General features: G+C 69.1%; 42 protein-coding genes, 1 tRNA gene and 8 pseudogenes. 35 read left to right on the top strand and 16 right to left on the bottom strand.

Features of this window, described 5'->3' with window-relative positions:
* From BW737_RS00820 to BW737_RS00760, 14 genes and pseudogenes are all read left to right on the top strand, one after another.
* The coding region (locus BW737_RS00820) for an FtsX-like permease family protein (RefSeq protein ID WP_143233206.1) at nt 1-1,248 on the top strand (1,248 nt) is incomplete at its 5' end.
* A gap of 240 nt (nt 1,249-1,488) precedes the next feature.
* Complete coding sequence (locus BW737_RS00815) at nt 1,489-2,271, top strand: type IV toxin-antitoxin system AbiEi family antitoxin domain-containing protein (protein WP_086615407.1); 783 nt, start codon at nt 1,489-1,491, stop codon at nt 2,269-2,271.
* Nucleotides 2,272-3,198 carry a nucleotidyl transferase AbiEii/AbiGii toxin family protein gene (locus BW737_RS00810; protein ID WP_086615406.1) on the top strand — a complete coding sequence of 309 codons (927 nt, stop codon included), beginning with the start codon at nt 2,272-2,274 and terminating at the stop codon, nt 3,196-3,198. It begins immediately after the preceding gene.
* Nucleotides 3,199-3,446: 248 nt separating this feature from the next.
* Nucleotides 3,447-4,234, top strand: a pseudogene (locus BW737_RS00805) (ABC transporter ATP-binding protein).
* Complete coding sequence (locus tag BW737_RS00800; protein WP_086615405.1) at nt 4,234-6,723, top strand: FtsX-like permease family protein; 2,490 nt, start codon at nt 4,234-4,236, stop codon at nt 6,721-6,723. The pseudogene BW737_RS00805 and the gene BW737_RS00800 overlap by 1 nt, the downstream one beginning before the upstream one ends.
* A 151-nt stretch (nt 6,724-6,874) precedes the next feature.
* On the top strand, nt 6,875-7,081 hold the full coding sequence (locus tag BW737_RS00795) for an actinodefensin (protein WP_086615404.1): 207 nt from the start codon (nt 6,875-6,877) through the stop codon (nt 7,079-7,081).
* 96 nt (nt 7,082-7,177) lie between these two features.
* Nucleotides 7,178-8,338, top strand: a complete 1,161-nt coding sequence (adfA, locus tag BW737_RS00790) for an actinodefensin-associated protein A (RefSeq protein ID WP_086615403.1) — start codon at nt 7,178-7,180, stop codon at nt 8,336-8,338.
* Nucleotides 8,335-8,562, top strand: a complete 228-nt coding sequence (adfB, locus tag BW737_RS00785) for an actinodefensin-associated protein B (RefSeq protein WP_257210313.1) — start codon at nt 8,335-8,337, stop codon at nt 8,560-8,562. The genes adfA and adfB overlap by 4 nt, the downstream gene beginning before the upstream one ends.
* Nucleotides 8,563-8,584: 22 nt before the next feature.
* Entirely contained in the window at nt 8,585-9,376 is a 792-nt protein-coding gene (locus BW737_RS00780; protein WP_257210312.1) for a hypothetical protein, read from the top strand.
* Nucleotides 9,373-11,103 carry an ABC transporter transmembrane domain-containing protein gene (locus BW737_RS00775; protein WP_257210311.1) on the top strand — a complete coding sequence of 577 codons (1,731 nt, stop codon included), beginning with the start codon at nt 9,373-9,375 and terminating at the stop codon, nt 11,101-11,103. The genes BW737_RS00780 and BW737_RS00775 overlap by 4 nt, the downstream gene beginning before the upstream one ends.
* The gene (locus BW737_RS00770) at nt 11,100-12,659 is read left to right on the top strand and encodes a hypothetical protein (protein ID WP_257210310.1); all 1,560 of its coding nucleotides are present in this window, start codon (nt 11,100-11,102) and stop codon (nt 12,657-12,659) included. Before BW737_RS00775 ends, BW737_RS00770 begins: the two co-directional genes overlap by 4 nt.
* A 2-nt stretch (nt 12,660-12,661) precedes the next feature.
* On the top strand, nt 12,662-13,198 hold the full coding sequence (locus BW737_RS17215; RefSeq protein WP_257210309.1) for an alpha/beta hydrolase family protein: 537 nt from the start codon (nt 12,662-12,664) through the stop codon (nt 13,196-13,198).
* 17 nt (nt 13,199-13,215) lie between these two features.
* Nucleotides 13,216-13,584 carry a hypothetical protein gene (locus BW737_RS00765; protein WP_257210308.1) on the top strand — a complete coding sequence of 123 codons (369 nt, stop codon included), beginning with the start codon at nt 13,216-13,218 and terminating at the stop codon, nt 13,582-13,584.
* Nucleotides 13,585-13,801: 217 nt separating this feature from the next.
* Complete coding sequence (locus tag BW737_RS00760; protein ID WP_180271963.1) at nt 13,802-14,893, top strand: S8 family peptidase; 1,092 nt, start codon at nt 13,802-13,804, stop codon at nt 14,891-14,893.
* Nucleotides 14,894-14,905: 12 nt separating this feature from the next.
* On the opposite strand, the gene BW737_RS00755 is transcribed toward BW737_RS00760, so the two are convergent.
* Nucleotides 14,906-15,580, bottom strand: a complete 675-nt coding sequence (locus tag BW737_RS00755) for a response regulator (protein ID WP_086615398.1) — start codon at nt 15,578-15,580, stop codon at nt 14,906-14,908.
* Nucleotides 15,581-16,224: 644 nt separating this feature from the next.
* Between BW737_RS00755 and BW737_RS00750 the strand changes: the two genes are divergently transcribed.
* Nucleotides 16,225-16,863, top strand: a complete 639-nt coding sequence (locus tag BW737_RS00750; RefSeq protein WP_086615397.1) for a sensor histidine kinase — start codon at nt 16,225-16,227, stop codon at nt 16,861-16,863.
* Between the two features lie 515 nt (nt 16,864-17,378).
* Here the strand turns inward: BW737_RS00750 and BW737_RS00745 are convergent.
* The 4 genes and pseudogenes from BW737_RS00745 to BW737_RS00730 all read right to left on the bottom strand — a co-directional run bounded on the left by BW737_RS00745 (nt 17,379) and on the right by BW737_RS00730 (nt 20,743).
* On the bottom strand, nt 17,379-17,537 hold the full coding sequence (locus BW737_RS00745) for a hypothetical protein (protein ID WP_276567333.1): 159 nt from the start codon (nt 17,535-17,537) through the stop codon (nt 17,379-17,381).
* Nucleotides 17,538-17,591: 54 nt separating this feature from the next.
* Nucleotides 17,592-18,610, bottom strand: a pseudogene (locus tag BW737_RS00740) (zinc-binding dehydrogenase).
* A gap of 162 nt (nt 18,611-18,772) precedes the next feature.
* On the bottom strand, nt 18,773-19,627 hold the full coding sequence (locus tag BW737_RS00735) for an ABC transporter ATP-binding protein (protein WP_086615411.1): 855 nt from the start codon (nt 19,625-19,627) through the stop codon (nt 18,773-18,775).
* A gap of 54 nt (nt 19,628-19,681) precedes the next feature.
* Entirely contained in the window at nt 19,682-20,743 is a 1,062-nt protein-coding gene (locus BW737_RS00730) for an ABC transporter substrate-binding protein (RefSeq protein ID WP_086615395.1), read from the bottom strand.
* A gap of 72 nt (nt 20,744-20,815) precedes the next feature.
* Between BW737_RS00730 and BW737_RS00725 the strand changes: the two genes are divergently transcribed.
* On the top strand, nt 20,816-21,784 hold the full coding sequence (locus BW737_RS00725; RefSeq protein WP_257210315.1) for a FecCD family ABC transporter permease: 969 nt from the start codon (nt 20,816-20,818) through the stop codon (nt 21,782-21,784).
* A gap of 119 nt (nt 21,785-21,903) precedes the next feature.
* A pseudogene (locus tag BW737_RS00720) lies at nt 21,904-22,936 on the top strand (FecCD family ABC transporter permease).
* A gap of 9 nt (nt 22,937-22,945) precedes the next feature.
* Here BW737_RS00720 and BW737_RS00715 read toward each other — a convergent pair.
* Together BW737_RS00715 and BW737_RS00710 are read right to left on the bottom strand one after the other, a co-directional pair.
* On the bottom strand, nt 22,946-23,695 hold the full coding sequence (locus BW737_RS00715) for a helix-turn-helix transcriptional regulator (protein ID WP_086615393.1): 750 nt from the start codon (nt 23,693-23,695) through the stop codon (nt 22,946-22,948).
* Nucleotides 23,696-23,781: 86 nt separating this feature from the next.
* Nucleotides 23,782-24,459, bottom strand: coding sequence for a GNAT family N-acetyltransferase (locus BW737_RS00710; protein ID WP_086615392.1), 678 nt, complete (start codon nt 24,457-24,459; stop codon nt 23,782-23,784).
* A gap of 666 nt (nt 24,460-25,125) precedes the next feature.
* Here BW737_RS00710 and BW737_RS00700 point away from each other — a divergent pair.
* Genes BW737_RS00700 through BW737_RS15855 form a run of 3 tightly spaced genes read left to right on the top strand, consistent with a single transcriptional unit; the run spans nt 25,126 to nt 26,137 of the window.
* Nucleotides 25,126-25,413 carry a hypothetical protein gene (locus BW737_RS00700; RefSeq protein ID WP_086615390.1) on the top strand — a complete coding sequence of 96 codons (288 nt, stop codon included), beginning with the start codon at nt 25,126-25,128 and terminating at the stop codon, nt 25,411-25,413.
* Nucleotides 25,383-25,877 carry an MFS transporter gene (locus BW737_RS00695; protein WP_143233204.1) on the top strand — a complete coding sequence of 165 codons (495 nt, stop codon included), beginning with the start codon at nt 25,383-25,385 and terminating at the stop codon, nt 25,875-25,877. The genes BW737_RS00700 and BW737_RS00695 overlap by 31 nt, the downstream gene beginning before the upstream one ends.
* Before the next feature lie 47 nt (nt 25,878-25,924).
* Nucleotides 25,925-26,137: a hypothetical protein gene (locus tag BW737_RS15855; protein WP_180271962.1), complete on the top strand. Its 213-nt coding sequence runs from the start codon at nt 25,925-25,927 to the stop codon at nt 26,135-26,137.
* 55 nt (nt 26,138-26,192) lie between these two features.
* On the opposite strand, the gene rsgA is transcribed toward BW737_RS15855, so the two are convergent.
* The 4 genes and pseudogenes from rsgA to BW737_RS00665 form a co-directional block, all read right to left on the bottom strand.
* Nucleotides 26,193-27,296 carry a ribosome small subunit-dependent GTPase A gene (gene rsgA, locus BW737_RS00685; RefSeq protein ID WP_086615387.1) on the bottom strand — a complete coding sequence of 368 codons (1,104 nt, stop codon included), beginning with the start codon at nt 27,294-27,296 and terminating at the stop codon, nt 26,193-26,195.
* Nucleotides 27,296-28,815: pseudogene (gene aroA / locus BW737_RS00680) on the bottom strand (3-phosphoshikimate 1-carboxyvinyltransferase). Before aroA ends, rsgA begins: the two are co-directional and overlap by 1 nt.
* 2 nt (nt 28,816-28,817) lie before the next feature.
* Nucleotides 28,818-30,988: pseudogene (locus BW737_RS00670) on the bottom strand (NADP-dependent isocitrate dehydrogenase).
* Nucleotides 30,989-31,390: 402 nt separating this feature from the next.
* Nucleotides 31,391-31,900, bottom strand: coding sequence for a DoxX family membrane protein (locus BW737_RS00665; protein ID WP_086615410.1), 510 nt, complete (start codon nt 31,898-31,900; stop codon nt 31,391-31,393).
* Nucleotides 31,901-32,147: 247 nt separating this feature from the next.
* Here BW737_RS00665 and BW737_RS00660 point away from each other — a divergent pair, with 247 nt between their 5' ends.
* The 3 genes from BW737_RS00660 to BW737_RS19690 all read left to right on the top strand — a co-directional run bounded on the left by BW737_RS00660 (nt 32,148) and on the right by BW737_RS19690 (nt 33,382).
* Nucleotides 32,148-32,825, top strand: a complete 678-nt coding sequence (locus BW737_RS00660) for a sigma-70 family RNA polymerase sigma factor (RefSeq protein WP_099330315.1) — start codon at nt 32,148-32,150, stop codon at nt 32,823-32,825.
* Nucleotides 32,825-33,151 (top strand): mycothiol system anti-sigma-R factor, encoded by a 327-nt coding sequence (gene rsrA / locus BW737_RS00655; RefSeq protein WP_086615384.1) that lies wholly within the window; start codon nt 32,825-32,827, stop codon nt 33,149-33,151. The genes BW737_RS00660 and rsrA overlap by 1 nt, the downstream gene beginning before the upstream one ends.
* A 156-nt stretch (nt 33,152-33,307) precedes the next feature.
* A complete protein-coding gene (locus BW737_RS19690) occupies nt 33,308-33,382 on the top strand; it encodes a 50S ribosomal protein bL37 (protein WP_395994430.1) in 75 nt (24 codons plus the stop codon).
* A 67-nt stretch (nt 33,383-33,449) separates the two neighbouring features.
* On the opposite strand, the pseudogene BW737_RS00650 reads toward BW737_RS19690, so the two are convergent.
* Nucleotides 33,450-34,039, bottom strand: a pseudogene (locus BW737_RS00650) (GDSL-type esterase/lipase family protein).
* Between the two features lie 225 nt (nt 34,040-34,264).
* Between BW737_RS00650 and BW737_RS00645 the strand changes: the two are divergent.
* The 6 genes and pseudogenes from BW737_RS00645 (at nt 34,265) to BW737_RS00625 (ending at nt 40,308) form a co-directional block, all read left to right on the top strand.
* Nucleotides 34,265-35,620, top strand: a complete 1,356-nt coding sequence (locus BW737_RS00645; protein ID WP_180271961.1) for a hemolysin family protein — start codon at nt 34,265-34,267, stop codon at nt 35,618-35,620.
* Nucleotides 35,620-36,710, top strand: a pseudogene (locus BW737_RS00640) (hemolysin family protein). The gene BW737_RS00645 and the pseudogene BW737_RS00640 overlap by 1 nt, the downstream one beginning before the upstream one ends.
* Nucleotides 36,711-37,021: 311 nt before the next feature.
* Nucleotides 37,022-37,798, top strand: coding sequence for a M23 family metallopeptidase (locus BW737_RS00635; RefSeq protein ID WP_257210307.1), 777 nt, complete (start codon nt 37,022-37,024; stop codon nt 37,796-37,798).
* Nucleotides 37,799-37,838: 40 nt separating this feature from the next.
* Nucleotides 37,839-38,120 (top strand): glycerophosphodiester phosphodiesterase family protein, encoded by a 282-nt coding sequence (locus BW737_RS19240; RefSeq protein WP_338063816.1) that lies wholly within the window; start codon nt 37,839-37,841, stop codon nt 38,118-38,120.
* A gap of 88 nt (nt 38,121-38,208) precedes the next feature.
* The gene (locus BW737_RS19235; protein ID WP_338063817.1) at nt 38,209-38,580 is read left to right on the top strand and encodes a glycerophosphodiester phosphodiesterase family protein; all 372 of its coding nucleotides are present in this window, start codon (nt 38,209-38,211) and stop codon (nt 38,578-38,580) included.
* 33 nt (nt 38,581-38,613) lie between these two features.
* Nucleotides 38,614-40,308, top strand: a complete 1,695-nt coding sequence (locus BW737_RS00625) for a carboxylesterase/lipase family protein (protein WP_086615381.1) — start codon at nt 38,614-38,616, stop codon at nt 40,306-40,308.
* 806 nt (nt 40,309-41,114) lie between these two features.
* Here BW737_RS00625 and BW737_RS00620 read toward each other — a convergent pair.
* Both BW737_RS00620 and BW737_RS16465 read right to left on the bottom strand, forming a co-directional pair.
* Nucleotides 41,115-41,190, bottom strand: a tRNA-Arg gene (locus tag BW737_RS00620).
* 94 nt (nt 41,191-41,284) lie between these two features.
* Nucleotides 41,285-42,627 (bottom strand): annotated as a pseudogene (locus BW737_RS16465) (Nramp family divalent metal transporter).
* Between the two features lie 232 nt (nt 42,628-42,859).
* Here BW737_RS16465 and argS point away from each other — a divergent pair.
* Together argS and lysA are read left to right on the top strand one after the other, a co-directional pair.
* Complete coding sequence (gene argS / locus BW737_RS00605; RefSeq protein WP_180271960.1) at nt 42,860-44,536, top strand: arginine--tRNA ligase; 1,677 nt, start codon at nt 42,860-42,862, stop codon at nt 44,534-44,536.
* Nucleotides 44,536-45,996, top strand: coding sequence for a diaminopimelate decarboxylase (gene lysA / locus BW737_RS00600; RefSeq protein WP_420835689.1), 1,461 nt, complete (start codon nt 44,536-44,538; stop codon nt 45,994-45,996). The genes argS and lysA overlap by 1 nt, the downstream gene beginning before the upstream one ends.
* On the opposite strand, the gene BW737_RS00595 is transcribed toward lysA, so the two are convergent.
* Together BW737_RS00595 and BW737_RS00590 are read right to left on the bottom strand one after the other, a co-directional pair.
* Nucleotides 45,993-46,394 (bottom strand): PIN domain-containing protein, encoded by a 402-nt coding sequence (locus BW737_RS00595; RefSeq protein WP_086615376.1) that lies wholly within the window; start codon nt 46,392-46,394, stop codon nt 45,993-45,995. The two genes, lysA and BW737_RS00595, sit on opposite strands and share 4 nt — an antisense overlap.
* A gap of 19 nt (nt 46,395-46,413) precedes the next feature.
* Entirely contained in the window at nt 46,414-46,746 is a 333-nt protein-coding gene (locus tag BW737_RS00590; protein ID WP_086615375.1) for a type II toxin-antitoxin system Phd/YefM family antitoxin, read from the bottom strand.
* A 176-nt stretch (nt 46,747-46,922) separates the two neighbouring features.
* Between BW737_RS00590 and BW737_RS00585 the strand changes: the two genes are divergently transcribed.
* From BW737_RS00585 to BW737_RS17210, 4 genes are all read left to right on the top strand, one after another.
* Nucleotides 46,923-47,183, top strand: a complete 261-nt coding sequence (locus BW737_RS00585) for a hypothetical protein (protein WP_143233203.1) — start codon at nt 46,923-46,925, stop codon at nt 47,181-47,183.
* A gap of 233 nt (nt 47,184-47,416) precedes the next feature.
* Nucleotides 47,417-48,706 carry a homoserine dehydrogenase gene (locus BW737_RS00580; protein ID WP_257210314.1) on the top strand — a complete coding sequence of 430 codons (1,290 nt, stop codon included), beginning with the start codon at nt 47,417-47,419 and terminating at the stop codon, nt 48,704-48,706.
* Between the two features lie 7 nt (nt 48,707-48,713).
* On the top strand, nt 48,714-49,625 hold the full coding sequence (gene thrB / locus BW737_RS00575) for a homoserine kinase (protein WP_086615372.1): 912 nt from the start codon (nt 48,714-48,716) through the stop codon (nt 49,623-49,625).
* A 236-nt stretch (nt 49,626-49,861) separates the two neighbouring features.
* Nucleotides 49,862-50,225 (top strand): Rho termination factor N-terminal domain-containing protein (locus tag BW737_RS17210; protein ID WP_257210306.1); only part of this gene is annotated, 364 nt, incomplete at its 3' end.

Below are 50,225 nucleotides of genomic sequence, written 5' to 3'. Positions count from 1 at the left end.
CCCCGCCCGTCAGGCCACCCGGGTCTCGCCCCTGGTGGCCTGACGGGGCAGGTGGCCGATGAGCGCTCGCTCAGCCGTCGCCGGATGCGGACCGCCGCTGCCGGGGTGGTAGTTGCCCTGATCGGCCTGGGCATCACCTGGCTGGGCATGTGGGCGCAGGTAGTCATCTACACGGCCGTGGGTGCGGTGCTGATGGTGCTGGGCGTTCTGGCGGGGCTGCCGCTGCTCGTCGTCGGCGGGGCCCGGCTGGTGGAATGGCTCGGTGGTGGTGCCCGCCGGCCCGTGCTGCACCTGGCCGCCCGCAACCTGGCGCGAAATCCGGGGCGAGCCGCCGCCACGACCGCCTCCCTGCTGGTCACGGTCACGGTCGGCGCCACCCTCCTGTCCGGTATTGCCACCACCAACGCCTCCATGAACGCCATCATGGGCGCCAGCGCGCCGGTCGACATCCGCGTGGACGGGATCGCCGCCGCCGACGACGCCGCGGCGCTGGCCGCCCGCGCAAAGACCGCCGACGGTGTGGAACAGGCGGTGGTGGTCCCTGTGCTGGACGTGGGCATCACCCCAAGCGACTACGAGATCGACGAGATCACCGTGTCCGCGGTGGACCCGGCCGAGGTCGCCCCGGTTCTGCGCTCCGACAAGGGCCTGGAGGGGCTGGACGACGATACCCTCGTCCTGGCCAACGACTACGGTCTGGCCGAGGGCGCGGCCGTCACCCTCACCGGCTCTCGTGGAAGCGCGGAGTTGACCGTGCACGTGGCCGAGGCTGGTCTTGGGCCGGTAGTGACCCCGGCAGTCGCCGAGGAGCTGACAGGACAGGAACCGACGGCACTGTCTCTGTGGGTGCGTACCGCCGGGGACGGCACCGACACGAGCGTGGTCGACTCGGTGCGCGACGTGCTTCAGCGGCCCGACCTGGTGGTCAGCACCTCCGCCACCGAGCGCGCGAGCTTCAACAACCAGGTGAGCCGCATTGTCACCATCATTGTGGCGGTGTTGGCCTTCACCCTGCTGATCACCCTGTCCGGGCTGGCCAACACCACCGATGTGAGTGTGCTGGAGCGCTTCCGGGAGATCGGGGTGCTGCGCGCCACCGGGGTGCAGCGCGGCCAGGTGCGGCGCCTGTTCATCACCGAGCGGTGCTCACCTCCCTGCTGGGCGGGTTGCTCGGGGCGGTCATGGGGACGGTGTTCGGCATGGCGGCCGTGGTTGCCGTGTTCGGGCTCGACGCCGCGGACAGCCTAGTGCTGCAGGTGCCCTGGCTGGGACTCGCCGGGATTCTGCTGGCCGCCGCGGCCATCGGTGTGCTGGCGGCGCTGCGCCCCGCCGGCCGCGCCGCTGCCGTCGCCCTGTGAGCGCGCTGGCCCAGGAGTAGGGAGCGGCCCGGGGTTCGGGGCGGCCGCTCCGAGCGAGGCAAGTCGGAGACAGGAGCACTTCGCTTAGCTACTGTGCTGGCATGCACCCTCCTGCTGCGTTTGCTACATTATGGATGTAGCAAATGCAGCAAGAGGTCGTATGAGAACCGCAGACGCACTCCGCACGTTATCTTCCGCCACTGGTTCGCAGCGAGGCCTGATCACCACGGCTCAGGCCTCACGGCTCGGCATCGACCGAACCACACTCACCCGCCTGACTGCCTCCGACGGGCTGGTCCGTATTCGCCACGGCGTGTACGCACTGCCCGGCTCTGAAAGTGATCTGCACCAGGATGTTCGCGGCGCATGGCTAAGTACGGACCCGGGGCGGTTCGCAGACGAGCGCGTCGATGACCCGGACAGCCCCGCCGTTTCTCACACGTCCGCAGCGGCGCTGCACGGTATCGGCGAACTTATTCCGAGTCGTCATTCCTTGACGGCTCCAACCAGGAAACAGACTCGCCAGCCTGATATCCGCTACCGACAGGCCCCACTCACTGACAGCGATGTAACCGTCGTCGACGGCATTTCGGTCACCACCGTCCCGCGAACCATTGCCGACCTGGCCGCTGATCACACCGACGTGGAGCATCTTGCGGCAACCGTGAGAGACGCTGCCGGCACTTCGCAGGCCGACCTCGAGGAGATCGCCGTAGCGCTTGAGCCCTACACATCCGCGTACGGGCACAAAACCGGAGCCGATCTCGTCGCCGCACTCCTGACGATCGCCGGCCCGCCGTCTGCAGCCCTCCAAACTATCCGGTACGCGCCTGCAACGCTGATCCCGCAGATGGGGCTGGATGAGGCAACGACTCGGCGTCTGACTGCGGCTGTTCACGGGATGGGGGCGTAGATGATTGACCGGCTCGCCGCTTCGCGTCTGCGGCAGTCGTTGAACTCGCGCATCAGGCTTGAAGCCAGACGCCGCGGAGTCACTGCCGACGATATTCGTCAGCAGTACGTCTTCGCGCTGCTGACTAAGCGCCTGTTCGCCGATGAGACGGATGCGTGGCTGCTTTTGGGCGGTAACGCGCTGCTCATACGCACTCGGGGTGGCCGCTTCACCCGCGACGTCGACCTTGCCCGCGCACATGGCTGGACTGACGTAAAAGAGCTGAGAGAAGAACTCAAGTCGGCCCTGAGCCGCCCCATTGATTCTGATCCGTTCCGTTTTGAACTCCTCAACGTGTCGCCGCACAGCGCGCCCGACGCCTACGACTACGGCGCTCTGACGGCAAAGGCCGACGTCCGGGTCCTGCTCGGGGCCTCCGAGTTCAGCCGTTTCAGCATAGACATAACCACCCGGCGCCACATCAACGGTCCTGTTGACCGGCTTACCCCAGCACCGATCATCCAGCATGAGACGATCGCGGATCTACCGCCTGTGCCCACAGTGCCTGTTGAGAACCATCTTGCGGACAAGATCTGTGCGATATACGAACTGCACGGAGAGACACGCACGGCTTCCACGCGCTACCGCGATTTGGCAGACATCGTTCGCATCATTGTCAACCTCGACTTCGACGCCGCGAGACTGAGCGAAGTGGTGGATCACGAGTCCAGTCGCCGGCGAATCCCGAGGCCAACCGCGCTCGTCTCGCCTTCCCCGGGGTGGGAGCGTGCCTACTCCATTCAGGCGCGCGAGTTCGCCGAGTTTCCGGCAGCGCTTTATTCGCTCGACGCCTCGCTCAAGGTGGCCGCTGCGTGTCTGGATGAGGTCCTCAACGGTTCACGTCGTCAGGGACGCTGGGACCATACCTCCGCCCAATGGCGAGACTGAGGTTCCGATGTGGACCGCGGCTCGTACCGGGCGGAACGGGGAGCGGGAGCGTCAGGGACTACCCCGAGCGGTGTGACTGCGGTCTCGTCCTGGAGGTTGAGGGCGGGGTGGTGCGAAGGTAGTAGACGGCGCTGAGACTTTTGTCCGCGGCCGGCCGGTAGTTCCGACTTTCAGCGTATTTCCAACGGATTCTCCGGCTTCTAGCGTTGATCCCGTCAGCCAAAGCAAGCCGTTACGGAGGAACCCCGATGTCCGCCCCCACCGAATCCACCTACCTGGGCCTGTCCGGCGCCGACCCCGCCGCCCCGAAAGTGGTCGAGGCCCGCATGCTCACCAAGATCTACGGCACCGGCGGCGCGCAGGTCACCGCCCTGGACCACGTCTCCCTGGCCGTCAGCCGCGGCCAGTTCGTGGCCGTCATGGGGCCCTCCGGATCGGGTAAGTCCACGCTGCTGCACTGCCTGGCCGGATTGGACACCCCGAACTCCGGCAGCGTGTTCATCGCCGGGAAGGACCTGGCTCGGATGAATGACCGCCAGCTGACGGCGGTGCGCCGCGACCAGCTCGGCTTCGTCTTCCAGGCCTTCAACCTGCTGCCGCAGCTGACCGCGGAGGAGAACATCCTGCTGCCGCTGCGGCTGGCCCACCGCAAGCCGGAGCGGGACTGGTACGACGCCGTCATCGACTCCCTGGGGATCGGGGACCGGCTGGAGCACCGGCCCAGCGAGCTGTCCGGCGGCCAGCAGCAGCGTGTGGCGGTGGCCCGCGCCTCGTGGGACGGCCGGAGGTGATCTTCGCCGACGAGCCCACCGGGGCCCTGGACACCGCGTCGGCCGCATCCCTGCTGGAGACGCTGGCCCGCATGTGCGAGGCCCTGGGGCAGACGGTGGTCATGGTCACCCATGATCAGAACGCGGCCGGGGCCACCAACCGGATCGTTCGGCTGCGGGACGGGCGGATCGTCGGCGACGACGTGCTCTCCCGGCCCACCGGCCAGCACGCCGCCCCGGCGGCCGCCGTGCAGGGGGTGCGCTGATGCCCGCCATGCTTGACCTGCGCCGCACCGTGGCCGCCCTGGTGGCGGTCGCCATGAGCGCGGCGCTCATCGTTGTAAGCCTCATCATCTCCGATTCCTCGACCGCGCAGATGACGGCGGCAGCTCGCGCCTCGGTCGGCGACGCCGATGTGGTCGTCATCGCCGACAGTCACGATGACGCCACGGGCGGAACCCTGCCCGAGCAGGCGGTCCGGGACGTCGCTGCCGCCGACGGCGTGGCCAGTGTGCGTCCCTATATCGAGGGCTCGACGTGGATTGTGCATCCAGCCGGTTCTGCGTACGACTCGCATTCGTTCGTGCTGGAGGTGCCGGAGATACGCGGTGGCACACGTTTGACGGCGGGGCACCTGCCGGAGAAGGAAGGAGAGGTAGCCCTCTCCCCGGCTGCTGCGCAGACCCAGGATCTTGAAGTTGGGAGCACCGTTTCCTTCCAACCGGATTCTGACGCCGAAGCGAGTTCAACTGCGACGGTTGTGGGCATAATCCAGCCTGGTGCCGAGATCACTCGGCAGGGGACAGACGCGGCTTATGTCTTTGCGACAGCGGAAGAACGTGCGGTGCTCGGTGTTCCGGAGACTCCTGTTGTTCTATATGTGACGGGCTCTGCGGGTGCAAATACCGCTACGCTCATGAATTCGGTCCAGCAGGTTGTGCAGGCCTCTCAACCGGGTGCGGGTGTTTACGACGCCTCCGATATTGTGGTCATGCGGACTTCCGGACAAAGTTCGGTGAATTCGGTGACGATGACACTGTTCCAGCTACTGGGGCCGGTGTGCGCCGTGGTTGCGGGAATCGTGATCGCGACGACGTTCAGTACGATGGTGGCCCGGCAGGCGCGCCAGACCGGTCTGCTGCGCTGCATCGGTGCGACCCGCCGCCAGGTGCTCGGAGCGGTGCTGCGCACCGGGCTTATCACCGGGTTGGTGGGCTCGGTTCTGGGCGCCGGACTCGGCGTGGGATTGGCAGCGTTGGTATCACGTGCAGGCCTGATCGAAGGTCTGGAACGGGAGTATTTCACGGTGTCCTGGCGTTCACTCCTATTGGGTGTACTCCTCGGAACCGCGGTGACACTGGTGGCGGTGCTGCGTCCGGCCCGTCGCGCCACCCGCGTCTCGCCCCTGGTGGCCCTGACCGGGCAGGTGGCCAATGAGCGCTCGCTAAGCCGTCGGCGCGTGATCAGCGCCATCATGGGGCTGGTGGTAGTCGTAATCGGTTTGGTTATAACCGGATTGAGCATTCAGGCGCGAGTTATCGAGTACACGGCGGCTGGCGCAGTGCTTCTGGTACTGGGTGTGTTAGTAGGACTGCCGCTGCTAGTTATCGGTGCCTCCCGCGCCGCGGAGCGACTCGCAGGCGGTGCGCGTCGGCCGGTGTTGCAACTCGCCACCCGCAATCTGGCCCGCAATCCGGGGCGCGCGGCGGCAACCACCGCCTCACTGCTGGTTTCCGTGGCCGTCGCCTCCACCCTGATCACCGGCATCACCAGTGCGCGCGCTTCAATGGATGGATACATTAATAGCGGCAGTCCCATAGACATCCAGGTCAGCGGTATTCCCGCCGATGCTGATACGTCCACGCTGACCGCCCGGGTAGAGAACGTGGACGACGTTGATCGGACGGTCCTGGTGCCGACGTTCGATGTGAGTATTTCTTCGGATATGACGGCGGACAATACGATCACTGTGTCCGCAGTGGATGTGGCTGAGGTCGCTCCGGTCGTACGCTCCCACAACGGACTGGAGGGTCTTGACGACAATACGTTGATTGTCGGAGAAATCTATGACCTGCCCGAGGGAACGCCTGTGACGCTCACAGGACCTGCGGGCAGTGCCGAACTGACCGTACACGTGGAGGAAGGCGGCTTCGGGCCGGTTATTACGGCTGCGGTCGCAAAGAATCTGGTCAGAGACAATCCCGTGGGTTCATCTCTGTGGGTGCGCGTCATCGGTGATGGTAGTGACACTGCGGTAGGTTCGGAGGTGCGTCAACTCCTGCAAGGGGAGGGTTACTCCATTACGACCACGGCAGCAGGCCGCACCACATTCACGGAGTACCTCAACTGGATTATGGCGGTTATCTCCGTAGTACTGGCCTTCACACTGTTGATCGCTCTTTCCGGAATGGCCAACACCACGGATGTGTGCGTGCTGGAACGAGTCCGGGAGATCGGGGTACTGCGTGCTATGGGCGTACAACGGCGTCAGGTAGGAGGGCTCTTCATCACCGAGTCGGTCCTGACCTCGCTGCTGGGCGGTGTGATCGGAGTCGTTCTCGGTGCGGTCCTTGGGCTGGCCAGTGTAGCCGCAGTAATGGGAGCCGACAGCGGCTCGGAACTCGTACTGCGGGTGCCCTGGCTATGGCTGGTGGCGATCCTGCTCGCAGCGGCGGTGGTCGGTGTGCTCGCCGCCCTGCGCCCCAGCAGCCGTGCCGCGTCCATAGTCCCCGTGACCGCGATTGCTCAGGAATGAAGCCGCTATAAACAAGCTCGCCATCACCACATCCGTTCCTTCATTACAGAACACACAGACTTCCCCAAATCGGGGAAGGCGTGCGGAAACCTCCGTGCGTCAACGACTCCCAGGCGCGATCACGCCCGGGAACATTCGAGAGGAACACACCATGAGGAAGTTCATTCGCCGCAGCAGCAGCCTCGCCGCCGCTAGCTTCGAGCAGGCGCTCCGGTCCGAGACCCAGGCGCCCCTTGAGGGAGCCGAGGGTTTCGGCTGTCCCAATGAGTACAAGTGCAACCGGCACTGCAAGAGTGTCAACTACCGGGGCGGGTACTGCGACTTCTGGACGGCGCGACTCCGCTGCACCTGCTACTGATCGGTAGCGAGTGTTGCTCGGGCCCATTCCATGCCGGTGCCACGGCTTGGAATGGGCCCGAGGCCCGAACCTCTGACAACCTCAAGGTCCACACCAATGAGCACTAACCTTACATCTTCGGCCTCCCCCTGGGCAGAGGCTGCGGAACTGCTGCGCAACGACGCCGGCTCCTGGGATTCCGTGACAGAGGAGGCGTTGGCCGCAGACCACGCCTCCGCCAGCCTCATGTTCGTGATCGCCGGCATCGCCGGCGTGCGCCCGTCCTTCGGTCAGTCACTCTTCACCGGGGTGCTCCGCCGCACCCCCGGAACCCGCCTTGAAGGAGACGCGATCACTCCGTACGAGCAATCGCAGTATGACCTTGAGCCCCGTTTTATCGGCGAGGCCGAGCGGGTGCTAGCGAAGGCGCTGCACCAGCACGGTGTGAATGGGGACATCCGGTCATCACACGTAGTCGATGACCTCGTAACTCGCTACGTCAGCGAGCTGGTCACTTCCGCGGCCACGTCCTCATCCGAGCCTCCCGTACAAGTGGAAGCACAGGACATCGACCTGCGTGGTATACGTGACCTCATTGGCGCCGTGGAGGCCGAGCAAGAACGGCAGCAGTCACGCGGCGGTTTTCTCGACCGGCTGCTGCGCAGCGGTCGCCGGAACTCGAAGCCCGATCAGGAGGAACACCAATCCACGTCTGAGGATGTCGTCTCGGAGATCGAGGTCGCCCCGCAGTGGCTCACGGTTGACGCCATCAACATGATCGATGTGGCCCGCATCGTGTCGCTCGCCTCCTGGCAGGAGGCCATAAAAGGGCTGCCCCCGCGAGTGTGCCAACTCCTGTGGACCGCGGCGGGCAAGCCTGCAACCTCCGGGGCCAGTACCTACCGCCCCGCCCACGATCCGCGGGTCATCGCCGCCTTCGCCGCTGTTCCCTACAAGGAGCGCTCGGCGAGCGTACGGCCCGGCGTGCGCACCCATGACGCCGTCATCTGCCGACGTTACGGAAGAGACCCGATCGACGACGGCGCGGCCGCGCGGCTTGAGGCGGTGCGCGAGGCGGCAAGCGCCTGGGGTACCTGGCAGGAGGAGCTCGCCGACGGCGCCCTGGCCGCCCGCGGACTCATCGACACCGAAGGGCTGGCGCAGATCGGCCAGGACCCCTTCCTCAGGCAGCAGTACGCCCCAGATGTGAAGAACACCGTAGAGACAGAGAGGTGGTTGACGTCATGGCTGGACGCTGGCGGCTCGCTGAAGGAATGAGCCTCACACACCTTGAGAACGGTGGCTGGGCCATTGCCGACCTGCGCCGACTTTCCGTATATGAGCTCGATGAGGGCACCGGCGAACTGGTCGAGCAGGCCCTGCTCGGAGACCTCGTGCCCATAGACTCGCCGGTTCTCCAGGAGGCGGTCACTTCCGGGGTTCTGATTGAGACGGACAGCAACCGGACATCCGAAACCGAGCCCAGCGACTCGAAGCAATGAGGAAGAACAAGGAGACACAATCATGGATGTACTGATCACCGTCCTGATCGGGGGAGCGGCAGGGGTCCTGCTCGGCACCGCCGGCGCCAAGCTCTGGGCCACTGCGCGCATGCGCCTGGCCTGGCCCGAAGGCGCCAACTTCCTCAACCTCCACCTGTCCAGCGGGTTCGTCATCGCCGTGGAGATCCTGGCCGCGGCGGCCGCGCTCGCCCTACCGAGTGCGCGCCTGGCCTGCCTCATACTCGCCGGCGTGTACGCCGCCTTCGTCATCGGCGCCACCACCCTGCGCGGGCAGGAATGCGGCTGCTTCGGCGTGGCCGGAATGAAGGTCGGCAGGCTGCATATCTGGGGCTGCGCGCTCGCTGCCGTGGCGCTGACCGCGGCCGCCGTGCTCGGCGACGGAGCCGCCTCACCTCTGCTGGCGCGCCTGGCCGTCGCGGCGGCCTCAGCACTGGTCATGACGCTGGCTATCGCCCTGTGGAACAATCGCAGCAAGCAGGCACAGGTGCCCAGCGCGGAGCACGACCGCCTCCTAGTGGTGCTCTCCCCGACCTGCACCGCCTGCTCCGCGCTCAAGATCATGGAGAAGCACGAGGTCAATGACATCGAGGCGGGCGGCACGATCCGCTGGGTCGATCGCGACTCCGAACCCGCCACTCGCCTGCGTGAGGTCGGCGTAGACGTATCCGCGTTCCCGGCCGTCGTCTCCATGTCCACTGCGGACCCAAGCGACGCACACGTGGAATCAGGACTACAGGAGTGCCGGGAGGTGCTGCAATCATGGCGGGAACGTCACCTCGTCGCCCAGCCGTGAGCTCCGTGCGGCACTTCTGGGCCTCCGCCTGCGGCAGGGTCACACGGGCCATCCTGCCCGCCATCATCGGCATCTCCCTACTGCTGGCCGTCCAGGCCGGACTGGCCGTGGTCTCGCCACTCATGTTGCAGCGCATCATTGACGCCGCCGGCCCGGGCGTCTCCGTCACGGTGGTCATCATCCCCGGGCTGCTCGCCGCGGCCGCCGCACTGGCGAACGCGGTCGTCGGCTTTGCCGCACAACGAATAACCGTCGTCACCGGGCAACGCTTCCAGGAGCACCTGCGGGTGCTCATGCTGGACAAGCTCACCCGGCTGCCGTCCTCGGCCGTTGCGGCTGCGCCGAATGGAGACGCGCTTTCGCGCATCACCAATGACACCGCGCAGGCCCAGTCATTCGTCTCCGGCATTCTCCCGCAGTTGACCGGGCTGGTGACGCGGTTGGGCGTGCTGCTGGGGGTAATGTGGTCGCGCTCCTACACCATCACCTTGACCGTCCTGGTGCTGGCGCTGGTGCTCATGGTGCCCACCGAGAAGGTCTCACGCACGCTGAGTGCCGCGACCGATCACATGCTTGAGGCGATGTCCGCCTTCAGCAACACCGTCGCCGACCGCATGGGAGTATCCGGGCATCTCTTCGCCCGCACCGCGGCCAGTATCCGGGGTGATCACCGTCGTGCCGAGCAGACAGCGGCGGGGGTGCGCACCTCTTACACGCGCATGATCACGATCGATGGTCTCTTCTCAACGGCGCTGGACTTGATCGGCACGGTGGGGACCGTGGTGGTGCTCGTCATCGGGGGTCGCTCGGTCATTCGTGGTGAGATGACCGTTGGTGAACTCGCTGCGCTCTCCGTCCTCGTCCCCCAGCTGTACGCGCCGCTGCAGGGTGCCTCGGGGATGCGTACCGGTCTGGCCACCTCCTGGGCGGCGCTTTCACGCGTGAACGAGTTCCTGGAGGCGGACGAGCACTGGTACGAACCGACCAGTGCAGACACCGCCATCACGCCGCACGGCAGTGAGAGTCTGGCTGTCCGCGAGGTCGACTACTCGGTCCCGACCGACACCGGCAGCACCGTGCTGCTCGACGCCGTCGACCTGACTGCCAGCCCCGGGGAGGTCGTCGCCGTGGTCGGACCGTCAGGCAGCGGCAAGACCACGCTGTTGACCCTTATTGCCGGAGCCAACCGCCCCACGCACGGCAGCATCACCGTGGGCGGCTACTCCCCGGCCGAAACCGGGACCGAGGCCTGGAACGGCATGGTGCAGCTGTGTCCGCAGGAGCCCTTCTTCCGCAGCGGGACGCTGCTGGAGAACTTCCGCGCGGTGCGACCTGACATCAGCGAGGAGCACGTGCGGCAGCTCTGCGCACGCGTCGGCCTGGACTTGGACCGCCTGGGAGACCGCTCGGGCATGGACACTATGCTCGGCGAGCACGGCATGCGCATCAGTGGCGGTGAGCGCGCGCGCCTGGCCATCGCCCGGATGCTTGCGCTGGACCCCTACGTGCTGCTGTTTGATGAGCCCACGGCTGCGCTCGACGACGAGGCCACTGACCGCTTCATCGTCACCCTGCTCGACCTGCGCCGGGACCACTGCATCGTCGTCACCACTCACGATGCGCGCCTCACACCGGTTACCGACCGCAGGTACCGCATGGAAGCCGGCCGACTCACACCGATGACCACCGCTACAGTGGGAGCAGTGGGCGCCGGAGTCCCCTCATGACGGGGCAAGCGGCCGGGCATGGCCCGGGGGAGCATCCCGAAGCGATTGGTAAGGGGCTGGGACGTGTGGAGGTCCACACGCTCACCGACGCCCGGACGGGTGCACAGGTCCGGCTGGAGCAGCCCACGCACCCGGCTGTGGCGCGCCCGCGCACGGACCTGCTGCGCCACCGGGGCATCGCCTACGACCTCATCAGTGGCGATCTCATCCCCACCCCCGTGCCCGAGGGATACCTGGGCGTCGTCGAACCGGACGGGAAGAGCACACTGCTCGCAGACACCGCGCAGGGCCTGCCCCGCCGGCACGGCGAACACGGCTGGGTCTACTGCCACCGTCAAGGTGACGGGCGAGTACAGGCCAGCGCGCGCGAGCATATGGAGGCGGATCCTGTCGGCTGGGGCCTCTCCACTCGCTCACTGCTCGGCCTGCGTCCGAACAATGCCGGGCGGACCCGCCTGTGGCAGCTCGGCAAGCACGTGATCTGGCTCCGCCGGGAGTACCCGGTTTGCCGGACGATTCCCCGGCACAGCACGGGGGAGGGGGCGTGGCCGGATGCGGTCGTTGAGGAGCTGTTCTGCGCCGGGGCATGCACCGTCATGATGGATGACGTCCCACTCACCGGGCTGCCGGCCGGAGCAGCAGTCCTGCTCGAGGCGGAGGACTCGCTCATCCTCGGTATCGCCGCCACGGCGACCGAGCTGGCGGCATTTCTGAGAGAAGACCACGTCAACCACTACGTCGTATCGGCGACCTCGCAAGGAGACATCTGCGAGTCCTCGCCTATAGGAGACCTACCCCGCAGCTCGGTGGCCCACCGTGACACCGGGGGCGGCAGGGCCGTGGTCTTCACCGAGCGCCTGCCGGGCCGGACCACCTCCTACATGGTGGCGGACGGCGCGGTCGTCGCCACGCTGGGGGAGGCGGTGGATCACTACACCGGCGTGCCCGGTCTCAACGGCGCCTGGGTCGAGCGTCGGAGGCCGGACACCGTGCGCTGGCCCGGAGGCTGGTGGAGTGACGGAACCGAAGTGGAACGACTCCTCCCGGGTGACGACCGCGGCCGGGTGCGGGTGATGACCGGACGTACTCGCGGCTACCGGCAGATTGCGATCACATCCGACCAAGCCGGAGGCCTTGCCGACCACTACGACATACCACCTGTTCCTGCCGACGAAGCGCCAACGGCATACGGAAGGCGCGAATCCATATCCCGGCCTGGCCGGGCGCTATGGGTGCCTCCCGTTGACGACCCTGTGGCAGGCACTTCCGCATCGGTCGTTACTCGCAGCACGCTGGGACATGAGGTTGAGGCGATTGCCAGTGATTCGGCGCAGGGCGTCGCACCGTTGGTCTGGTTCGACTCATCCTGGACCGTCCCCGGACTGGCCCCGCATCTCACGTGCATCGACATCGGCTCGCTGCCGATCGGCTCCGCCCAGTGGTGCCACGCCGGCTCGCGCCCGGTGATCCGCATCGGTATCGACTACGAGGCCCTGGCCCGCACGGACACAGACGGAATCGTGAATGTGCTAACCAGGCCTGGCAGGCGGCCCTGAACGTGATCGCCGAGACGCTCCCCGGCAATACCGGCACACCGTTCCTCGGAGGCCATAGCTTCGGGGCTGCGCTGGCCGCCGTGGCCGTGCTCCGTGACCTGGTGTCTCCTGCCGGAGCGATCCTGCGCAGTGGTGCCTACGACCGCTACGCCACTCCCGGCGGATTCGAGCACGACCGGCGCACCGTCGCCTCCGCCCCCGATCTGTACCGCCTGATGAGCGTGGTCTCACGAGCGCACGCACACCGGGGCATACCGTTCCTGATCACCTGCGGCGGCGACGATGAGAACTCCGCTACCACCCCCCGCCAGTCCCAGATCCTTTACGAGAACCTGACGCTGTATGGCGCCGACGCCACCCTCGCCGTCTTCGGCGGAGAGGGGCACGTCTTCGCTGCCAGGCAGTCGATCCTGGAGCAGTGCAGGCTCGAAGCCGAATGGATGTCCGAACGGGCTGGTGAGTCAGGCGTCAGCTCCCAGAGCTTCAGCCAAACCGCGTACCTACAACACCGAACAACCTCTGACTCTGAAGGACAGTAAACATTATGAACCGCAGCATGCGATCCGAGCTCAAGGCCGCCGTCCGCACCGTCCGCTCCTCCCGGGAGGAAGCAGGCATGCAGGACTGGATACCCCGCACCGGTGAGTCCTCCCATGAATCCCTGGAACAGGTTGAAGCGACACTGCTGCGCCTACGCGATCTGCTGCAGAAGGAAGGACGCGAACTCGTCGGGGACGTGGAACGCGACGCCGCCGTCGTCCTCGCCGCCAGACGCCAGGGCCACATCATTGACCTGGTGATCGGTAGGGAACGTGCACCCTACAGTGGCGAGGCCGGATTCCTGTCGTGGATCGAGCACAATGGCGAGGTCGCACTGACCACCGCGCCCGTGCGACAGCTGTATGAAAAGGTCGCCCGATGGTGACGGCCAATTCACCGCTGCCGCTGTCGCTCCCGAGGCGCCGGTCGGGCGGCAGCCTCATGTCCGCCGTGATCTCGCTCGTGTTGGCGCTGGAAATTATGCCGCTCGCCTCGGCCACGCCGCGGACCGAATACCGGCGTGCGGAGCCGCTGGCATCCCAGCAGTGGTACCTGAACTGGAACGAACGCGGCACCCGGCCCTGGGACGCGCCGGAGTATCGGTGGGGATCATTGACACAGGCGTCGACGCCACCCACCCGGAACTGGCCGCCGCCTACAACACCGAGGACAGCCGCTCCTTCCTGCCGGACCAGGCTTGCAGCATGGACCCCGACTGTGCCGATCCCGGAGTGGATCCGCTCGGGCACGGTACCGGCGTCGCCGGCATCATCGCGGCGGCACGGGACGGCCGCGGCATCGGTGGGGCAGCACCCGGAGTTGACCTGGTCAGTCTGAAGGCGGGCGACGCCACCGGCAGTTTCTCCACCGAGGCCGTATCCCAAGCGATCCGCTACGGGGCTGACACCGAACTGGACATACTGGTCATGGCCTTCACCACCGACCCGTGGTTCCGATACTGCACAGACGCCCCGGGCGACACCGCCGAGGAACGCGCCCAACAGGCCGCCGATCTGGAGGAGATCGAGTCCGCGCTCGACTATGCGGCGGCTCACGGGACCATCCTCATCGCGGCAGCCGGCAACGAGGGCTTCGATCTGGACCACGGCACCGCTGACTGGTTCAGTTCCGGCTATTCCGGGCAGGGACCACGCGAGGTCAACGACAGCTGCGTCACCATGCCTGCCCAGTCCGATGCCGTCATTACTGTGGGCGCGGCCAACGCTACGGGCGAGCGTGCCAGCTACGCCAACATCGGCCAGGCCGTGGATATCGTCGCTCCCGGCGGCGAGCCGCTCTGGTACGACGAAGACGGGGTGCCGCATGGGCAGGATACGGCCATCCTGACCACTGTTCCCCAGGGGCTGCTCCGCGATGCCGGCGTTCTCGCCGAAGACGGCAGTTCCACGTCCCCGGAGGTCATCGCCGAATGCGACCAGCGCACCGACACGTGCCGCTATTACTGGTACGTGTGCGGCACCTCATATGCCGCTCCACAAGTGGCTGCGGCCGCGGCCATACTGATCGCACGCGGTACGCCCGCCTCCCGAGCGGGAAACAAGCTGCTGGCCCTGGCCTCACCGATCGGCTGTCCCGCGCAGGACAGCGAACTGCTGTGCCAGGACCGGGCAGCCGGAGGCAACACCTGGTACGGCTCCGGGACCCTTCGACTGGGCAGATTCGCGAGGTGGTGACCGAGCTCCAGGCTACTGTTGAGCCTTGGTGGCTTCGATTACGAGCCTGAGGCGTGAGTCCACGCCGTACTTGTGCATCAGACTTGACACGTGGCGTTTGACGGTGCTCTCGGCGATGAACAGCTTCTCCGCGATCTCTGCGTTGGACATGCCCTCGCACAGTAGGTCCAAGACGTTCTGCTCAGCAGGAGTAACGCCGTCGGGAGCATGCCCTTGCCGCACCGGGCGCAGATGCTCGGCGACCAGTCTGGAGGCAGCGTCCGGGGAGATGGCGGTGCCGCCCTGGTGCGCGGCGACGATGGCGCGGACGACGTCGTCCGGCTCCGCGGTCTTGTACAGGAAGCCGTTGGCGTGCTGCGTAAGTGCAGTCAACATGGCAGTGTCATCGTCGAAGCCGGTTAGGACCACCACGGCTATCTCTGGAGACTCCTGCTTGATGCGCGACAGCAGCTCGAGGCCGTCCATGCCGGGCATCCGTACATCGGTGAGCACAACGTCTACGCGCCTGCCGCGCAGGAACCGAAGCGCATCCGTGGCGGACTCGAAGACGTGCAGCAACTCGATCTGGGGCGCGCTCTCCAGGTAGTTGCGTAGTGCGTGCAGGACGTACACGTCGTTGTCCACCACGACCACCCGGATGGGGGCGTCGCCGGCTCCCTCCGTCGGAAGTGCATCAGGGCTAGGCATGCCCTAAGCTTAAGCCCGAACCCGTTCCCGTCGGGAGCTGTTGCCGTGTCTGTGTTCTCTTCGCTACGTTCGTCCCTGTTCTCTTCGCTACGTTCGTCCCTCTCATTGCTGTCGCGCTCATCTCCGCTTCCTGATCAAGATGACCCGGATCTGTGGCGTCCAACGGCCCGAACGCACCTGCTGCACCTCGGTGTGGCCGTGTTTCTGATAGTTCTATCGCCTTATCTAGGTACGCCTCTCGAGACAACGGCTATTGTATTGACGGTTGTAGCGTTATTGGCATTGCCTCTCACTTCGGTCATATTTGGTCTGGGCGCCGGGGCGAGTTTTGTAGTGATGTGGGTCGCTTCGGCGGTTCCGCAAACTACCGGGGTAATCCCATCGATGGCTGTCTGGGGTGCTGCGGCTATGCTTCTTGCGCGCGGGTTGTCGCGGCAATTGGTGTATGGCTATATAGCTGCTGCTGTAGCGGTTATTGTCTACTATGACACCAGGCAGGAAGTATTCGGTGCATCTTTAGTCTGGATAGCGATAATCGGTGTTCCGTGTGTCATATTTGGAGAGTTGTTGCGTCATCAGCGCAAACGAGCCATTGATGTGTCGCGGCAGCGGCGTAAACTGCTCGCGCGACAACGACGCTTCTTATGTCTGAGCTTCACGACACGGTTGCTAATGATCTAGCGTATGCGGTGATGGCTGCAGAGCGTTTGAAAATCGCTCGTCCGGACGATAGTGATCTGGCTCGTGAGTTGAACGGAGTGATCGAACCTGTGCGTACAGCCGCGGCCCAGTTGCGGCGCAGTCTGCGGAGCATGAATGCGACTGATAATGATGCTGCTTTGGCGCTCTTGTCTGTTGTGCCGCCGCGTCCCGTCATCCAAGTGCTCGACGATACTAGACGTGTATTGGCGGGGCGCCAAGCTTCCTTGGAGGCGGAGGGAGTCGATCTGTTTGACGAGGATGGAGTCTTCACTCCGGGTACGCGACAGCAGGTGGTTCGCGTGATTGGAGAGCTTGTAAGCAATGCGGCGAAATACACTTCTGTCAATGGTTGCGCGCGGGTAGTGGCCGAGGTTAATGGCGATGTGCTCGAGTGTATGGTGACGAATTCTGTTGATGCAAACCGCTCGAAGGACAAGGCGCTTTCGTCTGGGGTCGGTTTAGAAGGGGCGCGCCTCCGAGTGGAGGCCCTTGGTGGTGAGTTTATTACGAACCGGGGTGGGGGGCGCTGGACAGTGGTCTTCACAGTACCTCTGCACACCGCGCAGCAGGTTTCAAAATAGGGCTATTGGAGTAATTGGCGATCGTTCGGTGAGGTGTCTACTACTTTGGGCGTGAATTTCGATTGAGGTGTGCTACTAAAGTCGCTGACTAGTGTCGACTTACGTGGTATAGCGTTTTCGGCGCATGGCAGGAATGATGGTTTCGTCATCTCGTGCAGAGGGAAGGGTAAGCATGTCCGTGCGTTCAAGCGTTTTTGCCATGTTTGTCAGTGTGGCACTCATTGTATGTTCGATGTCCTCGCCTGTGTCGGTCTCGAATGGTGAACGGCTTATGGGTGAAAGTGGCGCTGTTTCCTATGTAGTGGCACCCTCTAGTCTCTTACAGTGCTTGAATAACAAGAAACTGCCGCCTGTGGGGTTCTGTATCAAGTGACTCGTAGACAGGGGCCGTGGTGGTGTTTCACCTGATCGAGTGGCTGCGTACGGTCAGGCCGCTGCATGAGGAGTCTCCGCGTCTGCAAGGACTTGTTCTCGGATGAGCGGGATGCAGGGAGCGGCGGGAGGTCTGGTCGCCGCTAGTCCGACGTCTTCACCTCGCGCAGCACCCGGGCGGGCACACCGCCCACCACAACGCCCGCGGGCACGTCCCGGGCTACCACCGCCCCGGCGGCGACGATCGCGCCGACCCCGATGCTCACCCCCGGGCAGACGACGGCGCCCGCCCCGATCCACACGTCGTCACCGATGGTGGAAAGAGACGGGCGCGCGCGCCGTACTGCGGGAGCGGCTCAGACCTCGAGCAGGACCTTGATCTCGCGGCGCTCGTCCATGGCCCTGTAGCCCTCGGCGGCGGCGTCGAGCGGAATGCGGGAGGTGAAGACCTGCCGGGGTGGATCTCGTCGGCCTGGATGCGCTTGATCAGGTCGGGCAGGAAGCGGCGCACCGGGGCGGGGCCGCCGTGCAGGTGCACCTGGGAGAAGAACAGGTTGAAGCCGTCAATCTGCTGGTCGTGGCTCACGCCCACGAAGCCGACATAGCCGCCGGGGCGGCAGGAGGCGATGGCCTGGTCCATGGAGACCTGGTTGCCGACCGCCTCGACCACGCCGTGGGCGCCGTAGCCGCCGGTCAGCTCCTTGACCTTGGCGGCGCCCTCCTCGCCGCGCTCGGCGATGACGACGTCGGCGCCGTACTCGCGGGCCAGGGCGGCACGGTCCTCGTGCCGGGAGAAGGCGATGACCCTCTCGGCGCCGAGCGTCTTGGCGGCCAGCACGGCGGACAGGCCCACCGCGCCGTCGCCGACCACGGCGATGGTCTTGCCCGGGCCGGCCTCGGCGGCCACCGCGGCGAACCAGCCGGTACCCAGCACGTCGGAGGCGGCCAGGTAGTCGGCGATGCGGTCGGGGTCGTCCGGCATTCCGCCGGGCACGGCCACGAGCGAGCCGTCGGCCAGTTCCACGCGCATGTACTGCGCCTGGGAGCCGGTGTAGTGGCCGGCGTTGGCGCAGCGGGACGGGTACCCGGCCTGGCAGATCTCGCAGGTGCCGTCCGAGAGCATGAAGGAGCCGATCACGAAGTCGCCGACCTTGAGGGTCTTGACCTCCTCGCCCGCCTCCACGATGGTGCCCACGTACTCGTGCCCCATGGGCCGGTTCTCCACCGGCTCCAGGCCGCGGTAGGGCCACAGGTCGGAGCCGCAGATGCAGGCGGCGGCCAGCTTGATGACGACGTCGGTCGGCTTGACGACGCGGGGCACCTCCACGTCCTCGACGACGACGTCGCCGGGGCCGCGCATGACGACGGCGCGCATGGTCTCGGGCAGGGCAGTGGCAGTCACGAATACTCCTAGATTCGGGATGATGCGGGGCGAACAGCCCACGCCGGTTGTTCGTCACCGTCCAGACTAAGGCCGCCGGGCTCCGGTCCGCCAGGTATTGCCAGGGCCTGGCAACATGCCGGGTGGTTCTTGGCGTCAGCCTGCGGCAGGCTCGCCCCTGTCGGGGTCGCACCCGCGCGGCAGCGGCAGCACCAGCGGCGTGCCGGTGAGCGGGTCCGGGGCCACGTGCACTTCCAGGCCGAACACCTCCTGCACCAGCCCCGGGGTGATCACCTCCCGCGGGGCGCCGTTGGCCATAATGCGGCCCGAGCGCATGGCGATGATGCGGTCGGCGTAGCGGCACGCCTGATTCAGGTCGTGCAGCACCGCCACGATCGTGGTGCCGAGCTCGGCGTTCAGCTCCCGGCACAGCTCCAGCACCTCCACCTGGTGGGCCAGGTCCAGGTAGGTGGTGGGCTCGTCCAGCAGCAGCACGTCGGTGCGCTGGGCCAGCGCCATGGCGATCCACACCCGCTGCCGCTGCCCGCCGGACAGGGAGGCCACCCGCCTGCGGGCCAGGTCGGTCACCTGCGTGCGCTCCATCGCCTCCGTGACCGCCGCATCGTCGTGCACCGACCACTGGTGCAGCAGCGACTGGTGGGGGTAGCGGCCCCGTGCCACCAGCTCGTGCACGGTGATGCCCGCCGGCGCGATCGACGACTGGGCCAGCATCCCCACCCTGCGGGCGAAGGACTTCGGCCGCAGGTTCGCAATGTCCTCGCCGTCGAGCAGCACCTGCCCGGAGTCGGGGGCGAGCACCCGGCTGAGGGCCCGCAGCAGCGTGGACTTCCCACAGGCGTTCGGCCCCACAATCATGGTCACCTCGCCCGGGGGCACGCGCACGCTCAGGTCGGATATGACCGGGTGCTCAGGGTGGTAGGACAGGGACACGCCCCGGGCCCGCAACTCGCTGCGGCCCGGGGCGGTCCCGGTCGGGGTGCTGCCGCCCATGGCGGTCTTGACCGTGACGGCCACGGTAAACGCGCTACTGCTCGTGGCCCGCGCTCACTTCACCGTCCGGCTGACCGTATCCAGGACGACGCGCGCCGCCGTCGGGCCGGCGTTGAGGTAGAAGGGGTCGTCCTCAACCTGCACGGCCTGACCGGCCTGCACCGCCGCCAGCGTCGACCACAGCGACATGCTCGTCAGCTCGGTCTCGTCCCCGCCCTGCACGCCGTACAGGATCCAGTCGGCGTCGGCCTGGTCGAGCTGCTCCTCGGAGATGTCCTGAGAGGTGTCGTCGGTGAAGGTCTGGGTGTCCGGGCGGGCCACGCCCATGTCCGCCAGCACCGAGCCGGCGAAGGAGACGGCCCCGAAGATGCGGGTGCGGTCCCCGTTCTTGCGCAGCAGCGAGATGGTGGTGTCCGCAGTGATGCCCTGGCCGGCGGAGGCGGCGTCGGTGTGGAAGGTGTCCAGCCAGGCCTGGGCCTCCTCCGGCTTGCCCAGGGCGTCGGCCAGCAGCAGGAAGTCCTGCTTCCAGTACTGTCCGGTGCCCTGTGTGGCCACCGTGGGGGCGATCTCGCTCAGGGAGGTGTAAAGGGACTCGGCGTCCTTACCGGCGATGTTCATCAGGATCAGGTCGGGGGAGAGGGCGGCGATGGCCTCCACGCTCGGCTCGGTGCGCGAGCCGACGTCGGTGATCTCGGCCAGGGCGTCGGCGGCGTCGGGGAAGGCGGTGGGCAGGTAGTCGGGGACGGTGCCGGCGCCGTCGCCGGAGGTGGCACCGACCGGCACGACACCCAGCGTCAGGGCGGCGTCCAGCTGGCCGGTGGAGATGATCACGACCCGCTGCGGGGACGCCTCGATGGTGGTGTCGCCCAGGAAGTGGGTGACGGTGCGGGGGAAGACGTCGTCTCCCTGACCGGAGCCCATGCCGTCGGGGATCGTGGTAGGGACGGTGGCATTGCCAGCGGCGGCACTGGCCGCATCCGCGGCGGCGGAGGCGTCTGCGGATGCGGAGCCGGTGGAGGTAGAGGTCGTGGAGCCGGAGCAGGCGGCGAGGACGGGGACAGCGACGGCGGCGCCGAGCACGCCCAGGGCGGTGCGGCGCGAGAACAGAGAACTCATGCGGTGAGGCTATCCTAAGGAACTGTGCATCGTGCAAGTGGCGTCCGTCCCCTCGCCCCGAACGCCTGGGCGCTGCTGGGCGGCCTCGGCCTACTGGCCGCCCTATGCCTGCTCAGCCTCGCCGTCGGCTCCCGGCCGCTCGGCCTCGCCGAGGCCTGGGACGGGCTGCGCGCCCACGACGACACGGTCGCCTCCCTCATTGTCTGGCGGCTGCGCCTGCCCCGCACCGCGCTGGCCGTCGTCACCGGCGCAGCCCTGGCCGTGGCCGGGGTGGTCATGCAGGCGCTCACCCGCAACCCGCTGGCCGATCCCGGCATTCTGGGCGTGAATGCCGGCGCCTCCCTGGCGGTGGTGCTGTCCGTCTGGCTGGGCGGCATCACCGCCGTGTCCGGCCACCTCTGGTTCGCCTTCGCCGGCGCGGCGCTCGCGGCCGCCCTGGTCCAGCTCATGGCCCGCCGATCCGCCGAGGCGGGCCCGACCCGGCTGGTGCTGGCCGGCATCGCCCTGGGCGCCAGCCTGAACGCCATCACCGGCACCATAACCATGTACGACACCAGCGCCTTCGACTCCTACCGCTTCTGGGTGGTGGGCGCCCTCGAGGGACGCGACGCCGCCCTGCTGGCCTGGGTCGCCCCGTTCCTCGCAGCCGGGCTCGCCCTCGCCCTCGCCTCCGGGCACACCCTCAACGTCCTGGCCCTGGGGGAGGAGCAGGCCACCGCGCTGGGTGCCCGGCTGGGGCGGGCCCGGGCGCTCGCCCTGCTCGCCATCACCCTGTTGTGCGGGGCGGCGACGGCGGCGGTCGGCCCCATCTCCTTCGTGGGGCTGGTGGTGCCCCACGTGCTGCGGCTGGTGCTGGGCGCCGACCAGCGGCGGCTCCTGACCGCCTCCCTGGTGGCCGGGCCGATCCTGCTACTGACCGCGGACATCGTGGGACGCGTCCTGATCCGTCCCGACGAGCTGGAGGCGGGCGTGGTCACCGCCTTCAACGGCGGCCCCGTGCTACTGGGCATGGTGCTGCGGCGTGGGGAGGGACGTCGATGAGGCAGAACTGGTGTCGCAGCGCCGCTCGCGGGACTCCGGAGGAGACGGCGGCAGCGCCCGACGGCGTCGGCTCCGACTGCTCCAATCCCCGGTCCGCCGTCGGCCCGCCCGCCGGGAACCTGCTGCTGCACCCGGGCGGCGGTCGCAGCCTGCTGGCGCGCCGTCGGGCCCTGGCCGTGGCGGCAGCACTTGTGGCGATCGCGGCGGCCGTGGGCGTCTACACATTGCTGACCGGCGCCTACGAGCTGTCCGTCGCGGACGCTGCGGGTGCTGGCCGGGGAGGGCGACCGGGTCGACCGCTTCATCGTGCTGGGGCAGCGGCTGCCCCGCGTGGTCGCCGCCGTCCTGATCGGCGCCATGCTGGCCGTCTCCGGCGCCCTCTTCCAGAGCCTGTCGCGCAACCCGCTGGGCAGCCCCGACATCGTCGGCTTCACCACCGGCGCCACCACGGGCGGCCTGCTGGTCATCCTCGTGTCCGCGGCCTCCTCCACCGCCACCATCGCCCTGGGCACCACCGTGGGCGGCTTCGTGACCGCCGCCGTCGTGGTCGTGGTGGCCATGCGCCGCGGGGGCGCCGGCGAGAATCTGGTGCTCGCGGGCGTCGCCCTGTCCCAGACGCTGTCCGCGGTCAACGACTACCTGCTCTCGCGCGCCACCATCCAGCAGGCCGAGGTGGCCCGCGCCTGGCAGTACGGCTCCCTGAACGCCATCACCTGGGCGCAGGTGCGTCCCCTGGCGGTGGCCGCCGCCGTGCTGATCCCCATGGCCATCTGGCTCGGCCGCCCGGCCGCCGTCCTCGAGCTGGGCGACGACGCCGCCACCTCCCTCGGGCTCGGCGTGGGGCGGCTGCGGGCCGCCATGGTCGGCTACGGGGTGGTGCTCGCGGCCGTATGCGTGGCCGTGTCCGGCCCCATCGGCTTCCTGGCGCTGGCCGCACCCCAGCTGGCGCGGCGACTGGCGCGGACGGCGGGGCTGACGCTCGGGGTGTCCGCCGCCATGGGCGCCGCCCTGCTGGTGGTCGCCGACCTGCTGGCACAGCGGCTGCTGGCACCTTTCCAGATCCCGGTCGGGCTGCTGGCCGCGGCCTGCGGCGGGCTGTACCTCATGTGGCTGCTGGGGCTGCGGGCACCAGACGCACCTGGGCGGCTTTGACCACCGCCGTCAGCGGTCGTGAGCAGACCTCGTCGTGGCTGTTTCCGCCGTGACATGGCAGCCATCGGCGCACAGCGGAGCCACTGAGAACTGGATCGATTTCACGGGGACGGCCGCTGCGCCGTCGGCCGTTGAGACATCCGGCGACGCCCCGGCGTAGCGCTCGTTGAGGAATCCCTCATGCATGAGGCATACCAGCGGGTGGGGCGGGCGCGATGAAGTCATCAAGGGGCAAGCCTTGAGAATCACCTGCTCGCCGTCGAAATCGGGGGCGAAACCCATGCGGGACAGATGCGGCAGCAGCGCCGTCAGCTGCGCCGCCGAGAGGATTTCCTGTGCCGGAGGGTCCAAAGGATCGGCGGGCGTCAGTTGCGCCCAGCGACGGCCGATCGCCAGCGCCCGGAGCCGGGCCTGTTCGCCGTCGCCGAGTTGCTCGACAATGGCGTCGAGCAGGGTCAGATAGGAGCCGACCACCTGCGCCGGGTCGGGTCCGGCCGGCGCATAGCGCAGGGCGGGGCGACCACGGCGCCCCGTGGAGCTGGTGGACACGGTGACTAGGCCCGCCTCGGCCAGGGCGTCCAGGTGCTCGCGCACCGTGTTGTGGTGCAGGTTCAGCGTCCGGGCCACCTGGGCCGCCGTCAGCGGATGGGGCGTGTGCTCTACCTCCTCAAGCACGCGACGGCGTGCCTGGGACAGTTCGGCCCGCGCAGACAGGTCCGTCCATGCGGGGCGGGGAAGAGGCACCGCTGGGACGGACATATGCACAGGCTAACGTCTGTCAAAGTCTGAAGTCGCGAAAACGATCGGCTGAACACAGTATGTGTTTCCTCGTCCTCGGCCGTCCCTCACCGCTGCGGACATGCGGGGCGGGTCATGGCCCAGTAGACCGGCAGCGGTGGAGCAGCAAGCGTTGCCGTCAAGCCGAATCCCAGGCGCTGGTACAGCCGTCGCGAGCCAGGCGTGGTCGATTCCAGATGCGCGGTCATGCCGTCGGCGTCCACGCGTTTAAGACCGTGGCGCAGTAGTGCGGTGCCGGTGCCATTGCCGCGGGCCTCGGGAACGACGGCGAGCATGTACAGGTACCAGTATGGATGGGGCGGCTGGGCGGCCGCGCACTGGGCGATGTCGAGTCGCACCAGGTCCCAGGCGTCGCCGAGCAGGCTCGGATCGAGACCGGTGGACAAGTCGGGACCGAAGGCGCTGGTTGCTTCCTCGCCGAGGGAAGGGGCGTCCCACAGCGCGACGCCGAGCACGCGCTCGCCGAGACAGGCGTCGTCGTCGGTCACCAGGTCCACGTGCGCGCCGGCGCGGCGGGCGGGATCGGGGGAGAGATAGCGGCCGCCCAGCTCACAGCGATGCAGATGGTCCAGGGCCGCCCGCGGGTCAGGAGCTGCCGCGGCAATGGTGCGCATGAGCGGGTCGGTGGCGAACACCGCGGTGAGTAGTTCGGCCACAGCATCCAGGTCCGCTGTCTTACCGGGGCGGATCACCGGGGTGGTGGTGCTGGTTGACACGCGGGCCATGGCTGCTTTCCTCTCGCTGAGACCGGCACGAGTATCACCCAGAGATTAGACGGGCTCTTTGTGCTTGCGGGTGTGGGGGCCTTCTGCAACGCCACTTCGGGGTTAACAACGCCTGTTAACGGTCTGCTGAAGGGCTCCGAGATATACAGCAGAACGTTAAGTAGCGTTGTTAACGCCCCACCGGCGTAGTAGACACCTCAACCCACCACACGCCCGACCAGTCCGGCTGGCCCCGTGCACATCAGGTGCAGCTGGCGGAGATGTCCCTGGCCGAACTGGATCGGTGTGTCGCACAGGGACGGTTCGCCACTGCCTCCATGCTGCCAACGGTGCTCGCTGCGCGGGCCTTCGTCGCCGCCGGGCCCGGGCGGAGAGCCATTATCTGCAGCCTCATGGAGACAGCCGGCATGCTGAGCGGAAGCACGGGAACCGTCATCCACGTCTGGCCCGCCATTGCCGGAACTTCGGCCTCGCTCGCGCGGCCCCGGCTTACTGCGGCGGTGGCCCGGCCCCGGACCCTCGACAAGGCACGGGGTATCTGCCACGGTCGACTCGGATATGGTTCAGGGCATGTTTTTGCGGCGGCCAACTGCTGAAGCACCCGGTGGCGATCGCCTGCTACCGGCAGCTGCGCGGCGTCGCCTGGTCCGGCGCTCGCGGCAGGCCATGCTCTTCGGGTGGGTGCTGTCGGCCACGGGCTCGGCGGTGGTGACCGGATCCGCACCCGCACTGGTGGTCGCCGCAACCCTGCCGGCGGTCTGGATCGCCTTCTACTCCACCCTGACCAACATTGAGGACCTGCTTGCGCCACTGATGGTTAAGGCGGTCGCGCGGTGGCGGCCGGGCCGGGTGCTGACCGCGTGCGAGGTATACGACGTTGCGCTGCTGCTGGTCGCGCTGGTGCTACCTTGTCGCCTGCGGCGGTGCTCGCAATCAACTTGGTCCTGTCGATAGCCGCGGTGGCTCTGCGCCTGCGCGGCGTCGCCTACGAGGAGGAGGCCACCGCCGGCGGCGGCAGTGAGGACGCCGAGGAGGAGGGCGGCCTGCGCTTTTCGACGCTGGTGCTGCTGCGTGGCTTTATCACCCGGCCACTGGTGTCCCCGCTCAGCATCTTGCTGCGCTCTATCGCCGTCAGCCTGGCCGGCACCTACGTGGTCGTGTTCATCGGCACGCGCTACGGGCACGGGGCCTACGTGTGGGTGCTCGTCGCCACCGGAATAGGGGCGACCGTGGGACCCCAGCTCGCGCGTGCGGGGCGCAACGTGGCTGGGGGACCGTCACTGTGGCCGGCTGCGCGCTTGCAGGTGTATTCGCCCTGCTGTTCGCCGCCGTGCTCCTGCCCGCGGGGAGCCTTCTCGCGGGCGCCGCCGGCCTGGTCATCGCGGAGGCCTGCCTGTGGGGCCTGGGCAGCGCACTGATAGGGGAGCGGCAGGTGCAGCTCAGCGGACGTGACTTTGTCGAGGACATGGTCCGGTGCCAGGCCGCGGGTGCGCTCGGCGCGGTGGTCGGCAGCTGGGCGGCGCTGGGGCTGCGTGCGGCGACAGCACCGGCTTGGGCTCTGGGCATCGCCTCCCTTACGTTGGCGCTGCTGGCCGGGTACGTCTGGTTCCTGCCGCGAGTGCGGTCGCGCCCGGAAGCCGAGGCGCAGCGGGAAAAAGCTGCGGCCGCTCAGCCGTAGGTCCCGCCCGAACGTATCCGTGCCGGCCCCGGCTCGCTGCGGGGGCGGTACGGTCTCATCGGCGGTGCGCCGGCGGACTCGTCGGATCCTCCGCCTCCAGGGCGGGGGCGAGCAGCCGTCGGAAGGAGTCGACACGGGCGCGCCGCCGCTCCCGCTCGGTCGGCTCCAAGTCGCCAGCAGCGGCCCACTCGTCCAGGGCGCATTCGATGACGCCTGTTTCATGGGTGCAGCCGCGTGGACAGTCCTCGGCGACCTCGGCCAGGTCGGGGAAGCCGCGCAGCACATCGGCGCTGGACACGTGCGCCACCCCGAAGGAGCGCACCCCGGGGGTGTCGATCACCCAGCCGCCGCCCGGCAGCTCAAGCGCCTGCAGGTTGGTGGAGGTGTGGCGGCCGCGGCCGGTGACCACATTGACCTCGCCGGTGACCCGGTCCGCCCCGGGCACGAGCGCGTTGATGAGCGTCGACTTGCCCACCCCCGAGTGACCGACGAACACCGAGGTGCGGCCGCCGATCAGCTCGCGCACCGCCTCCACGCCGTCGCCGCCGGCGCGGGTGGCCTCCGCCCGGCTGGACGGGTCCAGCCGCGTCGCCACCGACCGCACCCCCAGCGGCTCGTAGAGGGCCAGCAGCGGGGCGGCGTCGGCCAGGTCCGACTTGGTCAGGATCAGCAGCGGTTCCATGCCGGCGTCGTAGGCGGCCACCAGGTAGCGGTCGATCATGCGCGGGCGCGGCTGCGGGTCCGCCAGGGCGGTGACGATCACCAGCAGGTCGGCGTTGGCCACCACCGGCTTCTCCGTGCCGGCCGCGTCCCCGTCCTCGGCGCTGCGGCGCAGCAGGGTGCGCCGCTCCTCCACGCGCACTATGCGGGCGAGGGTGTCCTTGCGGCCGGAGGTGTCCCCGACGACGGCGACCCGGTCCCCGACGACGACCTTCCCGCGTCCCAGCTCGCGGGCCTTCATCGCGGTGATGTCCCCGGTGCCGTCGGCGGTGAGAGCGGGGTCCTCCAGGCGGATCCGGTAGTGGCCGCGGTCGATGCGGGTGACCATCCCGGGCACGGCGTCGGCATGAACCGGGCGCTGCTTGGTGCGCGGGCGCGACCGCTTGCCGGGGCGCACCCGCACGCGCGGATCGTCGGTGCCGATGTCGCGGCGGGCCATCAGCGTGCCTCCTCGGCAGCGTCCGGCATGGCTACCGGTTTAGGTATGTCACTCGTGCCGGTCTCGGTGGGCGACAAGTGCCGGTCTCCGGAAGTGGGGGAGGCGGAGGAGGGCAGGCCCAGCATGCGGGCCCACAGGGCGGGGAAGTCGGGGAGCGTCTTGGTGGTGCAGGCGATGTCATCCACCTCGACGCCCTTCACGCCCAGGCCGACGACGGCGGCGAAGGTCGCCATCCGGTGATCGGCGTAGGCGCGCAGCCGGGCCGGGCGCAGACGCGCCCCGGCGGGCAGGGCGGCGATCTCCAAACCGTCATCGGTCTGGTGGGCCCTCCCACCGACCCGGTTGATCTCGGCCTCCAGCGCGGCCAGGCGGTCGGTCTCGTGTCCGCGCAGGTGGCCGATGCCGCGCAGGCGCGAGGCGTGGCCCTGCGCCGAGGCCAGGGCGGCCAGCGCCGCCACCGTGGGGGTCAGCTCCCCGACGGCGGACAGGTCCGCGTCGATCCCGTGCAGCTTACCGGTGCCGACGGCGGTGAGCGTCAGCGAGCCGTCCGCCTCACGAGTCTCCTCGACGGCGCCGCCCAGGCACGGCAGCAGCCACCGCCAGGCGTCCCCGGCCTGGGTGGTGTGCGCCGGCCAGTGGCGCACCCCGATGCGCCCGCCCGCCACCAGTGCCGCCGCGAGGAAGGGGCCGGCGTTGGACAGGTCCGGCTCGATGACCAGCGTGCCGCCCTGCGGAGCGCCCGGGTGGACCGTCCAGGTGCGCGCGCCCACCGGGGTGTCCGCGTCCGGCTCGTCCACGGTGACGCCGCGCCCGCGCAGGAACTCCACGGTCATCGCCACATGCGGCAGGGACGGCACCGGCCCGGTGGGAGTGATGGCCAGGCCGCCCGGAAGCAGGCACCCGGCCAGCAGCAGCGCGGACAGGAACTGGGAGGAACCGGAGGCGTCAACGGCCACTTGGTGCGGAGCCTCGGGGCGGGCCGGGTCGGCCGGACGCAGCAGGGCGCCGTCGCCGGGACCGACCCGCACCGGCAGGAAGCCGGGCTCACCCAGGTACTTAACCTCGCGCCGAGGGCGGCCAGCGCCTCCAGGAGTGGGGCCAGCGGGCGACGGCGGGCGGCGGCGTCGCCGTCGAAGAGAACCGGCGCATCGGCCAGCGCGGCCAGCGGCGGGATGAAGCGCATGACCGTGCCGGCCAGGCCGCAGTCGATCCGGGCCACGGCGTTGCCGTCGGCGCGGGTCGGGAACGGGCGCGGCGCGGGCGTGACCCGCAGCGCGGCGTCGGCGCAGCTGCCGGACTCGTCGGGAAGCTCCTCGAAGCGCGCCCCGAGCGTCGTCAGGGCGGCGCGCATGAGCGCGGTGTCGTGCGAGCGCAGGGCCCCGCGCAGCGTCGTCGGGCCCTCCGCCACTGCCGCCGCGACCAGGGCCCGGGCAGTCAGCGACTTCGACCCCGGCAGGTCCACGACGGTGTCCAGCGGGCCGGTGGCGGCCGGTGCGGGCCAGGCCGACGCGGTGCCCATGCTCACAGCGCGTCGATGATGGCGTTCAGCGCCGCGCTCGGGCGCATGACGGCGTCGGCCAGGGCCGGGTCGGGCAGGTAGTAGCCGCCCAGTTCGACCGGGTGCCCCTGCACGGCCACCAACTCGGCCTGCACGGTGTCGTTGACCGCGCCCAACTGCTCGGCCACGGGTGCGAAGCGGGCGGCCAGGTCGGCGTCTGCCGTCTGCGCCGCCAGCTCGCGCGCCCAGTACAGGGCCAGCCAGGCGTGAGAGCCGCGGTTGTCGATGCCGCCCAGGCGGCGGGCGGGGGAGCGCTCCTCCTGCAGCAGGGTGGTGGTGGCCTGGTCCAGGCGTCGGCCAGCACCGTGGCGCGTGCGTTCCCGCTCACCTGCGCCACGTGCCGCAGCGCCTCCGCCAGCGCCAGGAACTCGCCCAGGGAGTCCCAGCGCAGGTAGTCCTCCTGAAGCAGCTGGCGCACGTGCTTGGGGGCGGAGCCGCCGGCGCCCGTCTCATACAGGCCGCCGCCGTTCATCAGCGGCACCACCGACAGCATCTTGGCGCTCGTGCCCACCTCCAGGATGGGGAACAGGTCGGTGTTGTAGTCGCGCAGCACATTCCCGGTCACCGAAATCGTGTCCTCGCCGCGGCGCGCGCGCTCCAGGGACAGCCGCGTGGCCGCCACCGGGTCCAGGATGCGGATGTCCAGGCCGGCGGTGTCCTCCTCGGCCAGGTAGCGCTCCACCAGGGAGGCGATGGCGCGGTCGTGGGCGCGCTCGGGGTCCAGCCAGAAGACGGCCGGTGCCCCGGTGGCGCGGGCCCGCACCACGGCCAGGTGCACCCAGTCGCGAATGGCCGCGTCCTGAGCCTGGCAGGCGCGCCAGATGTCCCCGGCCTCGACGTCGTGGGACAGCAGCACCGTGCCCACCGGGTTGCCCGTGCCGGCGGTGACGACCACCTCGACGGTGCCGTCGGCGGGAATCAGGAAGGTCTTGTCGTGGCTGCCGTACTCCTCGGCCTTGCGGGCCATCAGCCCCACGTTCGGCACCGAGCCCATGGTGCGCGGGTCCAGGGCGCCGTTGGCCTTGCAGTCGTCGATGACGGCCTGGTACACGCCCGCATAGGAGGAGTCGGGGATGACGGCCAGGGTGTCGTCCATGGAGCCGTCGGCGTCCCACAGCTTGCCGCCGGCCCGGATCATGGCGGGCATGGAGGCGTCGATGATCACGTCGGAGGGCACGTGCAGGTTGGTGATGCCGCGGGTGGAGTCCACCATGTTCAGCCGCGGCCCGAGCTCCAGCTCCTCATTGATGCTGGCCCGAATCCGGTCACCCTCGGGCAGGGCATCCAGGCCCGCCAGGATCGAGGCCAGCCCATCCTCTGCGCGCAGGCCGGCCGCCGCGAGGGCAGCGCCGTAGGCGTTGAAGGTCATGGGGAAGAAGGCCCGTACCGCGTGCCCGAAGATGAGCGGGTCGGAGACCTTCATCATGGTGGCCTTCAGGTGCACCGACAGCAGCACGTCGTCGGCCTTGGCGGCGGCGTTGGCCTTCACCAGGAACTCATCCAGCGCCCGGGCCGACATGAAGGTGGCGTCCACTACCTCTCCGGCAGTCACCGGCAGTGCCTCACGCAGCACCACGGGCGCGCCGCCGTCTGCGGGAACCAGCCGGATCTGCACCGTGCCGGCCTCGGGAATCACCACAGAGCGCTCGTTGTGGCGGAAGTCGTCGGCGTCCATGGTGGCCACGCGGGTCTTGGAGTCCGGGCTCCACGCGCCCATGGAGTGCGGGTGGTTGCGGGCGTAGGCCTTGACGGCCTGTGGGGCGCGCCGGTCGGAGTTGCCCTCGCGCAGCACGGGGTTCACGGCGCTGCCCTTGACGGCGTCGTACGCCTCGCGTACCTGCCGCTCGGCGTCGGTGGTCGGCTCGTCGGGGTATTCGGGCAGGTCGTAGCCCTTGGCGCACAGTTCGGCGATGGCGGCCTTGAGCTGCGGCAGGGAGGCGGAGACGTTGGGGAGCTTGATGATGGTGGCGGTCGGCTCCTGGGTAAGGGCGCCGAGGCGGGCCAGGTCGTCGTCCGCCAGGCCGAAGGCCGCCAGGATGCGGCCCGCCAGGGAGATGTCCGCGGTGCCCACGCTTACGTCGGCGGCGCGGGTGAATCCCTCGATGATCGGCAGCAGGGAGCGGGTCGCCAGCATGGGCGCCTCGTCGGTCAGCGTGTAGATGATGTCGGGAGTCGCGGCGGGGGCGCTGTTGGCGTTCTGGTCGGTCACCGGTCGTGTTCCTTCGTGTTCTTCAAGGTAAGGTCGGCTGGGTTTTGGCCCGTGTCTCCGGCAGCGGCCGGGTGGGGCTCCCGACCTTGAGGGTAGCGCGGCGCCGCCGCGATTTGTGTCGCAGCCGGGTGCTGGGCGGTTTCGCGGGCCGGCTGGCCCCGATCGCGCACGTTTGGACCGCCATCCCCTGTTTGGGCCGCGTAAGTCCGTTTGGACCGCCGTTGTGTGCCGCGTGGGCGGTCCGAACCGACGTAAGCGGTCCAAACCGCCAGGCCGCGCCCGGCGCCGTGGGCGGTCCGGCCTGCGCGACTCCGCTGCGTGGGGGATTCAGGCCGACGGTGCCGGCTCGTACTGGGCGCGTACCTGCGCCTCGGCGGCGGCAATCGCAGTCTCGACGCGGCGTCGGTTCTCGCGCTGCCACGCCAGTGACGGGCGCCCCTCGCGGTCCACCGCGGACAGGGCCAGTCCGGCCCCGATTGCGGCGGAGCGCATCAGTCCCGACAGGGCTTGCTTGCGCGCGTCCTGGCCCTTGACGGCCCACACCGGGTTGTTCACCAGCGTCAGTGGAACGTTGAGCGCCGCCAGTACGGCTGCGCAGGTGCGCGGCGCCCGTCCCGTGGCCAGCCCCAACCCGGCCAACACGCTCACGGCGCCGCTAAAACGGGTGAGCAACTCGGCGTCCGAGTGCAGTACCGGCGGCAGTCCGGCCTTCTCCAGTACCGGCTGCACCTTCTCGAATTTCTCCGCGTGTCGCTTGGGTCGGGCAAGGGCATCAATGCCATCGACAACGAAGGGAGCGGCAAGCGCCGGGCGGGCAACGGTGCGCAGAAGGTCCATGCCCCCATCTTCGCGCACCACGGAGCCCGATGCCAGTGGCAGGCGACAATATCCGGGAATGTGCGGGCCCACGAAGTCGTTTAGGACGGCGATGATTGCTTCCGACACTCGTCCCACCCCGGGCGCTTCCCCCACGGTCACGTCCGGCATTGGCGTCGCCCCGGGCCCGGTGTCCGCGATGAATTCGCTGCCACGGGCCACCCAGTCGCGGCGCACTACTGGTGCGACCGGGATAGGCTCGTGGTCGATGACGGACACCGACGATCACCGCCCCACGGACCGACTTGGCGTGGCACAGTCCCCCGCCGAGGCAGCCCCCGACGAGCTCGACCGTGCCCCGGCCGATGAGTCCGCCAAGGCCCGCGCGGCCCGCTTCGAGGCCGACGCGCTTCCTTATCTGGACCAGCTCTATGGCGCCGCTTTGCGCATGACCCGCAACCCGGCCGACGCCGAGGACCTGGTGCAGGACACCTACGCCCGCGCCTTCGGCGCCTTTCATCAGTACCGGCCCGGCACAAACTTGAAGGCCTGGCTCTACCGCATCCTGACCAACACCTTCATCAACACTTACCGCAAGAAGCAGCGCGAGCCGCAGCAATCCGACGCCGACATGGTCGAGGACTGGCAGCTGCACCGGGCCGCCTCCCACGATTCGGTCGGGCTGCCCAGCGCCGAGAACCTGGCGTTGGACGAGTTGCCGGACGATGAGATCAAGGCGGCTCTGGGAGAGCTCAGTGAGGAACGTCGTCTGGCCGTCTACCTGGCCGACGTCGAGGGCTTCTCCTACAAGGAGATCGCCGAGATCATGGGCACTCCCATCGGCACGGTCATGTCCCGCCTGCACCGCGGGCGCCGGCAACTACGTGAGCTACTTGCAGACCATGCCCGCCAGCTGGGCTATATCAGCGCGGAGGAGAAGAACTAATGGGGGAGAAGAACCCGATCGAGCCCTGCTCATGCGCCGAGGCCCGTACCCACTTGGAGCGCTTCCTCGACCATGAGGTTGACCAGGACCTGCAGGTACGCCTGGCCGAGCATGTCGCCTCCTGCGAGCACTGCTCCCGCCAGGCCGACGCCGAGCAGCACCTGCGCGATTTGGTCCGCTCCCGCTGCGCCGAGCAGGCTCCGCCCGCGTTGCGCGCCCGCGTCCTGGGGTATCTGTCCGCGGCGCGCATCAGCTCCGCGACGACGTCGGTTGTCTCCACCACCCGGGTCACGGTGGTGCGCACCGAGCGCGTTGAGCGCGGCTGAGCCTCCCGGCGGCGCCGTCGTTCACGCGGTCTGTGTTCGCATTCACCGCCGCTGCGGGCTTGCCGGCTGGCAGCGAGCGGCTGCGATGTGCGAAGATACCCGGCGTTCCGTGCCCCTCGGGGCGGATTAGAAAACACCAGACATGAGGAGGCAGGAATGAGCAAGCGCGGTCGGAAGCGTCGTGCACGCGCCAAGAACAGCGCCAACCACGGCAAGCGTCCCAACGCCTGAGTCTGTAGGCGCACGCCCAAGCAATGAAGATCGGCCGGTCACCGCTGCGGTGACCGGCCGATCGTGCTTATCGCGGCGCCGGCACGCCCAGCCACTCGTACCAGCCGCGGTGGAGCACCAGCCAGGCCAGTAGCCCGTAGCCGGCCTGGGCCGGGTGTCCGCCGCCGCCGGAGATGACGTCGGTCAGCCACTGGTCGTGATTGCGCAGCGGCTCGAAGGTCTCCACATACGGGATGCCCCGCCGCTGGCATACCTCACCGACCGCGCGCGACAGGGCGGCGGTGCCGTCGGGGTCGGCATTCGGCAGCGGTGGTGGACCGACCACGAAGCAGGAGCGGTGCTCGCTGGTGGCGGCATCCAGGACGTTCGCGATGGCCAGGCGGGAGCGGGCGTGAGAGACTCCGGCGAGCACGTCCGCCACGCCCAGACCGATGACCAGCCGGTTGACGCCCGTGGCCGTGGTGCGGCGGGCCACCTCGCCCTGCCAGCGCTCGGCCAGTCGCGCCGTGGTCTCGCCCGGAACCGCCAGCGTGTTCCACATGATGCCGAGCTCGCGAGCGTGCGTGCCATTACTCGGCCGGTCCACCCCAGGGCGCGGGCGTCCCCGTAACCGGATACCAGTTCGTCGCCGATGAAGCACAGGCTCGTGTTGTCCATGGTCCCGGTTTGCTCCTCACTGGTAGGTAACTGCTAAGCCCATCCTGCCATCGTCCGACTGGTGTGCATTGCGCCGCGCGGGCGCCGCGGCGGTACGCGAAGGTGATAACGTGCCAGCACTATGCGACGACACGCTCGCCGGACGCGCAAGCGCCCCGCACGCACCGGTTCAGATTCCGACCACCCCCACCCCGATTCGGCCCGGCGGCCCACGGGAGGCCGCCCGTGAGGGAGTGGCTGATGATCGCCGTCGGCGTGCTGCTGACGGCCGGCACCGCACTGTTCGTAGCCGGAGAGTTCTCTCTGGTGGCCCTGGATCCCTCCACCGTGGAGACGCGCGCCGCCGCCGGCGACCGGGGCGCCGCCCGGGTCGGTCGAGCTCTGGGCCGCCTGTCCACGCTGCTTTCCGGCGCCCAGGTGGGCATCACCCTGACCACCATCCTGCTCGGCTACACCATGCAGGCCGCGCTGTCCACGCTGCTAACCGGTCTGCTGTCCACCTGGCTGGCGCAGGCGGTTGCCACCGGTGTGGCCGCGGCCGCCGCCCTGATCCTCGTCAACGCCTTCTCCATGGTGGTCGGCGAGCTCATCCCCAAAAACGCCACCCTGTCCGACCCCATGCGGGCCGCCCGTGCCGTCACCCCCTTTCTGATGGGCTTCACTGCGGCGCTCAAACCCGTGATCGCGGTGCTCAACGGCACCGCCAACCGGGTGCTGCACCGAATGGGGATCGAGCCGGCCGAGGAGATCAGCGGCACTCGCTCCGCCTCCGAGCTGGCCGCCCTGGTGCGGCACAGCGCCGAGGAGGGGGTGCTGGACGTGTCCACCGCGGCGCTGCTGACCCGCTCCATCGGGGTGGGGCGGCTGACCGCCGTCGACGTCATGACCGACCGTGGCCGCCTGCACACCCTGACCGAGCAGGACACGGCCGCCGACGTCGTGGACCTGGCCCGCGCCACCGGCCACTCCCGCTTCCCCGTTATTGGCGACGACGCCGACGACGTGCTCGGCATCGTGCACCTGCGCCGCGCGATCGCCGTTCCCTACGCCAAACGCGCGGAGGTGCCGGTGGCCTCCTCCTCCCTGATGACTCCCGCCCACCGGGTGCCGGAAACCATGCCGCTGGCCGCCCTGCTGGTAGAACTGCGCGACACCGGCAGTCAGATGGCGCTGGTGGTAGATGAGTACGGGGGCACCGCTGGCGTGGTTACCCTGGAGGACGCGGTTGAGGAGATCGTCGGCGATGTGGCCGACGAGCACGATCGGCGCCGCTCCGGCGCCCATGCCGACGCCACCGGTGATTGGCTGGTTCCCGGCTGGCTGCGCCCCGACGAACTTGCCGACCGGGCGGGCGTGCAGGTGCCCGACGACGGCCCCTACGAGACCCTGGCCGGCCTGCTCATGACCGAGCTCGGCCGCATCCCCGATGTCGGCGATGCCGTGACCACCCCGCAGGCGGTGCTCACCGTGGAGGCCATGGCGGGACGCCGCATAACCCGTCTGCGCATTCACCCGCTCGTCACCCCGGATACCCCCGTCGGGGGCACGGAAGTCGGCACCGGGGGAGAGGAGCCGCAGTGATGAGCACCTCTCTCGCCTTGATCCTGACCGTGGTGCTGCTGGCCGGCAACGCGTTCTTCGTCGCCGCCGAGTTTGCGGTCACCTCCTCGCGCCGTGCCCGCCTCGAACCGCTCGCCGAGACCGGTGACCGGCGCGCAGCCACCGCTTTGTGGGCACTCCAGCACGTCTCCCGCATGCTCGCCACCGCCCAGCTGGGCGTAACCGTTTGTTCCACCGGGCTGGGCGTCGTGGCCGAGCCGGCTATTGCTCATCTACTCACCCCGTTGCTCGAGCGCTTCGGGGCGGGAAGCGCTGGGGCGCACGCGATCGCCGTGGTACTGGCCCTGGTACTGGTCGTATACGCCCATGTGGTGGCCGGGGAAATGGTGCCCAAGAACGTGTCCATCTCCGCGCCCGAGACCGCGGCCCGCTGGGTGGTGCCGGCCCTGGTGCGGCTGTCCCGGCTGCTGGGCCCCATCATCACCGTCCTGAACGCTTCGCCAACGGGGTGCTGCATCTGTTCGGCATCCAGACGCGCGACGAGGTCTCGGCCGCCTTCACCGCCGCCGAGGTCGCCTCCATCGTGGAGCGTTCCACCGCCGAGGGTGTTCTCGACGACGATACCGGCCTGCTGTCCGGTGCCCTGGAGTTCTCCGAGGAGACCGCCGGCAGCGTGATGGTGCCTGTGGATGCCCTGGTCACCCTGCCCGCCGGATTCACCCCGGACGACGTCGAGCACGCGGTGGCCACCACCGGCTACTCCCGCTTTCTGGTGCTGCGCGGCACTCAGCTCGATGCCGATGCGGCGGACGCGGGCGTGGTCGGCTACCTGCACCTGAAGGATGTGCTGTACGCAGAGGACGACAGCCGCACCGAGCCGGTGCCGCAGTGGCGGGTGCGGGCCCTGGTGCCGGTACACGCCGGCGACGAGGTTGAGGACGTGCTGGCCGCCATGCAGCGCTCCGGCGCGCACCTGGGCCGAGTACAGGACGAGGCCGGTAGTACCCTGGGAGTGGTCTTCTTGGAAGACATCCTGGAGGAACTCGTCGGTGAGGTGCACGATGTCATGCAGCGCGACGAGCGCCAGCGCCGGGAACATGGGCAGGCGTGAGCGTGCCTACGGTGTGACCACCGTCCTGGCACGGGAGCATCACGTTTAGCTAAAGTGCGGTGCGCGGCCCGCGGGGCGGCCGTGAGCACTACCTTCGGAGGCACTGCGTGCTGAACAGCCCATGACACGGCGCCAGCGTCGTGAAGCGGAACGCGCCGCCGAACGCCGGCAGGCGGTCGTCGAGCGGTCGACTCCCGCGGCGGCCCCCACCCGCGCCGCGCCCCGCCCCGCCGCCGGATGCATCCGCACCGGCAGGACTTGTCTCCCCGCCGCGACACCGCAGCCACCTCGGCACGGTCGGGCGCACCGGCGTGCTCGTGGTCCTCGCCCTGGTCACCGTCGTCGCCCCGCTGCGCTCCAACCTGCTGACTGCCCCGCAGGCGCTTGCGGCACTGGATCTCGGCAGCGCCGCACCTACGAGTGCGGGCAGCAGCACTGATCCATCATCTTCGGTCGCGGCCGCCGTACTCGGCTCGGATGCCGACGTCGACACCGCCTCCGACCCGGAACTGTCCAACGTGCCTGACGCGGCGACTCTGGCGCGCATCCGTGAGGCCTATGAGAACGCCTCAGCCACCTGTGCCGCCCAGACTACGGGCGCTTCCGGGGACACCGCGGCCTTCAACTCCACCCCCGAGGTCTTCTACCCCATGATCTCGGGCACCTACACGGTCTCCTCGCCATACGGCTACCGGCTGCACCCAACCCTGGGCTACATGAAGCTCCACGCCGGCCAGGACTGGGCGGCCGCCGCCGGCACGCCCATTTACGCAGCCGCCGCCGGCACCGTCGTCGCCGCCGGCATGTCATCCGGCACCGGCACCATCATCATCGAGCATCAGATCGACGGCCAGACCTGGTACACCAGCTATCTGCACATGTATGCGGACGGAATCTACGTATCCGAGGGCGACCAGGTGGAGGCCGGCCAACTCATCGCCGGCGTCGGCTCCACCGGTTACTCCACCGGCCCGCACCTGCACTTCGAGGTGCGCACCGCCAACAACACCGAGGACTCCTCTACCGTGGACCCGGCGGAATGGCTCGAGGAGCACGGCGCTGTCGAACTGACCACCGACTGCTCCTGAATGTCCGGGCGAGAGACAACCGCCTGCAAGAATCCGACTCATGAGTCCGACCCGCCGCTGCGCCGTCCTCGCCCACCGGGGCGGGGGCGGTGAGGTTGCCGAGAACACCTGGAGCGCCGTCGAGCACGTGGCCGCGCTCGGCCTGACCTGGATGGAGACCGACCTGCGGGCCACCGCCGACGGCGTCGTCGTCCTCTCCCATGACGCCGACCTGGTGCGCACCGCCGGTGACCCACGGCGCATCGCCGAGTTGACTGGGAGGAATTGGCCGAGGTGGACGCCGGCGACGGGCGCCCGTATGTGCGCCTTGACCAGGCTCTGACCACCCACCCGCGGATTCGCTTCAACATAGACCTGAAGGACTCCGCCGTCGTCCAGCCCGCGTTGCGGGTGGTACGTGATGCCGACGCCTGGGACGGGTCCGTTTCGCCTCCTTCTCGGCGCGTCGTCTGGCCAAGCTGCGGCGGCAGGAGCCGCGGGCCGTTACCTCCCTGGGGGTGGGTGACGTCGCCCGGCTCGTGGCGCGCAGTCAGGCTGCCCTGCCGGTACGGCCCGGCCGACGGGCAGGAAGCAGGGGACGAGTCGACGCCGTGCAGGTGCCGGTCCGCTTCCACCGCATGCCCGTGGTCACCCCTCGCCTCATCTCCCAGGCGCACGCCTTCGGGATGGAGGTGCACGTGTGGACCGTGGATGATCCCGAGCAGATGCGCGCACTGGTGGATAGCGGCGTCGACGCCATCATCACCGACCTTCCCGCCCTGGCGCTGGACGTGCTCGGTTGAGAAGGCGGGTGTGGCTGGGACGACAATAGCGCCATGACTGACAGCCGCCCCCAGCCCGTCCGACACGTCGCCGCCACCCCGATCGCAGTTCCCACCGGTGCGCCCGGCCCGCGAGTGAACACCACCGCCGGGCCGGTGCGCGGGGTGTGGCGCGAGATCGTCTCCGCTCCGGATCGCGTCGGTCCCGCCGCCCGCTATGAGCGCTCGGCCGCCTTCTACGGCATCCCTTACGCCGAGGCGCCGGTGGAGGAGCGGCGCTTCATGGCGCCGGTACGGCGGAAACCCTGGGGCGAGGAGCGCGCCGCCGTCGTCCCGGCTGCGACGCCGCAGCGCGGCTCCATCTTCGCCGACCCGGCCATCCCCGAGCCGAGTGTGCCCGGGGACGACTTCCTGACTCTCAACGTGTTCACGCCCGTTCCTGGCGACGAGGGGGCGCACCTGCCGGTGCTGGTGTGGATCCACGGCGGCGGCTGGACCTCCGGCTCCCACAACTCGCCCTGGTACGACGGCGCCGCCTTCAACCGCGACGGCGTGGTCACCGTGTCGATCGCCTATCGGCTCGGATTCGACGGCTACGGATACATTCCCGATTCCGACGCCCCCTACAACCGAGCGGTCCTGGACCAGGTCATGGCGCTGGAATGGGTGCGCGACAACATTGCCCGCTTCGGCGGCGACCCCGCCAGGGTGACGATCGGCGGGCAGAGCGCCGGCGGCGGCAACTCCATGGTGCTGCTGTCGGTGCCCCGCGCCCGGGGCCTGTTCCGCGGCGTCATCTCCGAGTCCGGTGCGGTCCCGGACCTGTCGGCCGCGCGCAACGCCGACAACGCCGCGCGCATGGCCGCCGCACTCGGGGTGGAGGCGAACCTGGCCGGTTACCGGTCTTGCAGCTATGACGAGATCTTCACCGCGCAGAACGCCCTGAACGCGGTTGACGAGCATGCCGACGACGGCGGCGCCACCGCGGCCGGACCGGACCCGGTCGCGGCCGTGGCCGGGGTGCTGGCGGGTATCGGTGAGCCCGATACCGGTATCCCGTTCAGCCCGACCGTCGACGACGAGATCATCACTGCCCCGATCCGTCAGTCCCTGCGCCGGGGTGACGGGGCGCAGGTCCCGATCCTCGCCGGCTCCACCACGCACGACTTCGCCTTCTCGGGCATGGCCTACACAGAGGCGATGTCCGGGCGCGACCCGCGCAAGGTGCTGATCGCCGGCGGCATGAGCGAGCAGCTGGCCGATCGGCTCATCGCCGCGCACCCCGAGCACGCTGGCGCCCCGCATATGGTGATCGGCAACTTCATCTCGGACGGCGTCTTCCACATCCCGCTAGCGGGGTGGTTCCTGGCGCGTGCGGAGTGCGCCGAGGCGGCGGATGCCGTTGACGGTCCGGCCGGCAGCTACGCCTATGAGTTCAGCTACTGCTGTGGACCGATGGAGCTGGCCACGCACTGCATGGAGATCCCCTTCGCCTTTGACTGCCTGAGCGAGCCCTACTGCGAGCACACGCTCGGCGCGGCGCCGCCACAGGCGCTCGCGGACGCCATGCACTCCGCCTGGGTGCGTTTCATCGAGACCGGTGAGCCCGGTTGGGAGCCGTGGACGGGGCGGAGTATCGGACGCCGTTTCGGCGACAACCGCTCCGGGCAACTGATCGTGGCCGAGGACCGCGTCATCTTCGACACCGACCGGGAGCTCGCGGCCTCTGCTTGCCAGGCCGCCGCGTAGGCGGGCGGGCGAGCCACCCGGCGGCAACCGGATGGCTCCCCGAGGCAGGCGGTTCAGTTGAGCCACCTGCCGAGGGCATCCACAAGGACACCAATGGCCCGGGCTAGATGAGCGAGAGCTTTGAACACTTCGCTCAGCTGCCGGGCCATTCCCTTGTCCTTGCGGACTTTGACATGTCGGCCTTTCGGCTTGGACATGGGGGTTGTCGGCGCGAATGCGTGTGCGGTTCGGGTGTGTTGCGGGGTTGTCGGGGCATCGGCGCGATCGTGGTGCTTCAGACCGGCGTGTTGGGGGGATGCCTGCCGGCGACCTTTTCGGTTTGGACCCCGAATCCCTGTTTGGACCGCTGTCCCCTGTTTGGACCGCTGTCCCCTGTTTGGACCGCCGTTGTGTGCAACTGGGGCGGTCCAAACCGAGGTAAGGGGTCCAAACCGAGGTAAGGGGTCCAAACCGACTTGGGCGGTCCAAACTCGGGGTGGCGCGGTGCCATGAGTGGCTGGGCTGGAGGTGCGCTTGGCCGGGCGGAGGGTGGGGTCGGGGAGGGTCTCGGCACCGGGCGGTCCGGTGACTGAACGCCCTGTCACCACCGGCGACGTCGGCTCGGTCGGGTGGGCGTGGGCGTGCTGCTGGTCGTCCGCACTAGGAGGAACTAACCCCGACCGCACACACAATCACGCCGATAACGTCCGACGTGCTACCGTGCCCTGCTGACAATGGCGCCCTGGTCTATCGGGGCATTGTGCAAATGCGGCCCTCAGGATCGACGAAGCCCCCGCCGACTCGGGGTCGGGCGGGGGCTTCGGGGCTGGTGCCCCGGACAGGATTCGAACCTGCGGCCTTCTGCTCCGGAGGCAGACGCTCTATCCACTGAGCTACCGGGGCCCGAGGCGCGACTGTACCAGCGTTCGGGCGCCGGATGGAAACCGAGAGGCTGTGGCGTTCGACGAGCCGACGGCGCCGTCGGGTTTGCTGCGCCTCACCCGTTGCCGGTCAGTGTCAGCACCACCAGCGCGAGGTTGAGCGCGATAATGAGCGCCGCCGCCGCGTGGGACGTCCAGCGCAGTACCACGCCGTCGCGCCACCGGCCCATGATCTGCTTCGAGCCCGTGGCCCGCATGAGCGGCACGATCGCCAGCGGGATCCCGAAGGAGAGCACCACCTGGCTGAGCACCAGTGCCCAGGTCGGCTCCGCCCCGACGGCAATGATGATCAGCGCCGGCACGAGGGTGACGGCGCGGCGTGCCAGCAGGGGCACCCGCACGTGCAGGAGCCCCGCCATGATCTCGCTGCCGGCGTAGGCCCCCACCGAGGTCGAGGCCAATCCGGAGGCCAGTAGCCCGACCGCGAACACAGCCCCGACGGCCGGCCCCAACGAGGCGGTGATGGCGGCGTGCGCCCCCTCGATCGTGTCGGTGCCGCCGACGCCGGACAGCGCCGAGGCGGCCAGCAGCAGCAGGGCAATGTTGACGGCGCCCGCCAGCGCCAGCGCCCAGATCACATCCACGCGGGTGGCGCGAATAAGTCGACCGGTGCGCTCTTGCCCGGAGAGAGCAGCATCGTCGGTGGGGCCGGGGCTGGCGGCGGCTGGTGCGTCGCGTCGGGAATCGGCGTGGTGCCAGCGGCCTGACGGGCGGCGTGCCCCTCGCCGATCTCCTCGTGGTGGTCGCGCACCAGGGAGGAGTGCAGGTAGATGGCGTGCGGCATGACGGTGGCGCCGAGCATGGAGGCGGCCACCAGCAGGCTGCCCGAGCCCTGCAGCCGGGGGATGAGACCGGCGAAGGTCTCGCCCCAGTCCGGCGGGGAGATGAACAGCCCGCAAACGAAGCCGATCGTCACCACCACCAGGAGCGCGACCACGGCCCCCTCGAAGGTGCGTTGGCTGCGGCGCTCCTGGAGGGCCAGCAGCAGCATGGAGACGGCGCCGATGATCACGCCGCCGGTCAGCAGCGGGATGTTGAACAGCAGGTGCAGGGCGACGGCACCGCCGATCACCTCGGCCAGGTCGGTGGCGGCGGCGACCAGTTCGGCCTGTGCCCAGTAGGCCAGGCGGGTGCCGCGTCCGAGCCGGTCCCCAAGCAACTGCGGCAGTGAGCGGCCGGTGACGATGCCGAGCTTGGCGCTCTGATACTGGATGAGCACCGCCATGGCGTTGGCCAGTACCAGTACCCATACCAGCGTGTAGCCGTAGCGGGCGCCGGCGGTGATGTTCGCCGCGACGTTACCGGGATCCACGTAGGCGACCGCGGCCACGAATGCCGGACCGAGCAGCGCCAGCAGCCGGTGCCGGGGAGGGCTCGGCCGCGGCGTGTGCTTGCGCACGATGGCCTCGACGGCGGCGTCCGCGCCAGCGGCGGAGTCGACGGGATCGGGCACGGTCGGCCTCCTCACATGGTTTCGGCTACCCGAAACTCTACTCCCTTGTGAGGGTATTTGCGCTCAGGCGGCGTGACAGAGCCGTATCGACCGACCTCGGCACGTAACTGCTACCGATCTCGGTGCGGGATTCGGGATGGTTTCGGCGGGTCGGGGCGGTGCCGGTACGCTGGCGCGCGTGACCCCAGAAGAGCTCGCCGAAGCGATCCGCAACGTCCTCCTCGCCGCCGCCAGTGACGGCAGCCTCGCCCTGCCGGTGGAGGAGGTGCCGCTGCCCAAGGTCGAGCGCCCCCGCTCCCGCGAGCACGGCGACTGGGCCACCAACGTCGCCATGCAGCTGGCCAAGAAGGCCGGCACCAACCCGCGCGCCCTGGCCGAGCTGCTGGCCGAGCGCGTGGGCGCCCTGGACGGCGTCGCCTCCGCCGAGGTCGCCGGCCCTGGCTTCCTCAACATCCGCCTGGACGCCGCCAGCGCCGGCGAGCTCGCCCGCACCATCCTCAATGCAGGTACCGCCTACGGCACCAACGACTCCCTGGCCGGCCAGCACATCAACCTCGAGTACGTCTCCGCCAACCCCACCGGCCCGGTACACCTGGGCGGGGCCCGCTGGGCCGCCGTCGGCGACTCCCTGGCCCGCATCATGGCCGCCTGCGGCGCCGAGGTCACCCGTGAGTACTACTTCAACGACCACGGCACCCAGATCGACCGCTTCGCCCGCTCCCTGCTCGCCTCCGCCCGCGGCCAGGAGACACCCGAGGACGGCTACGGTGGCTCCTACATCGGGGAGATCGCCGCCCGCGTGACTGCGGACGAGACCGCCGCCGGCCGCCCCGACCCCGCCGGCCTGCCCGACGTCGAGGCCACCGAGGTCTTCCGCGCCCGCGGCGTCGACCTCATGTTCGCCGCCGTCAAGGCCGAGCTGCACGACTTCCGCACCGACTTCGACGTCTTCTTCCACGAGGACTCCCTGCACACCTCCGGCGCCGTCGAGCGCGCCATCGGCCGCCTGCGCGAGCGCGGCGTCATCTTCGAGGCCGACGGCGCCACCTGGCTGCGCACCACCGACTTCGGCGACGACAAGGACCGCGTCCTGATCAAGTCCGACGGCGACCCCGCCTACTTCGCCGCCGACGTCGCCTACTACCTGGACAAGCGTGCCCGCGGCGCCGACTGCGCCATCTACCTGCTCGGTGCCGACCACCACGGCTACATTGGCCGCATGATGGCCATGTGCGCCGCCTACGGCGACGAGCCCGGCGTCAACATGCAGATCATCATCGGCCAGCTGGTCAACCTGGTGCGCGACGGGCAGCCGGTGCGCATGTCCAAACGCGCCGGCACCGTGGTCACCCTGGAGGACCTGGTCGACGCCGTCGGCGTGGACGCGGCCCGCTACGCCCTGGCCCGCTCCTCCATGGACTCCATGATCGACATCGACCTGAACCTGCTGGCCTCCACCTCCAACGACAACCCCGTCTACTACGTCCAGTACGCCCACGCCCGTATCCGCTCCGTGGCCCGCAATGCCATCGAGCGGGGCGTGAGCCGCGAGGCCGGTTTCGACCCTGCCCAGCTGGACACTCCCCACGACTCCCAGCTGCTGGGCGTACTCGCCCAGTACCCGGCCATCGTCGCCCAGGCCGCCGCCCTGCGCGAGCAGCATCGCGTGGCCCGCTACCTGGAGACGCTGGCCGCCGCCTACCACACCTGGTACGGCGCCACCCGCGTCACCCCACGCGGCACCGATCCGGTCGACGCCGGTCACGTCGCCCGTCTGTGGGTCAACGACGCCGTCGGGCAGGTCATCGCCAACGGGCTGGGCCTGCTGGGCGTGAGCGCTCCGGAGCGCATGTGATGAGCGCCGTACCCGCGAGCGAGGCTCCCCTCGGCACCCTGGCCGCCCCCGAACCCGAGGTTCGTCCCGACCTGTGGCCCTCGACCACCGGGCGCGGCGCCGACGGCGCCTTGCAGATCGGCGGGCGCAGCGTGGGGGAGATCCTCGCCGACGCTCCCACCCCCGTGTTCGTCCTGGATGAGGCCGACCTGCGCGGCCGCGCCGCCACCTGGGCCGCCGCCATGGCCGAGGAGTTCTGGCCGGGCTACGGCATGAACGGTGGTGAAGCCTACTACGCCGGCAAGGCCTTCCTGACCACCCGGGTGGCCCGCACCGTACTGTCCGAGGGGCTGGGCATCGACACCGCCTCCGCCGGAGAGCTGGCCGTGGGCGTGGCCGCGCTGGCCGAGGTCGACGGCGAGGCCGCTACCGCCCACGCCACCCGGCTGGGCCTGCACGGCAACGGCAAGACCTGCGCCGAGATCCGCACCGCGCTGGCTCACCGGGTCGGCCACCTGGTCCTGGACTCGGCCGAGGAGATCGACCTGGCCGCCGCAGCCGTGCGCGAGCTGCGCGAGTCCGGTCACTACGCACCCGATGAGACCGGGTCGGTCATGCTGCGGCTGACCACCGGCATCCACGCCGGCGGGCACGAGTTCATCTCCACCGCCCACGAGGACCAGAAGTTCGGCATCTCCGTGGCCACCGGCGCCGCCCTCGACGCGGCCCGCGCCGTCGTGACCGCCCCTGAGCTGACCCTGCACGGGCTGCACTCCCACATCGGCTCCCAGATCTTCGACCTGGCCGGATTCCGGGAGGCCGTCGGCGTCGTGCTGAGGCTGCGCCACCAGATCGCCGAGGCGACCGGCGTGCTGTGCCAGGAGGTGGACCTGGGCGGCGGTTACGGCATCGCCTACACCGGCGCCGACCCCGTCGCCCCGTCGCCTGCCGAGGTCGCCCGCGCCCTGGCGGAGGCGGTCCGCTCCCTGTGCGCCGAGCTGGGCGACGCCGTCCCGCACGTGTCGGTGGAGCCCGGCCGGTCCATCGCCGGCCCGTCCATGGTCACCCTGTACACCGTGACCGGGCTCAAGCGCGTGGAGCTGGGGGAGGGTGCCGCCCGCCTTTACGTGAGCGTAGACGGCGGCATGAGCGACAACATCCGCCCCGCCCTGTACGACGCGGCCTACACCGCGCTGGTGGCCAACCGTCGCCCCGACCCGGAGGCCGGGCTGGTGCGCGCGCGCGTGGTCGGCAAGCACTGCGAGAGCGGCGACGTGGTGGTGCGCGACGTGGACCTGCCCGCCGACCTCGCCGTCGGCGACGTGCTGGCGGTGCCGGCCACCGGCGCCTACGGGCGCTCCATGGCGAGCAACTACAACCTGTTCACCCGGCCCGGCGTCGCCTGGGTAGAGGCGGGCCGGCAGGGGTGGGTGCTGCGCCCGGAGACCATCGCGGACCTGTTGGCCCTGGAGGGGGACTAGGCCGACGGATCTGCCGGGTCGAGTGCGCGCAGCCCCTGCGCGCGGGCGGCGGCGGCCAGACGTGCGTTATGGGTGAGGACTGTCACCGGGTCACGCGGGTCATCCAGGATGGTGGCGGTAGCCAGGTGAATCGCATCCAGTGACTTGAGCTCGCCGGTCAGTTCCTTGGCTCGGCCGATTACGGCGTCATTGATTGCGCACAGTCCAATCATCCGCAGCGCTGCGTCAGCAACGGCCGGAGCACGCTTTTCCCGGCGCAATGCCCTAAACACCTCGAGTTCGAGTAACACCGAGGAGAGCAGCTTGTCATCCGTAGCGGCGAGGTGAGCGGAGACGGCCTCATGACCGGGTTGGGCCAGGAGCGCCAAGAGCATGGCGGAGGCGTCAAGATAGATCACCGGTCTTCCTCTCGCTCAGTCATGAAGTCGGCGTACAACTGGGCGCCATTTGGAACATCGATACTGGGCAGCGGACCGGTTCGTCCGTGTTCGGCCTCTCGATGAGACCTTCGCACAGCAGACGTTCGTAGGGAGTCTCCTCGGGGTCGATTGGCACCAGGCGGACGACTGGGCGGCCACGGTCGGTGACGGTGACGGGGCGACCGGAGGAGACGACGTCGGCCACGATCCGCCCGGAGCGCTGATTGAGCTCGCGGAGGCTGACAGTGCGGGCGCCTGCGGTGACGCCAGGACCGGAGTCGGAGGACTGCGCAGGGGCTCCATGCGGACTGCCTACGGGTTGCGCATTCATGACTGGATTGTCCCGAATGTTCTACACGCTCTACAAGACTCTGCTCGGTGGCGTGCGATGCGCGGTGATCCATTAGGGGAAGATCCCTACTCCTTGGGGAGGAGGAGGGGGTGCCGCGATTCAGCCCCGGGGACGTACTGCGCCGGTGAGATCTTCCTTACGGTCTGTATATGGACATGACGCGCTCTTCCCTGGAGACCCCACCCCCGGCGTGGGGACGATACGACGACGTGTCGGGCTACGGCCGTAGCGCAAGCCACCCGCGGCATGACGGTCTGGTCGTCGTCTGGGCGCTGGCCACCTGCATACTGGTCGGACTGCTACTCGTGGTCGCCGTAACTCCCTCCCTGTATACCGCCACGGGGCTCGCGCTGAGCCTGTCGGCTCTCCTGGCCTGGTCCGTCCTCAGCGCCCGGGTGGTACGCGGCCTGCGTTGATGTTCCCCGACCGATCTCGGCACGTAACGTCTACCGACCTCGACGCGTTGGTGATGCACATGGGTGAGAGGAGGGGGCGGCCACTTCCACTCGCCGCCTATGCTGTGCCGAGTCATGCTCGTCCGCCCGGCGAGCCCGCACACATTCGCAAGGTGGTTCCCGTGAAACAGCAGGTAGCCCAGGAAACGTCGCAGCCGACCGCTCCGGTCGCGGCGAGGCAGCAGCGCCCCACACTGCGCGTCGGCGTCCTCGGGTCCGGCACCGTCGGCACCCAGGTGATCCGGTTGCTGCTCGAGCAGGCCGACGACTTCGCCGCCCGCTCCGGCGCCCGACTGGAGATCACCGGCGTCGCCGTACGGGATGTGGACGCACCCCGCGACGAGGCCGTCCCGCGCGACCTGCTCACCGACGACGCCCAGGCCGTCGCCACCTCCAACGACATCGTCATCGAACTCATCGGCGGCATCGAGCCGGCCCGCACCCTCATCCTGGCCGCCTTCGCCTCCGGCGCCAGTGTGATCACCGGCAACAAGGCCCTCATCGCCGCCCACGGACCCGAGCTGTACGCGGCCGCCGCCGAGGCGAACACCGACTTCTACTACGAGGCCGCCGTCGCCGGCGCCATCCCCGTGGTATACGCCCTGCGCGAGTCCATGGCCGGGGACCGCGTCACCAGCGTGCTCGGCATCGTCAACGGCACCACCAACTACATCCTGGACGAGATGAGCACCAAGGGCCTGTCCTTTGAGGAGGCCCTGGCCGCCGCCCAGGAGCTCGGTTACGCCGAGGCCGACCCCACCGCCGACGTCGATGGGCTCGACGCCGCCGCCAAGGCCGCCATTATTGCCTCCCTCGCCTTCCACACCCGCGTCGGAATGAACGACGTCGAGGTCGAGGGCATCCGCTCCATCACCGCCGATGACATCCGCGAGGCCCACGCCTCCGGCTGCGAGCTCAAGCTGCTGGCCATCGCCCAGCGCCGCGAGGACGAGCAGGCCAGCGGTATCTCGGTGCGCGTGCACCCCGCCCTGGTGCCCGCAGACCACCCGCTGGCCAGCGTCCATGGCGGCTTCAACGCCGTACTGGTGGAGGCCGAGGCCGCCGGGCGGCTCATGTTCTACGGCCAGGGCGCCGGCGGCACCCCCACCGCCTCCGCCGTACTCTCCGACGTCGTCGCCGCCGCCGCCCACCGCGTCAATGGCGGGCAGGCGCCCCGCGAGTCCAACTACGCCGACCTGCCGATCCTGCCCCCCGAGCAGGCGCTGACCCGCTACCAGATCCAGCTGCGGGTGGCCGACGCTCCCGGATCACTGGCCGCCGTCGCCCAGGTCTTCGGCGATCACGACGTCTCCATTAACTCGGTGCGCCAGGCCAGCTATGTGGACGTCGGTGACGAACTGGCGCTGGTCACCATCGTCACCCACGCCGCCCCCGTATCTCGGCTCGAGGCCGCCGTGGACGGGCTGCGCGCCCAGGAACGCGTCGCCGAGGTCGTCTCCACCCGCCGCGTCGAAGGACTGTGACGCCGAAATGAGACTGGCCAACGAGCACGCGGCGGTGCGCGTGCCCGCAACCACCGCGAACATGGGCCCCGGCTTCGACTCCTTCGGCATGGCCTTCACCTACTACGACGAGGTCGAGGTCCGCCCGATCGTAGGCGCCACCAACGTCACCGTGGAGGGCGTGGGGGAGGGCATCGTCCCCACCGACGACTCCAACCTGGTGGTGCGGGCGCTGCGCGCCGGCCTAGAGGCCGCCGGCGCCCCCCAGGCCGGATTCGAGATGCACTGCGTCAACCGCATCCCCCACGGCGGCGGCATGGGCTCTTCGGCGAGTGCCGCCGTCGCCGGCCTCATGCTCGCCCGCGGACTGCTCTCGGACCCGGATGCATTGCCGGATGGGGAGATCTTCCGGATCGCCACCGGCTTCGAGGGACACCCGGATAACGTCGCACCGGCCGTATTCGGGGGTGCCACCGTCGCCTGGATCGAGGCGGACGGCACCCCGCGCGCTGCGCCCATGCCCGTGGACGCGAGTTTGGCGGTGAGCCTGCTCGTACCGCCGTCGACAACCCGACTGAGCACCGAAGAGGCCCGCAAGGTCCTGCCCGATGTGGTGCCGCGTGCCGACGCCCTGTTCAATACCTCCCGCGCCGCCATTCTCATGCTGGCCCTCGCGGGCCGGCCGGATCTGCTGATGGCCGGAACCGAGGACCGGCTCCACCAGGAGTACCGGCGCGGTGTCCTGCCCGCCTCCATGGCCGTCATGGATTCGCTGCGCGAACAGGGCTACCCGGCGGTCATATCCGGCGCCGGCCCCACGGTGCTCGTGCTGGCGGCCTTGTCGCAACAGACGCGCTTCACCCTGGAGCGGCACGGGTGGACGGTGCTGCGCCCCGGGATTGACCTGGACGGCGCGCAACTGGTCTCGTCGCTGTCCTAAAGGGGAGAGGATTCACACCCCTGCTCGGCGAAATGCGAATCGAATCGCGCGGCAGGTCTGCTACTGTTTCCCTCGACGGTGAGCCGAAACGAAGCGGCACGCCGTATGCGCACCAGGCTGAGGCCGCAGGCCCTGCCATGGACCTCGTTGGTGCACGACTTCATCCCGTGACATTCCGGGGCAGTCCCAGATACATCTGCCTTACCGGCGGATGCTCACACCGTTAAAGGACACTCGTGACCGAGATCTCTAGCGCCCGCCCTTCGCTGTCCACCATGCGGCTGGCCGAGCTTCAGCAGCTCGCCTCATCCATGGGGCTAAAGGGCACCTCACGTATGCGGAAGAGCGAACTCATCGCCGCTATTCGCGAACACCAGTCCGGCAACACCGCCGCCCCGGCGGCGCAGCCGACCGAGTCGACCGAGCCCGCCGCTCCCACCCGGCGTCGCGCTCGCACCCCTAACCTTCCCCCCGCGTCGGAGACTAGCGCCGATGCCGCCGTCACCGCGCCGGCATCGCAGACACCCGCCGCGCAGGCAGACATCGAGTCGCCCGCGCCGCAGGCAGGCGACCGCGCCCGGGGCCGTGCCCGCCGCCGCG

It is taken from the genome of Actinomyces ruminis (genome assembly GCF_002154335.2).
In the GTDB taxonomy this organism is placed as follows: domain Bacteria; phylum Actinomycetota; class Actinomycetes; order Actinomycetales; family Actinomycetaceae; genus Actinomyces; species Actinomyces ruminis.
Note: the sequence above shows the minus strand (reverse complement) of the source record. Positions and strands in the feature narration are given on the sequence as shown.

Excerpts from the sequence above, each read along its gene's own strand:
- BW737_RS00780 (WP_257210312.1), top strand. The coding sequence starts at position 8,585 with ATGGATGTACTGATCACCGTCCTGATCGGGGGAGCGGCAGGGGTCCTG.
- BW737_RS00765 (WP_257210308.1), top strand. The coding sequence starts at position 13,216 with ATGCGATCCGAGCTCAAGGCCGCCGTCCGCACCGTCCGCTCCTCCCGG.
- BW737_RS00815 (WP_086615407.1), top strand. The coding sequence starts at position 1,489 with ATGGATGTAGCAAATGCAGCAAGAGGTCGTATGAGAACCGCAGACGCA.
- BW737_RS00715 (WP_086615393.1), bottom strand. The coding sequence starts at position 23,695 with ATGTCCGTCCCAGCGGTGCCTCTTCCCCGCCCCGCATGGACGGACCTG.
- BW737_RS00810 (WP_086615406.1), top strand. The coding sequence starts at position 2,272 with ATGATTGACCGGCTCGCCGCTTCGCGTCTGCGGCAGTCGTTGAACTCG.
- rsgA (WP_086615387.1), bottom strand. The coding sequence starts at position 27,296 with ATGGCCCGCCGCGACATCGGCACCGACGATCCGCGCGTGCGGGTGCGC.
- BW737_RS00755 (WP_086615398.1), bottom strand. The coding sequence starts at position 15,580 with ATGCCTAGCCCTGATGCACTTCCGACGGAGGGAGCCGGCGACGCCCCC.
- lysA (WP_420835689.1), top strand. The coding sequence starts at position 44,536 with ATGAGCGCCGTACCCGCGAGCGAGGCTCCCCTCGGCACCCTGGCCGCC.
- adfB (WP_257210313.1), top strand. The coding sequence starts at position 8,335 with ATGAGCCTCACACACCTTGAGAACGGTGGCTGGGCCATTGCCGACCTG.
- adfA (WP_086615403.1), top strand. The coding sequence starts at position 7,178 with ATGAGCACTAACCTTACATCTTCGGCCTCCCCCTGGGCAGAGGCTGCG.
- BW737_RS00800 (WP_086615405.1), top strand. The coding sequence starts at position 4,234 with ATGCCCGCCATGCTTGACCTGCGCCGCACCGTGGCCGCCCTGGTGGCG.
- BW737_RS00750 (WP_086615397.1), top strand. The coding sequence starts at position 16,225 with ATGTCTGAGCTTCACGACACGGTTGCTAATGATCTAGCGTATGCGGTG.
- BW737_RS19240 (WP_338063816.1), top strand. The coding sequence starts at position 37,839 with ATGAGTCCGACCCGCCGCTGCGCCGTCCTCGCCCACCGGGGCGGGGGC.
- thrB (WP_086615372.1), top strand. The coding sequence starts at position 48,714 with ATGAGACTGGCCAACGAGCACGCGGCGGTGCGCGTGCCCGCAACCACC.
- BW737_RS00770 (WP_257210310.1), top strand. The coding sequence starts at position 11,100 with ATGACGGGGCAAGCGGCCGGGCATGGCCCGGGGGAGCATCCCGAAGCG.
- BW737_RS00700 (WP_086615390.1), top strand. The coding sequence starts at position 25,126 with ATGCTCTTCGGGTGGGTGCTGTCGGCCACGGGCTCGGCGGTGGTGACC.
- BW737_RS00625 (WP_086615381.1), top strand. The coding sequence starts at position 38,614 with ATGACTGACAGCCGCCCCCAGCCCGTCCGACACGTCGCCGCCACCCCG.
- BW737_RS00665 (WP_086615410.1), bottom strand. The coding sequence starts at position 31,900 with ATGGACCTTCTGCGCACCGTTGCCCGCCCGGCGCTTGCCGCTCCCTTC.
- rsrA (WP_086615384.1), top strand. The coding sequence starts at position 32,825 with ATGGGGGAGAAGAACCCGATCGAGCCCTGCTCATGCGCCGAGGCCCGT.
- BW737_RS00735 (WP_086615411.1), bottom strand. The coding sequence starts at position 19,627 with ATGGGCGGCAGCACCCCGACCGGGACCGCCCCGGGCCGCAGCGAGTTG.
- BW737_RS00795 (WP_086615404.1), top strand. The coding sequence starts at position 6,875 with ATGAGGAAGTTCATTCGCCGCAGCAGCAGCCTCGCCGCCGCTAGCTTC.
- BW737_RS00710 (WP_086615392.1), bottom strand. The coding sequence starts at position 24,459 with ATGGCCCGCGTGTCAACCAGCACCACCACCCCGGTGATCCGCCCCGGT.
- BW737_RS00660 (WP_099330315.1), top strand. The coding sequence starts at position 32,148 with ATGACGGACACCGACGATCACCGCCCCACGGACCGACTTGGCGTGGCA.
- BW737_RS15855 (WP_180271962.1), top strand. The coding sequence starts at position 25,925 with ATGGTCCGGTGCCAGGCCGCGGGTGCGCTCGGCGCGGTGGTCGGCAGC.
- BW737_RS00590 (WP_086615375.1), bottom strand. The coding sequence starts at position 46,746 with ATGAATGCGCAACCCGTAGGCAGTCCGCATGGAGCCCCTGCGCAGTCC.
- BW737_RS00585 (WP_143233203.1), top strand. The coding sequence starts at position 46,923 with ATGACGCGCTCTTCCCTGGAGACCCCACCCCCGGCGTGGGGACGATAC.
- BW737_RS00730 (WP_086615395.1), bottom strand. The coding sequence starts at position 20,743 with ATGAGTTCTCTGTTCTCGCGCCGCACCGCCCTGGGCGTGCTCGGCGCC.